The sequence below is a fragment of the Bradyrhizobium manausense genome (assembly GCF_018131105.1).
GTDB classification, from domain to species: domain Bacteria; phylum Pseudomonadota; class Alphaproteobacteria; order Rhizobiales; family Xanthobacteraceae; genus Bradyrhizobium; species Bradyrhizobium manausense_B.
Map to the genome: position 1 here is coordinate 3,046,262 of NZ_JAFCJI010000001.1, position 56,388 is coordinate 3,102,649.

53 protein-coding genes and 1 pseudogene (2 of these 54 only partly in view) are annotated in these 56,388 nt (G+C 63.7%); 27 read left to right on the forward strand and 27 right to left on the reverse strand.

Annotation, left to right across the window (positions count from 1 at the left end; translation table 11 throughout):
• A protein-coding gene (locus tag JQ631_RS14595) for a DUF2076 domain-containing protein (RefSeq protein WP_212327131.1) crosses the window boundary here: on the forward strand, positions 1 to 17 show its final stretch. 805 nt of this gene lie to the left of the window's left edge; only the last 17 of its 822 coding nucleotides appear in the window; its start codon lies beyond the left edge, outside the window; the stop codon is at positions 15 to 17.
• A gap of 129 nt (positions 18 to 146) precedes the next feature.
• Here JQ631_RS14595 and JQ631_RS14600 read toward each other — a convergent pair whose 3' ends face one another.
• Together JQ631_RS14600 and JQ631_RS14605 are read right to left on the reverse strand one after the other, a co-directional pair.
• Complete coding sequence (locus JQ631_RS14600; protein WP_212327132.1) at positions 147 to 368, reverse strand: hypothetical protein; 222 nt, start codon at positions 366 to 368, stop codon at positions 147 to 149.
• 114 nt (positions 369 to 482) lie between these two features.
• A complete protein-coding gene (locus JQ631_RS14605) occupies positions 483 to 1,298 on the reverse strand; it encodes a L,D-transpeptidase (protein ID WP_212327133.1) in 816 nt (271 codons plus the stop codon).
• A gap of 313 nt (positions 1,299 to 1,611) precedes the next feature.
• Between JQ631_RS14605 and JQ631_RS14610 the strand changes: the two genes are divergently transcribed.
• The gene (locus JQ631_RS14610) at positions 1,612 to 2,391 is read left to right on the forward strand and encodes a protein phosphatase CheZ (RefSeq protein WP_212327134.1); all 780 of its coding nucleotides are present in this window, start codon (positions 1,612 to 1,614) and stop codon (positions 2,389 to 2,391) included.
• A 106-nt stretch (positions 2,392 to 2,497) separates the two neighbouring features.
• Here JQ631_RS14610 and JQ631_RS14615 read toward each other — a convergent pair whose 3' ends face one another.
• Positions 2,498 to 3,019 (reverse strand): hypothetical protein, encoded by a 522-nt coding sequence (locus tag JQ631_RS14615; protein ID WP_212327136.1) that lies wholly within the window; start codon positions 3,017 to 3,019, stop codon positions 2,498 to 2,500.
• A gap of 318 nt (positions 3,020 to 3,337) precedes the next feature.
• Between JQ631_RS14615 and JQ631_RS14620 the strand changes: the two genes are divergently transcribed.
• The 3 genes from JQ631_RS14620 to JQ631_RS14630 all read left to right on the forward strand — a co-directional run bounded on the left by JQ631_RS14620 (position 3,338) and on the right by JQ631_RS14630 (position 6,737).
• On the forward strand, positions 3,338 to 3,634 hold the full coding sequence (locus JQ631_RS14620) for a co-chaperone GroES (protein ID WP_212327138.1): 297 nt from the start codon (positions 3,338 to 3,340) through the stop codon (positions 3,632 to 3,634).
• A gap of 117 nt (positions 3,635 to 3,751) precedes the next feature.
• The gene (gene groL, locus JQ631_RS14625; RefSeq protein ID WP_212327139.1) at positions 3,752 to 5,383 is read left to right on the forward strand and encodes a chaperonin GroEL; all 1,632 of its coding nucleotides are present in this window, start codon (positions 3,752 to 3,754) and stop codon (positions 5,381 to 5,383) included.
• A gap of 142 nt (positions 5,384 to 5,525) precedes the next feature.
• Positions 5,526 to 6,737, forward strand: a complete 1,212-nt coding sequence (locus tag JQ631_RS14630; RefSeq protein WP_212327140.1) for a hypothetical protein — start codon at positions 5,526 to 5,528, stop codon at positions 6,735 to 6,737.
• A 140-nt stretch (positions 6,738 to 6,877) separates the two neighbouring features.
• On the opposite strand, the gene JQ631_RS14635 is transcribed toward JQ631_RS14630, so the two are convergent.
• Positions 6,878 to 7,276, reverse strand: coding sequence for an META domain-containing protein (locus tag JQ631_RS14635; RefSeq protein WP_212327141.1), 399 nt, complete (start codon positions 7,274 to 7,276; stop codon positions 6,878 to 6,880).
• A 132-nt stretch (positions 7,277 to 7,408) separates the two neighbouring features.
• On the reverse strand, positions 7,409 to 9,073 hold the full coding sequence (locus JQ631_RS14640) for an L-lactate permease (protein ID WP_212327142.1): 1,665 nt from the start codon (positions 9,071 to 9,073) through the stop codon (positions 7,409 to 7,411).
• 316 nt (positions 9,074 to 9,389) lie between these two features.
• Here JQ631_RS14640 and JQ631_RS14645 point away from each other — a divergent pair, with 316 nt between their 5' ends.
• Positions 9,390 to 11,150 carry an ABC transporter ATP-binding protein/permease gene (locus tag JQ631_RS14645; RefSeq protein ID WP_212327143.1) on the forward strand — a complete coding sequence of 587 codons (1,761 nt, stop codon included), beginning with the start codon at positions 9,390 to 9,392 and terminating at the stop codon, positions 11,148 to 11,150.
• 196 nt (positions 11,151 to 11,346) lie between these two features.
• Here JQ631_RS14645 and JQ631_RS14650 read toward each other — a convergent pair whose 3' ends face one another.
• From JQ631_RS14650 to JQ631_RS14670, 5 genes are all read right to left on the reverse strand, one after another.
• Entirely contained in the window at positions 11,347 to 12,351 is a 1,005-nt protein-coding gene (locus JQ631_RS14650) for a TorF family putative porin (protein ID WP_212327145.1), read from the reverse strand.
• 412 nt (positions 12,352 to 12,763) lie between these two features.
• Positions 12,764 to 13,129, reverse strand: coding sequence for a histone (locus JQ631_RS14655; RefSeq protein WP_212327147.1), 366 nt, complete (start codon positions 13,127 to 13,129; stop codon positions 12,764 to 12,766).
• A 69-nt stretch (positions 13,130 to 13,198) separates the two neighbouring features.
• Positions 13,199 to 14,527, reverse strand: a complete 1,329-nt coding sequence (gene glcF / locus JQ631_RS14660; protein ID WP_212327149.1) for a glycolate oxidase subunit GlcF — start codon at positions 14,525 to 14,527, stop codon at positions 13,199 to 13,201.
• Complete coding sequence (locus tag JQ631_RS14665; protein WP_212327151.1) at positions 14,524 to 15,762, reverse strand: FAD-binding protein; 1,239 nt, start codon at positions 15,760 to 15,762, stop codon at positions 14,524 to 14,526. The genes glcF and JQ631_RS14665 overlap by 4 nt, the downstream gene beginning before the upstream one ends.
• A 33-nt stretch (positions 15,763 to 15,795) precedes the next feature.
• Positions 15,796 to 16,485 carry an ArsR/SmtB family transcription factor gene (locus tag JQ631_RS14670; protein ID WP_212327153.1) on the reverse strand — a complete coding sequence of 230 codons (690 nt, stop codon included), beginning with the start codon at positions 16,483 to 16,485 and terminating at the stop codon, positions 15,796 to 15,798.
• Between the two features lie 179 nt (positions 16,486 to 16,664).
• On the opposite strand from JQ631_RS14670, the gene JQ631_RS14675 reads away from it, so the two are divergent.
• Positions 16,665 to 17,132, forward strand: coding sequence for a putative quinol monooxygenase (locus tag JQ631_RS14675; RefSeq protein ID WP_249160289.1), 468 nt, complete (start codon positions 16,665 to 16,667; stop codon positions 17,130 to 17,132).
• A 48-nt stretch (positions 17,133 to 17,180) separates the two neighbouring features.
• On the opposite strand, the gene JQ631_RS14680 is transcribed toward JQ631_RS14675, so the two are convergent.
• A complete protein-coding gene (locus tag JQ631_RS14680; RefSeq protein ID WP_212327155.1) occupies positions 17,181 to 18,674 on the reverse strand; it encodes an FAD-linked oxidase C-terminal domain-containing protein in 1,494 nt (497 codons plus the stop codon).
• A gap of 238 nt (positions 18,675 to 18,912) precedes the next feature.
• Here JQ631_RS14680 and cycA point away from each other — a divergent pair, with 238 nt between their 5' ends.
• Positions 18,913 to 19,308, forward strand: a complete 396-nt coding sequence (gene cycA, locus JQ631_RS14685) for a cytochrome c-550 CycA (protein WP_212327157.1) — start codon at positions 18,913 to 18,915, stop codon at positions 19,306 to 19,308.
• A 118-nt stretch (positions 19,309 to 19,426) separates the two neighbouring features.
• Here the strand turns inward: cycA and JQ631_RS14690 are convergent, their stop codons facing one another.
• Positions 19,427 to 20,383, reverse strand: coding sequence for an alpha/beta fold hydrolase (locus JQ631_RS14690; RefSeq protein ID WP_212327158.1), 957 nt, complete (start codon positions 20,381 to 20,383; stop codon positions 19,427 to 19,429).
• 318 nt (positions 20,384 to 20,701) lie between these two features.
• Here JQ631_RS14690 and JQ631_RS14695 point away from each other — a divergent pair, with 318 nt between their 5' ends.
• Positions 20,702 to 20,884 (forward strand): hypothetical protein, encoded by a 183-nt coding sequence (locus JQ631_RS14695; protein WP_212327159.1) that lies wholly within the window; start codon positions 20,702 to 20,704, stop codon positions 20,882 to 20,884.
• Positions 20,885 to 20,893: 9 nt separating this feature from the next.
• Here JQ631_RS14695 and JQ631_RS14700 read toward each other — a convergent pair whose 3' ends face one another.
• The 5 genes from JQ631_RS14700 to JQ631_RS14720 all read right to left on the reverse strand — a co-directional run bounded on the left by JQ631_RS14700 (position 20,894) and on the right by JQ631_RS14720 (position 23,302).
• Complete coding sequence (locus JQ631_RS14700; protein ID WP_212327160.1) at positions 20,894 to 21,154, reverse strand: hypothetical protein; 261 nt, start codon at positions 21,152 to 21,154, stop codon at positions 20,894 to 20,896.
• 125 nt (positions 21,155 to 21,279) lie between these two features.
• Positions 21,280 to 21,918 (reverse strand): tetratricopeptide repeat protein, encoded by a 639-nt coding sequence (locus tag JQ631_RS14705; protein ID WP_212327161.1) that lies wholly within the window; start codon positions 21,916 to 21,918, stop codon positions 21,280 to 21,282.
• 125 nt (positions 21,919 to 22,043) lie between these two features.
• Positions 22,044 to 22,169: a type B 50S ribosomal protein L36 gene (gene ykgO, locus JQ631_RS14710; protein ID WP_006611362.1), complete on the reverse strand. Its 126-nt coding sequence runs from the start codon at positions 22,167 to 22,169 to the stop codon at positions 22,044 to 22,046.
• 210 nt (positions 22,170 to 22,379) lie between these two features.
• Entirely contained in the window at positions 22,380 to 22,814 is a 435-nt protein-coding gene (locus JQ631_RS14715; protein ID WP_212327162.1) for a MaoC family dehydratase, read from the reverse strand.
• Between the two features lie 11 nt (positions 22,815 to 22,825).
• Positions 22,826 to 23,302, reverse strand: coding sequence for a MaoC family dehydratase (locus JQ631_RS14720; protein WP_212327163.1), 477 nt, complete (start codon positions 23,300 to 23,302; stop codon positions 22,826 to 22,828).
• 131 nt (positions 23,303 to 23,433) lie between these two features.
• On the opposite strand from JQ631_RS14720, the gene JQ631_RS14725 reads away from it, so the two are divergent.
• From JQ631_RS14725 to JQ631_RS14755, 8 genes and pseudogenes are all read left to right on the forward strand, one after another.
• On the forward strand, positions 23,434 to 24,318 hold the full coding sequence (locus JQ631_RS14725; RefSeq protein WP_212327165.1) for an amidohydrolase family protein: 885 nt from the start codon (positions 23,434 to 23,436) through the stop codon (positions 24,316 to 24,318).
• A gap of 122 nt (positions 24,319 to 24,440) precedes the next feature.
• Positions 24,441 to 24,579, forward strand: a pseudogene (locus JQ631_RS32325) (4-hydroxyphenyl-beta-ketoacyl-CoA hydrolase); the annotation flags it as partial.
• Positions 24,580 to 24,959: 380 nt separating this feature from the next.
• On the forward strand, positions 24,960 to 25,454 hold the full coding sequence (locus JQ631_RS14730; protein WP_212327167.1) for a hypothetical protein: 495 nt from the start codon (positions 24,960 to 24,962) through the stop codon (positions 25,452 to 25,454).
• Positions 25,455 to 25,529: 75 nt separating this feature from the next.
• The gene (locus JQ631_RS14735) at positions 25,530 to 28,232 is read left to right on the forward strand and encodes an AAA family ATPase (RefSeq protein ID WP_212327169.1); all 2,703 of its coding nucleotides are present in this window, start codon (positions 25,530 to 25,532) and stop codon (positions 28,230 to 28,232) included.
• Positions 28,233 to 28,280: 48 nt separating this feature from the next.
• Entirely contained in the window at positions 28,281 to 29,663 is a 1,383-nt protein-coding gene (locus tag JQ631_RS14740; RefSeq protein ID WP_212327171.1) for a tetratricopeptide repeat protein, read from the forward strand.
• Positions 29,664 to 29,757: 94 nt separating this feature from the next.
• Positions 29,758 to 30,495, forward strand: coding sequence for a haloacid dehalogenase type II (locus JQ631_RS14745; RefSeq protein WP_212327173.1), 738 nt, complete (start codon positions 29,758 to 29,760; stop codon positions 30,493 to 30,495).
• A 55-nt stretch (positions 30,496 to 30,550) separates the two neighbouring features.
• On the forward strand, positions 30,551 to 31,018 hold the full coding sequence (locus tag JQ631_RS14750) for a YbaK/EbsC family protein (protein ID WP_212327176.1): 468 nt from the start codon (positions 30,551 to 30,553) through the stop codon (positions 31,016 to 31,018).
• Positions 31,019 to 31,152: 134 nt separating this feature from the next.
• Positions 31,153 to 31,986 (forward strand): adenylate/guanylate cyclase domain-containing protein, encoded by an 834-nt coding sequence (locus JQ631_RS14755; protein WP_212327178.1) that lies wholly within the window; start codon positions 31,153 to 31,155, stop codon positions 31,984 to 31,986.
• Positions 31,987 to 32,057: 71 nt separating this feature from the next.
• Here JQ631_RS14755 and JQ631_RS14760 read toward each other — a convergent pair whose 3' ends face one another.
• Positions 32,058 to 32,414 (reverse strand): hypothetical protein, encoded by a 357-nt coding sequence (locus tag JQ631_RS14760; protein WP_212327180.1) that lies wholly within the window; start codon positions 32,412 to 32,414, stop codon positions 32,058 to 32,060.
• 96 nt (positions 32,415 to 32,510) lie between these two features.
• A complete protein-coding gene (locus tag JQ631_RS14765; RefSeq protein ID WP_212327181.1) occupies positions 32,511 to 33,497 on the reverse strand; it encodes a tripartite tricarboxylate transporter substrate binding protein in 987 nt (328 codons plus the stop codon).
• Between the two features lie 158 nt (positions 33,498 to 33,655).
• On the opposite strand from JQ631_RS14765, the gene JQ631_RS14770 reads away from it, so the two are divergent.
• A complete protein-coding gene (locus tag JQ631_RS14770; protein WP_212327182.1) occupies positions 33,656 to 33,913 on the forward strand; it encodes a hypothetical protein in 258 nt (85 codons plus the stop codon).
• Positions 33,914 to 33,959: 46 nt separating this feature from the next.
• Here the strand turns inward: JQ631_RS14770 and JQ631_RS14775 are convergent, their stop codons facing one another.
• Positions 33,960 to 34,481, reverse strand: a complete 522-nt coding sequence (locus JQ631_RS14775; protein WP_212327183.1) for an REP-associated tyrosine transposase — start codon at positions 34,479 to 34,481, stop codon at positions 33,960 to 33,962.
• A gap of 71 nt (positions 34,482 to 34,552) precedes the next feature.
• Positions 34,553 to 35,488, reverse strand: coding sequence for a LysR family transcriptional regulator (locus JQ631_RS14780; RefSeq protein ID WP_212327184.1), 936 nt, complete (start codon positions 35,486 to 35,488; stop codon positions 34,553 to 34,555).
• Between the two features lie 116 nt (positions 35,489 to 35,604).
• Here JQ631_RS14780 and JQ631_RS14785 point away from each other — a divergent pair, with 116 nt between their 5' ends.
• The 3 genes from JQ631_RS14785 to wrbA are packed head-to-tail and all read left to right on the forward strand — an operon-like array spanning position 35,605 to position 37,731.
• Complete coding sequence (locus JQ631_RS14785; RefSeq protein ID WP_212327185.1) at positions 35,605 to 36,357, forward strand: SDR family NAD(P)-dependent oxidoreductase; 753 nt, start codon at positions 35,605 to 35,607, stop codon at positions 36,355 to 36,357.
• A gap of 33 nt (positions 36,358 to 36,390) precedes the next feature.
• Positions 36,391 to 37,089: a pirin family protein gene (locus tag JQ631_RS14790; protein WP_212327186.1), complete on the forward strand. Its 699-nt coding sequence runs from the start codon at positions 36,391 to 36,393 to the stop codon at positions 37,087 to 37,089.
• 42 nt (positions 37,090 to 37,131) lie between these two features.
• Entirely contained in the window at positions 37,132 to 37,731 is a 600-nt protein-coding gene (wrbA, locus tag JQ631_RS14795) for an NAD(P)H:quinone oxidoreductase (RefSeq protein ID WP_212327188.1), read from the forward strand.
• Between the two features lie 258 nt (positions 37,732 to 37,989).
• Here the strand turns inward: wrbA and JQ631_RS14800 are convergent, their stop codons facing one another.
• From JQ631_RS14800 to JQ631_RS14815, 4 genes are all read right to left on the reverse strand, one after another.
• Positions 37,990 to 38,874 carry a protein-L-isoaspartate O-methyltransferase family protein gene (locus JQ631_RS14800; RefSeq protein WP_212327190.1) on the reverse strand — a complete coding sequence of 295 codons (885 nt, stop codon included), beginning with the start codon at positions 38,872 to 38,874 and terminating at the stop codon, positions 37,990 to 37,992.
• 82 nt (positions 38,875 to 38,956) lie between these two features.
• On the reverse strand, positions 38,957 to 40,099 hold the full coding sequence (locus JQ631_RS14805; RefSeq protein WP_212327191.1) for a GNAT family N-acetyltransferase: 1,143 nt from the start codon (positions 40,097 to 40,099) through the stop codon (positions 38,957 to 38,959).
• A gap of 151 nt (positions 40,100 to 40,250) precedes the next feature.
• Positions 40,251 to 41,603, reverse strand: coding sequence for an O-antigen ligase family protein (locus JQ631_RS14810; RefSeq protein WP_212327192.1), 1,353 nt, complete (start codon positions 41,601 to 41,603; stop codon positions 40,251 to 40,253).
• A 38-nt stretch (positions 41,604 to 41,641) separates the two neighbouring features.
• Positions 41,642 to 42,709 carry a glycosyltransferase gene (locus tag JQ631_RS14815; protein ID WP_212327193.1) on the reverse strand — a complete coding sequence of 356 codons (1,068 nt, stop codon included), beginning with the start codon at positions 42,707 to 42,709 and terminating at the stop codon, positions 41,642 to 41,644.
• Between the two features lie 227 nt (positions 42,710 to 42,936).
• On the opposite strand from JQ631_RS14815, the gene JQ631_RS14820 reads away from it, so the two are divergent.
• Entirely contained in the window at positions 42,937 to 43,902 is a 966-nt protein-coding gene (locus JQ631_RS14820; protein WP_212327194.1) for a glycosyltransferase, read from the forward strand.
• 11 nt (positions 43,903 to 43,913) lie between these two features.
• Here JQ631_RS14820 and JQ631_RS14825 read toward each other — a convergent pair whose 3' ends face one another.
• Positions 43,914 to 44,942: a glycosyltransferase family 2 protein gene (locus tag JQ631_RS14825; RefSeq protein WP_212327195.1), complete on the reverse strand. Its 1,029-nt coding sequence runs from the start codon at positions 44,940 to 44,942 to the stop codon at positions 43,914 to 43,916.
• 727 nt (positions 44,943 to 45,669) lie between these two features.
• Between JQ631_RS14825 and JQ631_RS14830 the strand changes: the two genes are divergently transcribed.
• From JQ631_RS14830 to galE, 3 genes are read left to right on the forward strand one after another with little or no spacing between them, the layout of a single operon-like run.
• The gene (locus JQ631_RS14830) at positions 45,670 to 47,961 is read left to right on the forward strand and encodes a GumC family protein (protein ID WP_212327196.1); all 2,292 of its coding nucleotides are present in this window, start codon (positions 45,670 to 45,672) and stop codon (positions 47,959 to 47,961) included.
• On the forward strand, positions 47,954 to 48,760 hold the full coding sequence (locus JQ631_RS14835; RefSeq protein WP_212327198.1) for a WecB/TagA/CpsF family glycosyltransferase: 807 nt from the start codon (positions 47,954 to 47,956) through the stop codon (positions 48,758 to 48,760). Before JQ631_RS14830 ends, JQ631_RS14835 begins: the two co-directional genes overlap by 8 nt.
• Before the next feature lie 16 nt (positions 48,761 to 48,776).
• Entirely contained in the window at positions 48,777 to 49,769 is a 993-nt protein-coding gene (gene galE, locus JQ631_RS14840) for a UDP-glucose 4-epimerase GalE (protein WP_212327200.1), read from the forward strand.
• A 13-nt stretch (positions 49,770 to 49,782) separates the two neighbouring features.
• Here the strand turns inward: galE and JQ631_RS14845 are convergent, their stop codons facing one another.
• On the reverse strand, positions 49,783 to 53,898 hold the full coding sequence (locus tag JQ631_RS14845; RefSeq protein ID WP_212327202.1) for a bifunctional diguanylate cyclase/phosphodiesterase: 4,116 nt from the start codon (positions 53,896 to 53,898) through the stop codon (positions 49,783 to 49,785).
• A gap of 296 nt (positions 53,899 to 54,194) precedes the next feature.
• Between JQ631_RS14845 and JQ631_RS14850 the strand changes: the two genes are divergently transcribed.
• Positions 54,195 to 55,247, forward strand: a complete 1,053-nt coding sequence (locus tag JQ631_RS14850; RefSeq protein ID WP_212327204.1) for an Ldh family oxidoreductase — start codon at positions 54,195 to 54,197, stop codon at positions 55,245 to 55,247.
• Positions 55,248 to 55,268: 21 nt separating this feature from the next.
• Positions 55,269 to 56,388, forward strand: partial view of an LLM class flavin-dependent oxidoreductase gene (locus JQ631_RS14855; RefSeq protein ID WP_212327206.1) — the 5' portion only. The gene runs 248 nt beyond the window's last position; 1,120 of the gene's 1,368 nt are visible here — the first part of the coding sequence; the start codon lies at positions 55,269 to 55,271; the stop codon falls past the right edge of the window.

The window sequence follows — 56,388 nt, forward strand, 5'->3', positions numbered from 1 at the left end:
GCAGCGATTACGCGTGAGGCGGGAGCCTCCCGAAAACAGAACGGCCGCCCATCGGGCGGCCGTTCTTGTTTCGAAGGGCTCTACAGCGCCAGCGTGATCGTTTCGGAAGACCGCTTCACACGTGTCCGGATCATGCGCTCGTGAGGTCAGCCGCCCCAGTGCTGGGCCTGGTAGGGATCGGTGTATCCGACCGGCGCCGAATACGGGGCCGCGTAGGGAACGTAGGCAAACCCCGCAGCGGCACGCGGCGTGAGTTGGGGGGCGAAAGTTCGTGTGGCAGGCGCAGCATGCCGCTTATGATGTGCCGTCCCGGCACTCGCCGAGGCGGTCAGGGCGACAAGGATACCCAAGGCCAAGATCGCACGCATCGCAATTGCTCCTGTTGAGTTGCCATGCGCAAATAGGCTTCGGCCCTTGCCGTACCAGTCCGCCGCTCCTTCACGATTGCTCACATCCCCGGCATCCAACGATGCCGACGGCTCTCACATCACCACGACCTTGGTGCCGACATTGACGCGGCCGTAGAGGTCGATGACGTCCTCGTTGCGCATGCGGATGCAGCCGGAGGAGACGTTGGTGCCGATGGTCCAGGGCTCGTTGGAGCCGTGGATGCGGTAGAGCGTGGAGCCCAGATACATCGCGCGCGCACCGAGGGGGTTTTCCGGGCCGCCCTCCATATGCCGCGGCAAGTCAGGCCGGCGGGCGATCATTTCCGCCGGCGGCGTCCAATCCGGCCATTCGCGCTTGGCGGTGATCGACTTCACGCCGGTCCAGGTGAAGCCTTCGCGTCCGACGCCGATGCCGTAGCGCATCGCGCGGCCGTTGCCCTCGACGAGATAGAGGAACTTGTTGCTGGAATCGACGACGATCGTGCCGGCACTTTCCTTGCCGCTATAATCAACGAGTTGTTTCTCGAATTTCGGGTCGAACGGGCGCTGCCGCGGATCGATCGCCTCCTGCTGATAGCTTGCGCCTTGCTGATAACCATTCTGCATCTGCGGATCGCCCATCGGCGGCAGACGGCGCGGATCGTTGTAGGCGGGCTGCTGCTGATAGATCGACTGCTGCGGCGCATAGGCCGGACCGCGGCCGGGTCCGTCACCGAACAGAAACTCGATGAAGCCGCCGCCCATGTTGGCATTGGAGGCGACGCGCACCGGCGCCGGGGCGCCGCGCGGCTGGTAGAGCACCGCGGGCGGATCGTTCGGCACGGTATTGTCGAAGGCGCTCGCGCGATCAGCGCCGACAATGAAGGCGCATGCGCTGCCGAGCAGCGCGACAGACATTTTCTTGAACATCGACGTACTCTGTACTGTTTCGTCTTGTTGCATTCGCCGCCGAACGCGTTGGCTGGATCCGCGTCCTCGACGTGGTCAATAAAGAGCAAACTCCGTTTCGTTTGGTAAACGGAGCGGGCGTTTCGATTCACCACGTCGCGAATGACGCGGCAATTTGGCGATCAGCGTTTATTTTCGATGAAGGGCGAAGGCTCATGGTTAATCGTGCGTTTGCGCGGCGTCGCGCGCGACCGCGCAACAGTTCCTGCTGTGAACCTCGTGTTAAATCGGCTCTGTCTACAAAGGCGCGTGAATGAGGTGGGGGGAGTTCCTGATGGCTGTTCACCGCAAGCGTTTTCGTGTCGAGGATATCGCCGGTGGCGAGATGCCAGTTCTAGACGTGACTGAAGAGGCCGGCCCGATGCATAGTGAAATCATGGCGGAGCTGCGCGCGATCCGCGCACAGATGGCGAAGAGCAGCGTGCCCCTGTCCGGCAGCGCAGCCATGGCCGCGATCGACGCCTCCACTGCCCAAGAGCTTTCCGACGCCCGCACGATGCTCGATACCTATCGGGCCCAGATCGAGCAGTGCGAGAAGCTGAAGGTCGAGCTCGACCTCATCCATGACGCCATCGACCGCACCAAGCGCGAAATCGCGACCCTGCACGGCAAGAGCTTCGACGGCGGCGAGATGGCCAAGGTCAATGGCGAGCTCGGCGCGGTGGTCGGCGGCACCGAACAGGCGACCCAGCAAATTCTCGAAGCCGCCGAATCGATCGACCAGGCGGCTTCCGCCCTCTCCAAGGTCGACTCGGCCGACCAGCAGCAGCGCCTCGCCGACGACATCCAGGAACGCGTCATCTCGATCTTCGAAGCCTGCAACTTCCAGGACCTGACCGGCCAGCGCATCAGCAAGGTCATGACCACGATGAAGTTCATCGAGCAGCACATCAATTCGATGATGGACATCTGGGGCGGCGTGGACGCGATCAAGTCCCACGCGCCTGCTCAGGTCGACACCCGCAGCGATGACGACAAGCTCCTCAACGGCCCGAAGCTCGCCGGCGACGTCGGCCACGCCTCGCAGGACGACATCGACGCGCTGTTCGACTAAGCGAATACGGCAGACCGACATAGAAAACGCCGGCGAGAGCCGGCGTTTTTTGTTTTTGCCGTCATTGCGAGGAGCAATGCGACGAATCGTTAGGCCGGCACCCCGATCACGCCCTTGGGCCGCAGCGGACGTAGACCATGTTGCCGTAGCGGGTGGCGGCGTCCTTGTCGACGAAGCGGGTGATCATGACGCGGCCGTCGAAGGAGACGATCTCGCGGTCCTGCTCGCCCGGCGTCGGGCCGGAGGGGCCGATATAGTTCTTGCCGCCCGGCGAGCCCTTCAGCCGCAGTTCCTGCGGCGTGGCCTGGTCGGCGAGATGCATGACCACGCCGCCGGAGGAACCGGCGCCGATCACGTAGGGATTTTTGCACTGCGCCCGCGCGGCCGCCTCGGTGCGGGCGCGGTCGGCCGGGTTCTGGAACGAGGCGAGGCCCCAGCGGCCGACGATCTCGTCGGCACGGATCGAGGCCGGCATTTCGGGCGCGACACCGGGTTCGGCCTCGGGCGCCGGCTGGGACGACGAGAAGGACGGCAGGCTCATGCCGCCGCCGCAGGCGCCCAGCAGTAGCGCCAGGCAAGAGGCCACGGCCCAATTGGCAACCGTGCGCGCGTGAGCTGAACTGATCATGGCATTCCCCCGAACAAGACCATGGCCGCATCCCTCCCGCAGCCAAGCGCAAAACCACTGCCAGAGCAATGACGTCTTAATATACGCCTGCGCCCCGAACGAGTTTCTATTGCCACCATCCTATATCCGCCTCACCAATCGCTTAACCACCTTTGCTTGACAGCATCGCAGCCAAGCCATATCCCCTGCGCACTATTAGCACTCGAAAAGACCGATTGCTAAGGGCGTCGTTCGATCCTCGGAAAGAGGGTGGACGGAAGCCCCGCCCCCACCCACATCCGCTGCTTTCGGGACAGCGAGCCTCCAAAGGGAAACGTCATGGCTAAGTCCAAATTTCGTCCGCTGCATGACCGTGTCGTGGTCAAACGTATCGACGCCGAGGAAAAGTCCAAGGGCGGCATCATCATCCCCGACAGCGCCAAGGAAAAGCCGTCCCAGGGCGAAGTCGTCGCCGTCGGCCCCGGCGGCCGCGACGAGGCTGGCAAGCTGACCCCGATCGACCTCAAGGTCGGCGACCGCGTGCTGTTCGGCAAGTGGTCGGGCACCGAGGTCAAGATCGACAACGAAGATCTCCTGATCATGAAGGAGTCGGACATCATGGGCGTGTTGGCCTAAGGCCATCAGCCTGAACGGCCGCTGAATGCCATGCCCGGATCATCAGGTCCGGGCATCCATCATTCCGCCTGATATCACCACGCACGACACATCACGACACAACAGGGATTGCAGACCATGGCTGCCAAGGACGTCAAGTTTTCCGGAGACGCGCGCGATCGCATGCTGCGCGGCGTCGACATTCTCGCCAACGCCGTCAAGGTAACGCTCGGCCCGAAGGGCCGCAACGTCCTGATCGAGAAGTCGTTCGGCGCGCCCCGCATCACCAAGGACGGCGTCACCGTCGCCAAGGAGATCGAGCTCGAGGACAAGTTCGAGAACATGGGCGCCCAGATGGTGCGTGAGGTCGCCTCCAAGACCAACGACCTCGCCGGCGACGGCACCACCACCGCGACCGTGCTGGCCCAGGCCATCGTGCGCGAAGGCGCCAAGGCGGTTGCCGCGGGCATGAACCCGATGGACCTCAAGCGCGGCATCGACACCGCGGTTGCGGCCGTCATCAAGGACATTGAAAAGCGCGCCAAGCCGGTCGCCGCCTCCTCCGAAGTCGCCCAGGTCGGCACCATCTCGTCCAACGGCGATGCCGCCATCGGCAAGATGATCGCCCAGGCGATGCAGAAGGTCGGCAACGAGGGCGTCATCACCGTCGAAGAGAACAAATCGATCGAGACCGAAGTCGACATCGTCGAGGGCATGAAGTTCGACCGCGGCTATCTCAGCCCCTACTTCGTCACCAATCCCGAGAAGATGACCGCCGAGCTCGAGGACGCCTACATCCTCCTGCACGAGAAGAAGCTGTCCGGCCTGCAGGCCATGCTGCCGGTGCTGGAAGCCGTGGTGCAGTCGGGCAAGCCGCTCGTCATCATCGCCGAGGACGTCGAGGGCGAGGCGCTCGCGACACTGGTCGTCAACCGCCTGCGCGGCGGCCTCAAGGTTGCCGCCGTCAAGGCGCCGGGCTTCGGTGATCGCCGCAAGGCCATGCTGGAAGACCTCGCGATCCTGACCGGCGGCCAGCTGATCTCCGAAGACCTCGGCATGAAGCTCGAGAACGTCACGGTGAAGATGCTGGGTCGCGCCGGCAAGGTCGTGATCGACAAGGAGAACACCACGATCGTCAAGGGCGCCGGCAAGAAGCCGGAGATCGAGGCCCGTGTCGGCCAGATCAAGGCCCAGATCGAGGAGACCACCTCGGACTACGACCGTGAGAAGCTCCAGGAGCGCCTGGCCAAGCTCGCCGGCGGCGTCGCGGTGATCCGCGTCGGCGGCGCGACCGAGATCGAGGTCAAGGAGAAGAAGGACCGCGTGGAGGACGCACTCAACGCCACCCGCGCCGCGGTGCAGGAAGGCATCGTCCCCGGCGGCGGCGTGACGCTGCTGCGCGCCAAGAAGGCGGTCGGCCGTCTTACCAACGCCAATGCCGACGTCCAGGCCGGCATCAACATCGTGCTGAAGGCGCTGGAAGCCCCGATCCGCCAGATCTCCGAGAACGCGGGCGTGGAAGGCTCGATCGTCGTCGGCAAGATCCTCGAGAGCAAGTCCGAGACCTTCGGCTTCGACGCCCAGACCGAGGACTATGTCGACATGATCGAGAAGGGCATCATCGATCCTGCCAAGGTGGTGCGCACCGCGCTCCAGGACGCCTCCTCCGTGGCTGGCCTGCTGGTGACCACCGAGGCCATGGTCGCCGAGACGCCGAAGAAGGAAGCCGGGCCCGCCATGCCGGCCGGCGGCGGGATGGGTGGCTTCTAAGCCCCTCCTTCCGTTACAGTGTTGCGAAGGCCGCCTCCGGGCGGCCTTCTTTTTTGCCCATCTTGAGCCCCGCTTTCCGATTCAACCGGCGGCCAAAACCCACTACGGTGGCGCCCGATTCTTTGGTTCGAGGATTTCGTCAATGCGCGCGCTTCTGTTTTGCCCGACGGCTCTTTTGGCGGCCCTGTTCGTGATCTCGCCAGGGCTCGTATCTGCCCAGATGAAGCTGTCGCCGAAGGCCGCGGCGCCCGGCGGCACCGAGACCCGCTATTTCACCTCGATCGACGGCCTCATGGACGGCAATGCCGACGTGATCCTGAAGGAGACACGGCAGGGCAAGACGGTCACCGCGGCCGTGCTCGACGTCTGCTATTCCATCGCCAAGAATTCCGACCGCAAGGATCGCTTCGTCGTCAACCTCCAGGTCTCCGGCCAGACGCTGAGCGGAACGACGCAAAGCATCGGCGCGAAGGCGCCTGTTACGGTCAAGCTGACGCGCAAACCCACTGGCGACACCTTCGAATTCCGCGGCCAGATCGGCATCGGCCAGGCCGTGACCGAGGTGACCTCGCCTGACAATGCCGATCTCAGCGAGAAGGAATTTCTGGACAACCAGACCAGCGACGACGGCATCACGCCGCAGCCGAAGGACTTTACCGAAGTCTCGCCGGAGGCGATCGCGGTCAAGGTCAAGCTGGACAACGCCACCGACTTCCTCAAGAGCCTCAAGGGCCAGGACGTCGAGGTGACGCTGGCAAGTCTGTCGGTCGGATGCGACGCGCTGCGCGCCGGCGAGCAGACCATCAACATGTCGGTCGATCCGGAGCGCGCGGCCGCGCTGCTCGCGAAATTCAAGGCGATGCCAGGCGTCACGGCCGCGGGCTGGACCGCGGGTCTCGCCGAGATGGACCGCACCATCCGCATCGGAGCCGCCGACTGGCGCGACGGCGACAAGATCAACCGCGACAAGCTCGCCACCACGGTGGCCAACGTCCTGAGCAAGACGCTCGGAGCCAAGCCGGTCTCGCAGAGCTTCAGTCCCGCCACCGGCAAGCTCAAGCTCGTCTTCAAGCGACCGAACCAGGATTTTCCGGCGCTCGAGCTCACCGACACGATCGAGGTCTCGGGCCTTATCTCCGCCGACAAGCCGGGGACATCAGACAAGCTGATGCTCTGGATCGGCAGCCCGACGACCACGACCTCCGACGAGAGCAGCGGCGCAAAGCTCAACGTCTCGGACGACGCGACGGCTGATGAGGAAGGCGACCAGCCCGACGACAACGGCTCGATCGAAGCGCTCGTCAAGGAGCTGAAAGGCCAGCGCTGGGACGCCGACAAGTCGGTGTGGAAGTAAGCTCTCGTGCCCCGGACGCATCGCGGCGCGTCTTCAGCGGCGCGATGCAGAGCCGAAGCCCATCTCTCCCCGCGACTGCCGGATCCCGGCCCTGCGGAGCGTCACTTCGTGCCGCACCGCGTCCGGGACGCGCGCGAGGCTTAATTCCCGTTCTCGCGGAAGCGCAACGTCTTCGGGCCGACCAGTGTGAGTACGTCGCCCTGGCGCTTCCAGGTCTCGACGGCGGCGAGCGCGGCGACGAGATCGTCATCGGCCTGGGCTTTGGCCGGCGGACAGGACCGATCCTGAATTGCGCCGGGGACGAAGATTACCGTGTTGCCGGCGACCGAGAACTGGCCCTTGCCGCCCTTGCACCAGAGCTCGAGCACGACCTCGCCATTGTCGCCGATCTCGATGTTCGGAATCCGCTTCGAGCCGGGCTGCGGCACGGCCTCCAGCGTCATCTCGGTGCCGAAGGGAAAGCCCTCTTCCGCACGCGCGACGGCGGACATCACAAGCAACGCAGTCGCGGCACACACCATCTGCTTCAACGACACCATGAGACCTCTCGACCGACCGGATTTGCCGGGTCTTCTATAAGACGGCAAAGCCTTTGAGAAGCTTCGTCGGTTCACGACACAGAAATCCCCGCGGGAGATCCCGCGGGGATTTTGCGTCGGAGCCGGGCGTCGCTACTTCAGGACGAGCTCGGTGAACGGATAGACATAGGCTTGCAACGTCACGAACACACCGACGAGGCAGGCCAGCACGATCGAATGCCAGAACACGAAGCGCAGGATCCTGCCCTCGTGGCCGTACCAGTTGGTGGCTGTGGAGGCGACGACGATCGATTGCGCGTCGATCATCTTGCCCATCACGCCGCCGGACGAGTTCGCCGCCGCCATCAGGATCGGCGACAGGCCGAGCTGCTGCGAGGTGATCTTCTGGAGGTTGCCGAACAGGATGTTCGACGCAGTATCCGATCCGGTCAGCGCCACGCCCAACCAGCCGAGCAGCGTGCCGAAGAAGGGATAGAGCACACCGGTTGCAGCGAAGGCGAGGCCCAGAGTCGCGTCGACGCCGGACAGGCGCGTCAGCGTGCCGATCGCGAGCATCGCCGAGATCGTGATCAGCGAGATCGCGCAGAGGCGGATGGTGCGGCCGTATTCGACCAGCAGCCTGCCGGGACCGACGCCCATCAGGAAGCCGGACAAGATCGCCGCGATCAGCATACCCGTGCCGGTGAAGGACAGGTAGGTGAAGCCGAACACGGCAGCTTCCTTGGTCGCTGCCGGCGCCACCGGCGGCATCTTGTTGATCATCTGGTGCAGTTCCGGAACGGCGTAGTTCCAGGTGAAGATCCCGTTCGCCCAGGTCTTGAAGGCACCGTTGCCCCAGATCAGCATCACGACGCAGACGATGATCCACGGCAGCAGCGCGCTGAGGAGTTCGCTCTGCGTCAGCGGCGTCTTGTCGAGCGGCTTTGCGCTCGCCATCGTCGCCGCCGATTCATCGTGTCCGCGCAGTGCCGGCGACAGCCAGAGCTGCTTGGGCTGCCAGACCTTCAGGAACAGGATCAGCGCACCCATCGAGATCAGCGACGCCCCGATGTCGACGATCCAGGGATTGACGTAGTTCGAGATCACGAATTGCGGGACGGCGAACGTCACGCCGGTGACGAGGATCGCCGGCCAGACATCCTTCATGCCCTTCCAGCCCGCGAACGCCCACACCACCCAGAACGGCACGATCAGCGAGAACAGCGGCAGCTGCCGTCCAACCATCGCGCCGAGGATGTAGGGATCGAGTCCCGTGACCGAGGCGAGGCCCTGGATCGGCGTGCCCAGCGCGCCGAAGGCGACAGGCGCGGTGTTGGCGATCAGCGACAGGCCGGAAGCCGCAAGCGGCGAGAAGCCGAGACCGATCAGCACGGCGCCGGTGATCGCCACTGGCGTACCGAAGCCCGAGGCGCCCTCGAAGAACGCGCCGAACGAAAACGCGATCAGCAGCAATTGCAGCCGCCGGTCCTCGGTGACGCCGCCGACCGCGCGCTTCAACAGCTCGAACCGCCCTGTCGTCACCGTCACCTGGTAGAGAAAGATGACGTTGAGAACGATCCAGCCGATCGGGAAGAAGCCGGTCACGATGCCAAGGATCGAGGCGCGGATCGACATGTTCGCCGGCATGGTGAAAACGAAGATCGTGATCAGGTTGGTCACGATCACGGCGATGATGGCCGCGATGTGCGCCTGAACGCGCCCGCTCGCGATCAGGACCAGCAACGTGACAACGGGTACCGCCGCCGCGATCGTCGACAGCACAGGGCTGTGCAGCGGATCATAGATTTGATTCCACATGGTCTTCCTCCCCCACGCATGTGTGCGGCAGGTGGCCCGCGTGGAGAGCCGGAACCTGCTTGACGCTGGAAGCGATAACCCCCGAGTTGGACGCGAATTCCTCGCGAAAGCTGCGGTTCCCGCCTGCTCACAAGCTCGCGAAAATCCTGGAGGCCCCCACCCCACGCCGTTATGCCCATGCTAGGGTTGCAAGCTGCGGCTAGCCAACGCAAATTGCAGTCCTTGCGACTTTAGTCTAAGCGCCCCGATTTTCGGCCATGGCCTCAGGCGCTTGGCGCCGGGGCCGCTGTGAATATCCTTCAGGAGATCCCAGCCTGTGAAGAACATCAGCGCCACGCTCGCGACCGTCTGGCGAATCGCCGGTCCCTATTTCCGATCGGAAGACAAATGGGCCGGCCGCGGCCTGCTCGGCATCGTCGTGGCAATGGAGCTGGCGCTGGTCGCGATCAACGTGCTGCTCAATCAGTGGCAGAACCGGTTCTACAGCGCACTCCAGGCCTACGACCTGAACGAGTTCGTAATGCAGGTCTGGATCTTCCTCGGCCTCGCCTTCACCTACGTCGGGCTGGCCGTCTACAAGCTTTACCTGAACCAGTGGCTCCAGATCCGCTGGCGGCGATGGATGACGCAACATTATCTCGGCGAATGGCTCGACGGCTCGACGCATTACCGCATGCAGCTGAAGGGCGACGCCGCCGACAACCCCGACCAGCGTCTCACCGAGGACGTTACGAACTTCGTCGAGCAGACGCTCGTCCTCGGTCTCGGGCTGCTGTCGTCGATCGTGACGCTCGCGTCCTTCATCGTCATTCTCTGGGGTCTGTCCAACAAGGCGCCCCTGCACATTTACGGCACCGATATCCTCATCCCGGGTTTCCAGGTCTGGTGTGCGCTAGCCTATGCGGTCCTGGGTACGGGACTGACCCACTGGATCGGCAGGCCGCTGATCAATCTCTATTTCGAGAAGCAACGCTACGAGGCCGACTTCCGCTTCAACCTGATCCGCGTGCGCGAAAATTCGGAGCAGATTGCGCTCTTGAAAGGCGAGAACGCCGAGCGCGGTCACCTGCTTCAGCGCTTCGGCCAGGTCATCGGCAACTGGTATGCGATCATGAGCCGGACCAAGCGCCTCACCGCCTTCACGGCGAGCTACGGTCAGGCCGCGACGATCTTTCCGTATGTCGTGGTCGCGCCCGCCTACTTCGCTAAGAGCATCCAGCTCGGCGATATGATGCAGACGGGCTCGGCCTTCGGCCAGGTGCAGGATGCGCTGTCCTTCTTCGTCACGGCCTATCGATCGATCGCGGAATGGCGCGCGATCGTCGCACGTCTCGACGGCTTCGAGATGTCGGTCGATACCGCGGCGAACCTGTCGGCGCATGAGGCGACGATCGAGCTCAGGGCCGCGGGCGGCAGCCGCAATATCGGCCTCGATAAGCTCTGCGTGAACCTGCCCAACGGCGCGCCGCTGGTCGCGGCAGACGGCTTTGCCATCCAGGCGCCGGAGCGCGTGCTCGTGACCGGACCGTCAGGCTCGGGCAAATCGACGCTATTCCGCGCCATCGCCGGCATCTGGCCGTTCGGCACCGGCACCATCGTCATTCCCGCCCAGGCAAAGCTGATGATGCTGCCGCAACGCCCCTATTTCCCGGTCGGCGCTCTGGGTGACGCGGTGATCTATCCCGCAGCTCCCGGAGCATTCCAGACAGCCCAGATCCGGGATGCGGTGATAGCGGTCGGCCTGCCCGACCTCGCCGAACGGCTGACCGAGGACGGTCACTGGAACCGGATGCTGTCGCTCGGCGAGCAGCAGCGCCTGGGGCTCGCCCGCGCTCTGCTGCATATGCCTGACTATCTGTTCCTGGATGAGGCCACCGCCTCGCTCGACGAACCGTCCGAAGCGCGGCTCTACCGGCTGCTGACGGAGAAATTGCCGCAGGCGACCATCGTCTCGATCGGCCATCGCTCAACGCTCGACGCGTTCCACACCCGCAAGGTGACGGTGGTGGAGGACGGAGCCATCCACGTCCTGGGCAATGGCGCCCCCGCCGAACCGGAGCCGAGCGCGGCGCGCTGAGGCCGTTGAGATCGTCATGGCCGGGCTTGACCCGGCCATCCATGACTTGTCCTGCAGCACAGAACGTGAATGCCCGGGACAAGCCCGGGCATGACGAGCACACCTGGAGCAACGACCGCCACCTCACTAACGATCGTCCAAAACAAAAGGGCGGCAGGTTGCCCTGCCGCCCTCGTCAGTACTCTCGGGAAAAAACTTACTTCAGGTTGGTCATCGCCGTCAGGTCAAAGGACAACTTGGCGATACCGGCCGCGCCGCACCAGTTCGAGCCAGCGCCGCCCGGGTTGATCGGGGTGACGTTGGTGGTGCCGGTGGCATTGAAGGCGCTGGTAAAAGCGTTGCAATCACCCTTGTTCAGATCGGTGTCGGAATAACGCAGATCGAGCGTGACCACCTTGTAGGTGAAGCCGACGCCGATGTTCCAGGTGTTATAGTCCTTGTAGGGAATGCCGTTGGCGAAGACGGTGCCAGCACCGGTACCGTAGAACGCGTCCGACGTGCCGAACCACTGCCGGCCAAATTCACCCGACACGTACATGCCGACGCCCGAGGCACCGAAGACCGTGCTGGGCGCGGTGTACTTCGCGGTCAACGACGCGTAGTTACCCCAGGCGCCCGAGTTCAGGAAGTTCGGCGAATAGAACTCGGTCGCGCCGACCGTGAAGCTGTCGTTGATGGTGTAGTTCACCTTGCCGTAGACTTCGAAGAAGCTGACGTCCTTCTTCATGACGTTGCCGTCGGCGAGGAAGATGGTGGTGGTGCTGACGGGGCACACACCGCCGCCGGGAACGCCGCCCGTGAGTACGTTGTCGGCGCAGCTTCCGCCCGGATACAGGTAGCCCCAGACACCGATATCGAAGGCGAAGGCGCCGAAGGTCGGGCGGATACCGCCGTAGATGTCGACCTCGGCCGCAGCACGGTTGGCGAAGGAGATGCTCTCTGCGGACACGCCGACGTAGAGCTGGAAGTCCTTGTTGACGTTGTAGCGCGGCTCGAAATAGGCGGCGACCGACGGCTTGTGGTTCGACTGGGTCACGCCGCGGAAGATGTAGTCGTTCATGATCGCGCCGCCGAAGGCGACGTCCCAGGGATCGAACGCGGGCGCCGGAGGAGCCTTCAGGGCCTTCATGGGCATGTCTGCCGCGAAAGCCGAACCCGTCACCATTGCCAGCGCCGTTGCCAACAAAGCCACTTTCTTCATTTCGATCCCCATCGCCAGTTCTACCAAGTCGGATTCCCGGAAGCCCGCGGGGCGTACGACCTGTCTGCAAAATTGCGGTACAGCGGCAATCTGGATCGGGGGGTATTAACCGAGAAGCAAAAATGGCGAGCATTTGCTGCCTTTTTGGGCGTTCTGACGCTTCCACGACAGGTTGTCTGTCGGTGTTGCTTCTCGATCACATTATTTTCACGCTGAGTGCCCACGCGAATCCGGGTTACTACGTAGGCTCGCAGCGCCGTGGCGCGCGTGCACCGAATCAACTGACTCAAAAATGGGCAACGTCCGACAGCCGTGACAACGATGCAAAAAAGGCCGCAGCGTTTCCACTGCGGCCTTCCTGTTGTCGATCATGGTCGCGGGGATGGCCCCGGCGTTTAGGCCCAAGCCTGGCCTAGCCTTGCCCTTCGGCCGGTGTCGGTTCCGCAGAAGACGAAGGCATCGCCCAGCTGGTCTCGGCGGCAGGCTCGGGGGCCGGCGTTGCCACTGGAGCTGCCGGCTTCGGCGCGGGAGCTGCCTTCGCCTTCTTCGGAGCTGCTTTCCTGGCAGCCTTCTTGGCGGCTTTCTTCGGCGCGGCCTTCTTCGCCGCAGCCTTCTTTGCCTTCTTGGCGGCCTTCTTCGGCGCTGCCTTCTTGGCAGATTTCTTCGCCGACTTCTTTGCGGACTTCTTGGACGCCTTCTTCTTCGTCGCCTTCTTCGCCGCTACGACCTTCTTGGCCTTTTTGGCCTTCTTGCTTTTCTTCTTGCTCGCTTTCGCCATCGTGGTCCTCCTGTTGCCTCCGAACAATGGTCGATCGGGCGCCTTCAACCGTCACCTCAAGGCGAAAGCTCAGCGCGACGCGTTCAGTGCCGGCCGCGACCCGCCCGTAGCCCAATCGAGAAGCTCAATCGTGTGTACGACCGGAACTGACGTGCCACTGGCAATCTGCACCATGCAGCCGATATTGCCTGCGGCAATCATGTCCGGCTTGACGCTCGCGATGTTGGCGACCTTGCGATCGCGCAACCGGCCCGCAAGCTCGGGCTGGAGAATGTTGTAGGTCCCCGCCGAACCGCAACACAAATGGCTCTCCGGTACATCTTTCACCACGAATCCATTCTTGGAAAGCAATTCTTTCGGAAGGCCCGTGATTTTCTGGCCGTGCTGCAACGAACACGCCGAGTGATAGGCGACGACGATGTTGTTGTTGTCCTGCTGCGTGCTCGGCGCGAGGCCGAGACCGGCGACGTATTCGGTGATGTCCTTTGCAAGCGCGGACACCTTCGCCGCATCGGCAGCGAACGCAGCGTCCTCACGCAGCAGATAGCCGTAATCCTTGATCACCGTGCCGCAGCCGGACGTGGTCACCAGGATGGCGTCGAGCCCCTCCCCTGCCGCTTCCTTTTGCCAGGCCGCAACGTTGGCGCGGGCGCGCGCCAACGCATCCTGGTCGTTGCCGAGATGATGGGTCAGCGCACCGCAGCACTGCTCGTCCCTGACCAGCACGACCTCGATGCCGTGACGGGTGAGGAGGCTGATGGCGGCCTGGTTGATGCGCGGCGCCAGCACCTGCTGGGCGCAGCCCTGGAGCAGCGCGACCCGGCCGCGCTTCTTGCCGAGCGCTGCGAACACACTGCCCGGACGGGCGCCAGGTGCCGGCAACCGGCTCGGGGCCAGCGCCAGCATCGCCTTGAGGCGCTGGATCAGACCAGGCGTCGCCGAGGGCCGCGGCGTCGGCAGCAAGACCGCGAACAGCCGCGCCAGCCGCGCGAGCCTCATGCTGATGCGGAAGCGCTGCGGGTCCGGCAGCACGAAGGCCAGCACCTGGCGCAGCAGGCGCTCGGCGAGCGGGCGCTGATAGCGCTGCTCGATCCTGACCCGGGCCTGGTCGACGAGGTGCATGTAGTTCACCCCGGAGGGGCAGGTCGTCATGCAGGCCAGGCACGACAGGCAACGGTCGACATGCTTGACCACTTCAGCGGTCGGCGTCTGGTCCTTCTCCAGCATCTCCTTGATCAGGTAGATGCGGCCGCGCGGGCTATCGAGCTCGTCGCCGAGCAGCACATAGGTCGGGCAGGTCGCGGTGCAGAAGCCGCAATGGACGCAGGCGCGCAAGATCTTGTCGGCTTCCGCGGTGTCGGGGTCGGAGAGCTGCGCAAGTGAGAATTCGGTCTTCATGCCGTAGCGCCCCGCCTCAAGCGTCCCCGGTTCAAGATCGACTTCGGATCGAAACTGGCGCGGACCCGTTCGCTCAGGGCGGCAACACCCGGCGCCTGCGGGTGGAATACGTCGACGCCGCGCCTGACGTCCTCGGCCGCCCGGATCAGCGTCGCGTGCCCGCCGAACGCGTCCGTTCGCTGACGCACGGCCGGGGCATGTGCGTCGGCCTTCGGCGGCAGCGCCGCCCAGATCAGGCCGCCGCCCCAATCGTAGATGACGTCGCCGCCGGTCTCGCGCGCCAATTGCGTGCCGAGCGCCGCGCCCGAGGCCGGCGGACAGACGATGCGCCACACCGGCCAGGCGCCGAGCGCACCGCCGGTCGCGAACGGCAGCACGTCGCGGATGGTGGCCCACAGCACGGAGGACGCGGCGTCCTCGATCAGGGTCGCGGTTCCAAATGGTGCCAGCAATTCGCGCAGCGAGCCGGCGCGGTGGCTGGCGGAGGCCGTGATGCCCTCGAGCCGAAGCACCGTCAGCGCCTCGCCCTGGCTGGCGATATCGCCAAGTCCGTCGGTCCTGGCCCGGAATGCCGATTTCGGCAGATGCGCGGCGGCGGAGACGTCGAAGGGCGAGCCGAGGGCGGCGGTCATCGCCTTGTTGGCGGCGGCCTCGTCGAGCCCGCGCAGCAGCAGCGTCCGCTCGGCTTCGGGCTTCGGCATCACCTTCAGCGTGACTTCGGTCATCACCGACAGCGTGCCCCAGGACCCCGCCAGCAATTTGCAAAGATCGTAGCCGGTGACGTTCTTCACCACCTTGCCGCCGGTCTTGAAGCTGTCGCCGAAGCCGGAGACAGCATGCGCTCCCAGCAGATGGTCGCGGGCGCCGCCCGCCCTGATCCGCCGCGGACCGGCGAGGCCCGCCGCGATCATGCCACCGATGGTGCCTGACGCCGGCGTGCCGAGCAGCGGCGCGGTGTTGACAGGCTCAAAAGCGAATTGCTGGTTCTTGGCGTCGATCAGCGACAGCACATCGGCCAACGGCGCCCCGGCCTGGAGCGTGACGATCAGTTCGTTGGGTTCGTAGGAGGTGACCGCATTCAGCGCGGAGACGTCGAGCACGGCGTTGGTCGCCATCGTATGCCCGATGCCGCGCTTGCTGCCATGACCAATGATCTCGAGCGGCTGCTCATTGGCAATCGCCGCCCGCACCACTTCTTCGACGTCTTTGGCGTCTCTGACCCTGAGCGTATCCACGCCTCTAGCGGGTAACGAAATTTGCTCCCAAAATCAAATGCGGACACCGAACAAGGAGTGAAATGCGTCAAGCCCCGCATTGGTGATCTCGACGGACCGCCCCTGCGGCCGGCGGCGGATCCAGTCCCGCTGGAACGCGAGGTCCGCCAGCGCCGCCCCTGCCCGCCCGGCCAGATGCGGCCGGCGTTCGCTCCAGTCGAGGCAGGGCCGGCACAGCACCCGCCGGTGCCGCGCCGGCGCATGGAGATCGACACCGAGACTGCCAAGGAAGGCCGTGCCTGCCGCCGTCAGCTCCCCAACCTCCTGGTCGAGCACCAGATAGTCGCGCTCCCGCAGCGCGTCCGCGAGAGCAACCCCGAGTTCGCCGGCGAGGTGATCGTAGCAAGTCCGGGCTCGGCGCATCGCGGCATCGATCCGTGACGGCGGCCGCGAACCCGGCGGACCTGTTACGGCGACCGTCATCATGCCCTCCAGGATCTGCGCGACCAGCGGCGTAGCCAACCGGTACAACCGGCGCGGTCCGCGCCGCTCGACCTTCAAAAGCGCGTGCTGCACCAATCTGCCGAGATGCCAGCTCGCCGTCTGCGGCGTGACTCCGGCGGCCAGCGCCAGCTCGCCCGCAGTTTGCGGACGACCGTCCATCAGTCGCGACAGGATCAGCGCGCGGCCGGGATCGGCGATCAGGGCGGCGAGGTCGGCGAGTTCGCGTGCGATGGTCGGCATGACCGGCTCCGGCATGTGACGAAAACTCATCCTGCTGTCGCACGGGATGGCGATGGAACGTTTCGATCGTGATCGAAATGTTCACGACATCGACACTTCGATGTCAGGCGAACCTTACCGGCGCGCCGTCGCGACATGGTCGCAGCGATCGCGGTCGAGACGAAGCAACGGAGATCATCATGGAGCGATCGACACAGGCGCAGCCAGCGCCGCGTGAAACGTTCAGCCGCAGGACGGTGATCGCCGTCCTGACGATCTATCTCTCGCCATGGACGGCAACATCATCCCAAGCTCAGCAAGGAGCCAACACGATGAACCACTATGCCACACAGAAATCGATCAACGACGCCGTCGAGGGCGGCGGCCTGCTCGTGGTCGCGCAATGGGAGGCGAAGCCGGGCGAGGCTGACAGGATCGCCGCGATCCTCGATCGCTTCCTGCCGGACGCGCAACGCGAGGATGGCGTCAAGCTGTTCCTGATCTCGCGGGGCAAGGACAATCCGGCCCAGTTCCTGTTCTACGAACTGTTCCGCGACGAGGCCGCTTTCAAGGCGCATCAGGAGAGCGCGCATTTCAAGACCTACATCGCCGGCCAAGCGCTGCCGTTGCTGGCGAAGCGCGAGCGGGCGCAGTACGGGCTGCTGTAAGGTTGGTGGGGAAGGGTTCGCGCCGCGGGCCCTTCCTTTCACGCGTGCCTAGAACCGCGGAATATCCGGAAACGCCAGCTTGCCTGCGTGCACATGCATGCGGCCGAGTTCAGCGCAGCGGTGCAAGGTCGGAAACACTTTTCCGGGATTGAGCAGGCCTTGCGCATCGAAGGCGCATTTCAGCCGCTGCTGCTGGTTGAGATCGATCTCGGTGAACATGTCGGGCATCAGGTCGCGCTTCTCGATGCCGACGCCGTGCTCGCCGGTGAGCACGCCGCCGAACTCGACGCAGGCGCGCAGGATGTCGGCACCGAAGGCCTCGGCGCGCTCGATCTCGCCGGGCTTGTTGGCATCGTAGAGAATCAGCGGATGCAGATTGCCGTCGCCGGCGTGGAACACGTTGGCGCAGCCGAGCTGGTATTTCTCCGAGAGCTCGCGGATACGAGCGAGCGCCTTCGGCAGCGCGCCGCGCGGGATGGTGCCGTCCATGCAGAGATAGTCGGGCGAGATGCGCCCGACCGCGGGGAACGCGGCCTTGCGGCCGGCCCAGAACAGATTGCGCTCGGCCTCCGAGGTCGAGATCTGGCACGTGGTCGAGCCGCAGGCATTCGCGATGGCCTCGACCCGCGTGATCAATTCGTCGACCTCGATCTTGGGACCATCGAGCTCGATGATCAGCAGCGCCTCGACATCGAGCGGATAGCCGGCATGAACGAAGGCTTCGGCGGCGTGGATCGCGGGCTTGTCCATCATCTCCATGCCGCCGGGAATGATGCCGGCGCCGATGATGCGCGCCACGCATTCGCCGGCCGCCTCGACCTCTGCAAAGCCGACCATCAGCGCGCGCGCCGTCTCCGGCTTTTGCAGGATACGCACCGTGATCTCGGTTATGACGCCGAGCAGGCCTTCCGAACCGGTGATGACGCCCATCAGATCGTAGCCGGAATTCTCGCACCCCTTGCCGCCGATGCGCAGGATCTCGCCGCTCATCAGGACAATCTCGCAACCGAGCACGTTGTTGGTGGTCATGCCGTATTTCAAGCAATGCACGCCGCCTGAATTCTCCGCGACATTGCCGCCAATCGAGCAGGCGATCTGCGAAGACGGATCTGGCGCGTAGTAGAAGCCGGCATGCGCGACCGCTTGGCTGATCGCGAGGTTGGTGACGCCGGGCTCGGTGACGACGACACGGTTGTCGAAGTCGATCTCGCGAATGCGCTTGAACTTGCCGAGGCCCAGCAGCACGCCGTCCTCCAGCGGCAGCGCGCCGCCTGACAGCGACGTGCCGGAGCCGCGCGGCACCACCTTGATTCCCTGCCCCGCACAATATTTCAGGACGAGCGAAACCTGCTCGGTGGTGTCGGGCAGCACCACCACCATCGGTGGCTGCCGATAGGCGGTCAGCCCGTCGGATTCATAGACCCGCATCTCGGCAGCGCTGTCGATTACGCCCTCGCCGGGCACAATTGCGCGCAATGCAGCAACGATCTCCGCGCGGCGCGCGAGCACCGCCTGATCGCTCGCAGGCATCATGATGGCCATGGTCTATCCTTCCGCACGTCAATTTATCACGGCAAATCAATCACGTCCGCGATGGTTTGGGTAGGCCGTCCGAAAGTCGGAGCCGCGATCTGCGGCAAGTTCGCTCTGGGACAAGTAGGCAGGCATGAAACCTGTCATGGTTTCGTGGCTTGTCCAAGCCGAGCGGGCCATGCCAAAACCGGCAGGTTCGACGAAAGCCGACCAGAGACCCCACCGGGAAAGAGACGAAGAGCACCCTATGAAAACACTGACTTTTGGCGCGCTGATGATCCTCACCGTCACTGCCACGGCCTCCAGCGCGATGGCGCAGGATGTCGCGGCCGGCAAATCGTCGTTCAACAAGTGCCTGGCCTGCCACGCGATCGGCGAAGGCGCCAAGAACAAGGTCGGCCCTGAACTGAACGGCCTCGACGGCCGCCATTCCGGCAGCGCGCCGGACTACAATTATTCGGACGCGAACAAGAATTCCGGCATCACCTGGAATGAGGCGCAGTTCAAGGAATACATCAAGGATCCGAAGGCCAAGATCCCCGGCACCAAGATGGCGTTCGCCGGCATCAAGAACGAGAACGAGGTCAACAATCTCTGGGCCTATGTCTCGCAGTTCGACAAGGACGGCAAGATCAAGCAGTAAACGCGGAGACGGCGGCCGCTGGAGCTTCGGTTCTGATTGAATCAGAACCGAAGCTCCAGCCTGTCGTTTTGACGCGCTTTCTTCACGCGAACCAGGATCCACTTCGCTCGAAAGCGCTTTAGTCTGCGGCCGCCTGCGCCGGGGCGATATGACCGATCATCGTCTCGATCTCCGTCTTGACGAGATCCGGCACCGCATTCTGCACCATGTGGCCCAGATCGGGCAGCACGATCAATTTCGCATTCGGGACGGTCGCGGCGAACGGACGCGCGTGGATATCGGTCTTCACCGTCTTGTCGGGCGCTCCGGCGATGATCGTAACAGGCACTTTGATCTCGCCGTAGCGCGGCGCTTGCGCGGCCACTGACGCCTTCAGAGTCACGAGATCATAGGCATTGGCGATGAATTCGCGCGGACGCAGCAGCAGCGGTGTCGCGGACTCTTTCACGAAACCATCCGGCATCGTCTGCGGCAGGAACACGCTGCGCGCGCCAGATTCAGTGACGAAATAGCCGAGCGGCAGCGTGACGGTGTAGGCGAGCAGTGGGCCGATCACCGGCGTTGCGATGATCTCGTTGTAGCGGCCGACGCCGCCGCGCCAGGGATGGGTCACCGGCGCCAGCATCACGAGGCCGGCAACGCGGCTCGCGTAATCGAGCGCGAGGCGTGCGCCGAGCGCGCCGCTCCAGGAATGCACCACGAAGATCGCGCGATCGACCTCGAGCTTGCCGAGCGCCTCGTCGATCATCCGCGCCTGGATCTCCGGCGTCGAATCCTGCCGCCGCGCGCGGGTGCTCCAGCCATGGCCGGGGCGGTCGATCAGGATGACGCGATGCTGCTTGGCCAGGAGATCGCCGAGCGGATGCCGCATCACTTCCAGGTTCGAACTCGCGCCATGCAGCATCACGATCGGCACGCCCGCGTCGCGCGGGCCGATGTCGACGACATGGAGTGTCGCGCCATCGACCTCGATCATCCGGCCCTGCGGCGGAAAGGTCCGTTGCACGGCAAGAATGCCGGCCTGCGTGACCAGCGCCAGGAGCACCAGCGCTGTCACGACTGACATCACAATCATCAGGAAGGTCCGGGCAATCCAGGGCACATCGCAGTTACGGGTGACGCAGCCGGCAGTTTCGCGCAAGCGCTTCCACCGAAAATGCCGCCCTGTGGATATGTGCACAATTCCCCGCGAAAAAGCTCAATGAAATCAATGGTCACGTCGGCCGTTCGCAAGTCCCTGACGGCTTCATGCAGTCGTCATCGCAGCTTCCTTATAATCGCCATGGTCGGTTCCGCCATTGAGACGCGGATGGGCGCCGATCCCTCCTCGCAACCTCAGGGGATTGCGGGAAAGACCGGCAGGATTGTCCTGGTTTGAACCGGAGGATTTTCGATGAGCATCAGGTCGAAAGACACCGCGATCGACGAGATCGTCGCAAGCTGCAACGGCGATCTGCGCGGTGCCGTGCGGGCGCTGCTTCTGATTAACGAGCACCTCGAGACGGAACTGGCAAAGGCCTATGCCGCAGCCATCGATCGCGGTCTGGTCGAGCGCGGCACCAGCGTTCTGCACTAGGTCGCAAGACTAGCCCGCGCCGTCCTCGGCCTTTTCCTCGTCCGGCGTGAGCACGGGACAGGCGCGGATGGTCGAGCGCGCAAGCTTGGCATCGGCCTTGGATGTGTAGGGGCCGTCGCCGAACCAGACATCGCCGATGATGACCGGATTGCTGGTCACGATGTTGCATTTGCCGGTGGCGCGATTGCCGACCACCCAGAACATCCCGTCGGCCAGGCTCATCGTTCCCGACGCCAACAGCAAGCTGCAAGCACAGATCAAACGCTTCATGGCTTTTGCTCCTGCCATGCAGGTAGACCTGCAGCGGCGCCGACAATAGTCCTTGCGACATTGCGCCTCCGATCGTGGTTAACCGGCGGGCGCCGCAATCGCTCGGGAAATGATCAACTTGTCGGCTAGATGTCGCGACCTTCGACCTTCTCGGTCAAGGCCTTCACCTGCTCGGGGATCTTCTCGAGGTGAGGATTGACGGCCAGCGCCTTGCGGTAGGCCTCGAGCGCGCGCTTCTCGTCGCCGACGTCCTGCATGATCATGCCGAGCCCCGCCAGCGCGCCGAAATGACGGGGTTCGCGGACCAGCACCTCGCGGATGTCGGCAAGCGAACGGGCATAGTCGTTCTGCATGTAATAAAGCGTGGCGCGCCGGTTCCAGGCTTCGATGTAGTCGGGCCGGAGCTTGATGACGGAATCGAGCAGCTTGATCGCGACATCGATCTTGTGCGCATCGACGGCCGCCTTGGCTCGCGCCATCAACAGCGCGGCGGTGTCGCTCGGGGTCTGGAGCCAGATCGCCCAGATCCGCGCCTCGACATGCTTGGCGCTGACATCGTCGGGGGCAGCCTTCAGCGCGCCGAACAGGAAATCGAGATTCTTGGTGCGGTCGACCTTGGGCAGCTTGGCGGGCGCCTCCGGCAGCTTCTTCTGCTGCTTCGCTGGCGGGGCCGGACTATCCTGCGCCAGCGCCGGCGCGAGACCGGCGAGGCCGAGAACCAGGGCCAGGCACACCGTGCGCGGATGAGGGAATCTCACGATCATGGTGAAAGTCTAAACGCGCAAAGCCGCCCTTGCAAAGCAAAGGCGGCGTCAAACTCGCGTGAGACCGTGGTCTTGGGGAGCGTGCGCGCGAAGCGACCGCGAGGGCGATATCAGCCTTGCTGATATCAGCCTTGGCGAGCCTTGAAGCGGCGCTGCACCTTGTTGATCACATAGACCCGGCCCTTGCGGCGGACCAAGCGGTTGGCGCGATGGCGACCGCGCAGCGACTTCAAGGAGTTACGGACCTTCATGGCAGAATCCTGAACGTTCGAAAGGCCGTGTTCGGCACTACCGTTTCGGCACGCGCGAATGTGGCAAAATGAGATCTTTCCCGCTGGCGGACCGACCGCCCGGGATGGGGCGGTTCTTAAGGCATGGAGGGCGCGCGTGTCAATGCAAACGGCCCTTGCCGAACCGATTAACCCACGGATTGAGCGGAGAAAGGGCTGAAACGGTCCCTTTTAAGCCGGGAATTCGACCATGGCCTCGCCGGTTGCGACCCGCTCCTGGTCCTGGTTCCTCACCACGACATCAATGAGGACCCAACGCGCTTTCGCCGTGACCCGCTTTGCCTTGATGATTCCCGACGGATGGATGGTGTCGCCGGGGCGCACAGGCTTCACCCAGCGGGTCTCCAGCCGCCGGTGGATCGCGCCAGCCGGATAGGCCCAGTCGGTCAGCATGCGCGAGATCAGACCGAAATTGTTCATGCCATGCATGATGACGCCGCCAAACTGCGTCTTGCCGAATTGGCCCTTCATGTAGTCGTCGTCGAGATGAAGCGGATTGTAGTCGAGCGAGGCATCGCAGAACTGACGAATGGACTCGCGCGAAACCGCGAAGCTCGGGCCTTCGATCGTGTCGCCCGCATTGATGCCTTCAAATGTAACGGTCATGGCGCCCTCCCTCAAACCGGCCGGATAGTCCAGCCGCGGCCGGAACAGATGACGTCGCCATTCTGGTTGAGGAAGACGTTGTCGTGCACCACGAACAGCCGCTCGCGCTTGATGAACTTGTCGAGGGCACGCGCCTGCAAGGTGATGACGTCACCTGGGCGGGCCGGAATGTTGTAGCTCCAGGACTGCCCCGCATTGACCGTGCCGGGCGAGCGCATCCAGTCGTCCGCCGGCGTGCATGCGAACATCAGCATGATGTGGATCGAAGGCGGTGCGATCAGGCCACCGTAGCGGGTCGTTTTGGCGTAGGCCTCGTCGAAATAGAGTGGATGGGTCTCGCCGACCGATTTGCAGTAAAGCTCGATCGCCTCGCGCATCAGGCGGTAAGGAAGCGTTTTGCGCGGCTCGCCGGGAACGATCTCGTCCCACACCTTGCGCGATTGGGCGTCCTTCCAGAAATCGGTCTCAAAGGCCTGCGCCTCCGCCATTCTCCACCTCCCGCTTCCTTTTTGTTGCCGGGACACTAGCGCAACGATGCCGATCGGCAAAAGCTGTCGCGGGGAGCTTGCCAAATTCGTTATATCATATAATCAATTCGGCAACCCGTCGGGAGGAAACCATGCCGAAGCTGAAGCTGCCTGATATCGAAAATGTCGTCGCCATCGACATCCACACTCATGCCGAGGAACCCTGCGGCACCCATGCCGACGACGGCTACGACGATTTCCAGGCGCAGATGGCCGACTATTTCAAGTCGCCGCACAAGCATCCGCCGACGGTACCGGAGACAGCGGCCTACTACCGCTCCAAGAACATCGCCGCGGTGATCTTCCCGGTTGATGCCGAGCGCGAGACCGGTTTCCGCCGTTACAAGAATGAAGAGATGCTGGAGATCGCATCCGATCATCTTGACGTCCTGATCCCGTTCGTCTCGATCGACCCGCACAAGGGCAAGCTCGGCGTGCGCGAGGCGCGCAAGCTGATCGAGGAATACGGCGTGCGCGGCTTCAAATTCCATCCGACGATGCAGGGCTTCTACGCCAACGACCGCATGGCCTATCCGCTCTACGAAGAAATCAACAATGGCGGCGCGATCGCGCTGTTCCACACCGGCCAGACCGGCGTCGGCTCGGGCATGCCCGGCGGCATGGGCATGCGGCTGAAATATTCCAACCCGATGTACATGGACGACGTCGCGGCCGACTTCCCCGACCTCAAGATCATCCTCGCCCATCCCTCCTTCCCCTGGCAGGAAGAGGCGCTGTCGGTCGCGACCCACAAGCCGAACGTCTATATCGACCTCTCGGGCTGGTCGCCGAAATATTTCCCACCGATCCTGGTGCGCTATATCAACTCGATCCTGCAGGATAAGATGCTGTTTGGCTCGGACTGGCCTGTCATCACACCGGACCGCTGGCTGTCGGACTTCGCCAAGATCGACATCCGCGACGAGATCCGGCCGAAAGTGTTGAAGGCCAACGCGCGCAAGATTTTGGGGATCTGAAGCGCGGACTCATGAATTGGCGGAGGCCGCTTGCCCTTCGAGGCGGCCCCGCACCCGAGGCTTCTATCGTCCGCTCGTGAGCCAAGCGCGAACGTCATCGCGATGCCCGATCGCATCGGCCAGAGGCGCTGTCGGTCCCCGCCCCGAACGTCAATATCGACCTGCCCGGCCGGTCGCAAAAGTATTTCCCGCCGATCCTGGTGCGCCACATCAACTCGATCCTGCAGAATTAAGAGGCTGTTCGGCTGGGACCGCCCCGTGACCAGGCTGCTCTCCTCTCGATAACCGTCGCGCGCCTTTAGAGCAAAGCCGCTTTCGCGAAACGACATGCGTGACCCAACGCACGTTCCGCGCCGAAGCGGCGTGCCAAAGATATCCGTCAGCCCCCTGTCAGGAACGAAAGCTTCCATGAACCAGGATGGGGGAAGCGCACTCGACCTCGTTCAGTGGGCGTTTTGATGCTGACTTCGTGAATCAGGGTTGTCGCCACATCGGCCGTCGACCATAATCTCTTGGTCCCGACAATGAACAATGCCCGATCCATGAGTGAGCCAGAAGCACAAGCTGAGGTTTCCGGGGGCGCGCTCGGCGGGCAAGACCAGCCTCCACGCCAGGAGCCGCCTCGCGGCAGGAAGCCTGGCTTGTCTCGGAGCATCCTGATCGGAATTGCTGGCGGGCTTGTGATCGCTGGAATAGCAGCAATCGTCGTATTGCCCGGCGTCGTCCGCGACAAGCCAGTTGCTGTTGGTCAGGAATCGACTCTGGAAGTGCTTGTTCCAGGCGACATCAGCGCAGCTCTTCCGACCCTCGATCCTGGGACTTCGAAGGCAGCGGTGGATGACGCGAAGAACTGCAAGGTGCCGCTGGCATGGGTGACGTTGACGCAACGAAACGGGCATGGCGGCATGGTGCGTGTCCGCTCGGGACAATATCTGTCGCCGCCGATCAAGCTCACCGTCGCTCCCCAGCGCGTCGCCATTCCCTATCCGGCGCCATATCCCACCGGCCGCGGGGTTCTGACACTGGTCGGCGAAGCAGACCAGGTGGGATTCTACCTGACGCCCGGGGGCATCCACGACGTAAACGGCACCTACCCCGTCAACGTGCATTGGCAGGTCCGCAACCCCTGCCCATGAACTCCTGCCCATGAATGCTCGAACGGGTATTGTGCAAATAGGCGAACGCGACGCCGCGATCAGGAATTGCCGGCAATGAAAAACTTCTTCCGCAACCATCCGATGGTCGGCATATGCATCGCGATGATTGTGGCCGCGATCGCCACTCAATGGATCCTTAATCCAAGATCCGGTCCGCTCAGTGCATTGACGTGGGCCAACTCGCTCACGATCGGCGCCGTGCTTCTGATCATGTTGGCCGGGATCGCGTTGACCTATGTGGCGATGCGGCTCGGCAGCGATCCCAGCGGATTCGGATTGGTCCCTGTCGGGGAGGGCTATACGGTCGGCCGCCGGCTGAACGTGGACTCTCCGGCCGTGTCTGTCCGCAGCGCCGACGAAGTGCTCGACGAGATCGACCAGATGATCGGCCTCAGCTCCGTCAAGGAAGAGGTCAACAAGCTGCTGGCCGGCATCGAAGTCGAGCGCAAGCGCCGCGAACAGGGCTTGCCCGTGGCGAGGGTGAGCCGGCACATGGTGTTCACCGGGCCGCCCGGCGTCGGCAAGACCGAGATCGCGCGCGCCCTGGGGGAGATCTACCGCTCGCTCAAAGTGCTGCGCAAGGGACATGTGGTAGAGGTGCAGCGCGCCGACCTGGTCGCAGGCTATATCGGGCAGACGGCGATGAAGACGCTCGACAAGTGCAAGGAGGCGCTCGACGGCATTCTCTTCGTCGACGAAGCTTACGCGCTCGCAGGCGAAGGGAAGGATTTCGGCCAGGAGGCCATCGCGACGCTGCTCAAGTTCATGGAAGACAACCGCGACCGCATCATGGTGATCGCCGCCGGATACCCCAATGAAATGCGGCGCTTCATCGCTACCAATCCGGGTCTGGCGAGCCGCTTCAACAGAACCATCGAATTCCCGGCCTATGAGCCGAAAGAGCTGGCTGCGATCTTGCGATTGATGGCCACGCGGCAGCGCGCAGAGTTGCCGAACGAACTCGAGCAAAGCCTGGTCCCCTGGATCGAATCCCAATGGAGGAGCGAGGGCTGGGGCAATGCTCGCGAGATGCGCAACCTTCTCGATAAGGCGTCCGAAGCCCAGTCCCTGCGCGTGGCCGCCGACCCGACGGCCGACATCAGCAGGATCGAGATGGTCGATTTCGAAAGCGTCGGCGTGAATCTGGTGCGAACGCGCGCGCCGCCGCCGCCGGCGCTTCCGCCCGTGCCGGCCATACCAACTTCGCCTCCGCTCCTCGTTCAACAATCGACGATGCCTGCTTCGCCGGACCATCTGGCGCCACGCCCTATGCGCAGGCTGAAGGTGGAGGCCAGCATCCCCCTTGAACGCACGCTCGATCAGGCGCTCGACCACCTCGAAGAGATGGTCGGGCTGGAGCCGGTCAAGGAGGAGGTGAACAAGCTCATGTCGGGGCTCGAAGTAGAGCGCATACGGCGCGAGCAAGGGCTCGTCATCGCGCCCATCAGCCGGCACATGGTCTTTACCGGTCCGCCCGGCGTGGGAAAGACCGAGGTCGCGCGCGCACTCGGCGAGATCTATCGTTCACTCAACGTGCTGCGAAAAGGTCATCTGGTCGAGACTGACCGCTCGGGTTTGGTGGCAGGTTATATCGGCCAAACCGCTGCCAAGACGCTCGACAAGTGCAAGGAAGCGCTGGACGGCATCCTGTTCATCGATGAAGCGTATTCGCTCGCCCGACCGGGTAACGATTTCGGCCAGGAGGCGGTCGATACGTTGCTCAAATTCATGGAGGACAACCGAGACCGCATCGTCGTCATTGTCGCGGGTTACCCGAACGAGATGCAGCGCTTCATCAACAGCAATCCGGGGCTCTCCAGCCGCTTTACCAAGACGATCGAGTTTCCGCCCTATGCCGCAAACGAGCTCGCCGCCATCCTGCGGGTGATGGCAAAGCGACAGAACTTCGTCTTGCCGGATGATCTCGAATCCAGCCTCGATCCCTGGATCAGGGTCGGCATGCGCAACAAATCCTGGGGGCAGGCGCGCGAGATGCGAACGCTGCTCGAGCGCGCGCGCGAGGCCCAGGCAATACGCGTTGCGCACGATCCCTCGGGGGATGTGCGCCAGCTCGCCATGGCAGATATCGACGCGGCGATCCGGATTTCCGGATATCGCGAGACCGCGCCGGAGACGATCAGCGATATCCTCGTCAGGATTCCCTCGCTGCCTCGTTCGGTCACCCCACTGTCGGACGGGACCTCCGCCCTGCAGGCCGCCGTCGTCACGGTCAAGATTGAAGGTGCTCACGGTAGCGGCTTTTTCATCTCCCGGGATGGTTATCTCCTGACCAACCACCATGTGGTCACGGAGAACAAGTTCGTGACGATCAAGCTGACGACGGGCCGTCAGTTGCCCGGCGAAGTGGTGCGAACCAACAAGACACGGGACATCGCCCTGATCAAAGTGAATGAATCGGGAATGCCGCCGCTCCCGCTGCGGCTTGACCCTCCCGAGGTAGCCTCCGAGGTCTATGCGGTAGGAACGCCGCGCGATGAGAAATATTCGACGACCATCACCAAAGGCATCGTCAGCGCCTATCGCACGGAAAAGGATCTTACGCTCCTGCAAAGCGACGCTGCCATTCATCCCGGCAACAGTGGAGGGCCGATGGTGGACCAGTTCGGCAATGTCGTCGCTGTCAGCGTTTCCGGATTCGCCATCTCCGGGGTGAGCACGAGCATCAATTTCTTCATTCCCATCGCCGATGCGCTCAAGTACCTCGCCGTCGAACTGATCAGCCAGGACGTGGCATAGCTGCAAACGAAGCAATCGGCCAAGATGGAATCAGAGCGGACAAACCAGATGACAGCGATCGGCCGAATGGCGGCCCTGCATGTCGCCTTCTGGCAATACGATCCCCTGTATCGTCGCGCGTGGTTTGTCTGGCCACAGGTGACGGCAATCCTTCTCGCGAGCTGGCTCCTTGTGGGTCTCCCTCGGGCCGCTGTCCCGGCAGGCAATTGGGCAAGGCCTGCCGATTGCACCAACGCCTCGACTCCGGGCTGCGCGGCAACCCGACGCGCTGTCTTTATCTGGGACGATGAGGTCGCAAGACCCATTGTCGCCAATCAGGTCACGGTCATCGTCGACAGATCGACCTTTCGAAATTCCGCTCCGGGGGACCAACCGAAACTATCGGCAGCGCTCGGCTCCTACTATCGTTTCGAATGGGCGAAGGCGATCGACATCCTGAAAACGGCAACCGCAAGCGATCCGAACGTTCAATTTGTCACCGCGCTCGCCCTGCTGATACCAAATTCGACCGACCAGACGCGCAACGCCGAAGCATTGTTGCGCGAGGCGGCAGCCGGGGGACATCGTCAGGCTGGTAGCGTACTTGGCCGGATCCTCTTCACGGGCGCGAGCGGCGTGCCGAAGGATGAAACGGCGGGGCGGAAGTTGATCGATGACGCGGTCGCCGCGGGCGAGCCGTACGCGATGCGGCTGGCTGCCGCCGGATATGTCAGCGGCGAATTTGGCGGCACCTATGACACCGGCAAGGCGGTCGATCTCCTGCGCAAGGCGGCGGATAGCGGCGAGCTCATTGCCATGGCGCAACTTGCATACTGCATCGATACTGGGCGAGGCGGGCTTACCCGCGATTCCGCAAAGACGGTCGACTATTTGCGACGCGCGGCGGATGCGGGATTTGACGGCGCACAGCTCACGCTCGCGCGGTGGCTCAGAGACCGCTACGGCTATCGAGAAAGCGAGGATTTGTCAGAAGCGATCAAATGGTTCGAGCGGTCCTATCGCCAGGGACACTCGGTCTATGCTCTCGCTGAGCTCGGCTTTGTCTATCGATTCGCGCGGGAAGCGCCGTGGTTCGACACCAAGCGCTCGTTTGAATTGCTCCAGCTTTGCGCACCTTACCGAAATGCCTATTGCCAGTACTGGCTTGCTCGTGCCTACCACGAGGGTGCCGGAACGGCGCGGGACTACACCCAGGCCTACGCTCACTACACGATCGCCAAGGAGCTCGGGCGGCAAGATGCAGCCCCCAGCCTTCAGAAGCTTGATGAATTCCTTCAACCTGCCGTCAAGACCAGCGCGGCGGAGCTGGCAAAGAGCATTTCAGCGGGCCTCAAACCGGTACCACGCCCGATCAGGCTGGAAACGGCGGAGACTGAGACCGCCGGCCCCTCTCCGTGGCCGGACGCACCTCCGCGACCGGCATCGCCTTGATCCGATAACGAATAGTTTTTCGGCTCGATGATTCATGCGCGTGCGAAGCATGTATAGTCCGTGAGCCTGTAACGATCCCCGGAGGACCGGTCCATTGAGCCTGAAAGCCGTCGTCTTCGATGCCTACGGGACGCTCTACGACACCCAGTCGGTCGCTGACATCACCGAGGATGCGTTTCCCGGCTATGGCGAGATCATCACGCAGGTCTGGCGGATCAAGCAGCTCGAATACAGCTGGTTGCGCTCGCTGATGCGGCGCTACCAGGATTTTGCCGCCGTGACCCGCGACTCCCTGGCCTATACGCTGCGCATCCTTGGGCTTGAGTACGAGAACGATGCGTTCGAACGCGTCATCGCAAAGTATCTCCATCTCGATCTCTATCCCGACGCGACCGCCGCACTCACAGCGCTGAAGCCGCGAAAGCTTGCCATCCTCTCCAATGGCAGCCCGGACATGCTGAATGCGCTGGTGCGCAATTCCGGGCTCGATCGCCTGCTCGATGCCACCATCAGCGTCGACGCCAGGAAGGTCTTCAAGCCGAGCCCGGAGGCCTATGAGCTGATCGGCGAGGTGCTCGGTACCACGCCTGAAGAGGTGCTGTTCATCTCCTCCAATCCCTGGGACGTCACCGGCGCGAAAGCGTTCGGATTGAATGTCGCCTGGATCGAGCGGGTGACGCCCGAGGCCATGGCGCTGGCTTGCGTCGAGAACGAACTCGTGGCACCGCTAACGATGTTCAAGGCGATCCGCACCCAGATGGACGAGCTCGGCTTTGCGCCTGATCATCGCGTTCGTTCCCTCTCGGAGCTGGTCGGGATCATCGGGGAATGATCCCGGGATGACCGAACATTGCCGCCTACCCGTAAGCCTGGAATGAGCTGACTGAATGAGCCTGGAATCCGTTCGCGCGTTCTTCGCCGAGAAAGCCCCCGACATCTCCGTCATCGAATCCCCGATCAGCTCGGCGACTGTGACGCTGGCTGCCGAAGCCTATGGTGTCGAGCCCGGAATGATCGCCAAGACGCTGTCCTTGCGCATCGGCGAGCGTGTCATCCTGATCGTCGCGGCCGGCACCTCGCGCATGGACAACAAGAAGGTGAAGGCGCAGTTTGGCGGCAAGCCGAAGATGCTGGGGCTGGAAGAGGTCGCCGACATCACTGGCCACGAGGTCGGCGGCGTTTGCCCGTTCGGGCTGAAATCGCCGCTGCCGATTTATTGCGACGTGTCGCTGAAGGCATTCGACGTCGTGGTACCGGCCGCAGGCTCGACCCACAGTGCCGTGCGCATCCCCCCCGATCGCCTGGCTGAGCTGACCGCGGCCGAGTGGGTCGATGTCTGCGAGGTCCGGCCATAAGGCTGATACGGCGTAGCTGGCGGCACTTCTTTGCACCTCCATGAGAGCCCGGCGCCACGGCCGGTCGTTGGCTGCGACGGCACAGCGCACGATGCCTGATGCATTTGCCGGCAAGGGCGGCTAGCATAGCGACCATGACCGATGACAAAGTAAAGCGCCGACTGACCACCGTGCTGTGTGCCGACGTGCACAGCTATTCTCGTCTCATGGAAGCCGACGAGACGGGAACGCTGGAGACGCTCCGACGCTACTTCGCCACCATGTCGCGATTGGTCGAGCGGCATGATGGCCGCATCGTCAATACCTGGGGCGATGCCGTGATCGCCGAGTTCGCCAGTGTCGTCGAGGCCGTGCAATGCGCGATCGAAATCCAGCAGGAAGTTTCCAATCTGGAGTCGGACCCACCCCAAGTGAACCCGATGCAATTCCGTATCGGCATCAATCTCGGCGATGTCATGGTGGACGGCACCAATATCTATGGTGACGGCGTCAATATCGCGTCACGCCTGCAAGAGCTCGCTGAACCCGGCGGCGTCGTGATCTCGAGTTCGGTCTACGATCAGGTGCACAACAAGATGTCGGTTGGCTTCGACTGTCTTGGCCAACGACCCATGAAGAACATTGCGCCATTGACCAGCTATCGGTTGACCCTGGGCGGCCAAGCCGCCGGGCAAGGGAGCTTCGCGATCAATGAAGGCCGAACTCCCCGCGAGGATGCGCGCGCTCCGCGAATGGAAGACAGGCGCGAGCCATCTTCGTCGACGAATGTCGTCTCGGATTGGCTAGGAAGGCTGCCCCGCCCGGTTGCCGCGGCCCTCACGGTGTCGGCCTTTTTGATCTTCATCAATCTGGCCACTGGCGCGCATAAGATCTGGTTCCATTGGCCAGTCGCAGCCATTCTCTTCGGTGTCGTCCTGCGAACGGTGCTTGGACATCGAGCAGAGTCGGACAGCAAGGGCGAGCGCTGAACGCGACGGCATGACCGCATGTTCCCGCCAACCCGAGCACGCCTTTGCTGATCACACTCCAGTCAACGCGCCTATTCGTCGTCATCGTCGTAAGGACGCGGCGGCATCTGCTGGGAGGGTGACGGCGCATTGTTGTACCGCGGCGTCGGTACGGCACGGTTGCGCGGAACCTGCTGTTGCGGCGGCATCTGGTTGTTGGACTCGAATACGGCGCGGCAACCGCTCGAGAGCTGCGGCGTATTCTGCCGCAGGCATGCGGTGATGCGGTTCACATCCGGAATCTGATCGCTGCACAGGCGCCAGACGTCCGGCGTGCAGGCCATCTGCTGTTCCATGGTTCCGCGGTACTCTTCGGCGAATGCTGCACTCTGCGCAACGATGCCGCCGATCGCAAGCGCCACACCCAGCGCAATCCGCTCTGTTCGCATGGTCCTGATCCTTCCTGATTGCCTCGGATTCTCGTCAATCAATGAGGCGGCAGGCGGTTCTGGACCAACAACTAAATGTGAAAGCGTAGCTGGAACCTACTCCACCTTGCCGATCTTCTTCACCGCCGCTATCAGCCGCTCGCTGTCGGTCGCCACGAAGTCGGAGAAAGCGGGCGCGTCCTGATAGGCGACGAGACTGCCCGAGGCATCGAATGTCCTGAGCACATCAGGGTTCGCCATCACCTGCGCCATCGCCTCGCGCAGGCGGCTTGCGATCGGCGCTGGAAGCGAGCTCTGCGCAAACAGCCCGGCCCAGATGTACATCTCGACATCCTTGTAGCCGAGCTCCTGGAAGGTCGGCACATCAGGGAAGCTCGCGACGCGTTGCGCGCCGCAATTGCCGAGCACGCGCAGCTTGCCGTCGTCGACCTGCGGTTTCACCGTGCCTGGTGCGGCGGCGATCGCCTGCACGGTGCCGCTGAGCAGCGCGGTCAGCGCCGGCCCTGCGCCGCGGAACGGCACATGCAGCAGTTTGATGCTGGCGCTGTTTGCGAACATCTCCATCGCCACATGCAGCGTGCCGTAGGGCCCGGACGAGCCGTAGGTGATCTGGCCGGGGCGCGTCTTCGCGTCCTCGACGAACTCCTGCGCCGTCTTCCATGGCGCGGAGGCCGGCACGGCGAGCAGCGTGGGATCGGCAAGCACGCGCGCGATGGGCATGAACTGCGACACTTCGTAGGCGACGGGACGGTCGAACAACCTGTCGGCCTCGGGCAACACTGCGAGCGAGGATAGCGTCATCAACAGCGTGTAACCGTCGGGCTCGGCGCGTGCCGCTGCGGCGTTGCCGACCGATCCGCCGCCGCCGCCGGCGCGGTTGTCGACGATGACCGCCTTGCCGAGAATCCGCTCCAGCGCCTGCGCGACGGGACGCGCGGCAAGATCGGCCTGACCGCCGGCGGGGAATGGCACGATCATCGTGATGTTGCGCACGGGATAGGTTTGCGCGAAGGCCGTTTCCGGTATTGCAGCACGCAACAGCGGCAATGCCGCAACGGCGCGCAAGACGTCACGTCGATCCATGGCAGCCCCTCCCCTTATTTTCTTGCTTCAGCCCCAGCCTAGCGTGGCGATCGGCAAGAACAAGCCGTTTACGAAGCGTTAGCCATGTTCGTCCCGCTCCGGAACGCATCCCTCGACCCTCCGTTGCCCTGACGGGGAGTGTGAGGAGGGAATGTGCCATGGGAAAATTTGCGACCATCGACGTGGCCCTAGACGAGATGCTGGTCAACCTCGCAGCGATCGTCCTGCGGCTGTCAAAACCCGAAATGACGCGAACGCCGGAGGCGCGGCGCGCCCTGACCCAGTCCGTGCATCAATACGCGGTGTGCGCGGCACGCTCGACCGATCCGCGCGTGCATGAACTGAAGTCGCGGTTGGAGCAGACGGTGAAGCCAGGCTTACGCATTGTGGCGATCGACGGCGTCAAGGTGTCGTAGAGAGACCTCGTAGGGTGGGCAAAGGCGCAACGCGCCGTGCCCACGGTCACTTGCCGAAATGCCCCGCAATGTCCCGCATATTCCCTCCCCAATCTGCGGGAAGAATGCCTTGCTCGACATTGCGATGGAAACTGCTGAGAGACCAATCGCGCACACGCGCGACGAGACCGTGCTTCACAGGATTGAAGTGTATGTAGTCAACGTGCCGTTCCAAATCCGCGTCATCGCGAATTGCGTGCTCCCAATAGCGGCGCTGCCAAATGCCTTTCTCGCGCTTGAGCAGCTTGCTTGCCGAACGCTCTTGCGCTTCCAAGCCGCGAGAAAAGCCGCCTTTGATCAGATTCCACCGCGATGCAAAGTCGACATCGATATCCGGAAGCGACCAAATTGCATGGAGATGGTCCGGCAGGATACAAATAGCGACCGTGGCGAACGGGCGGCGTTGCTGGACAGTCTGGTAAACTCGCCTCAGGCGATCAACATGATCCACGAGCAGAGTGCTTGAACGGTCAGCGAGTGCGACCGTGAAGAAGAACGTGCTCCCCTGTGCTCGCCGATATCGAGACAACTGCGATCCCCCAGGCAAAGACGTGGGCACGCTTCGCTTTGCCCACCCTACGGCGGCTTGCGTATCAATGGCTACCCCGCTTTCCCAATCTTCTTCGGCCGTCGCTTGCACGTCCCTGGCAGCTTCGCCGCAAGGAAATCGCCGAGCGCTTCGACGCGGGCGGGACGCGGGCCGCCGGGTGGCGTGACGAGGTGTACGGCGCCTTCGGCTTGCTTCCAGTCTTTCAGGATCACCTCGACGGCGCCGGACGAAATCGCATCGCCGACGATGAACTCCGGCAGCTCGGCGATGCCGAGGCCTGATATCAGCGACGGCATGACGGCTTCACCGTTGTTGACGCGAAGCTGGCCGCCGGGGCGGACGCTCGCCTGCTCGCCGGCCGAGTTGGTGTAGTGCCAGACGTTCGGCGTCGACAGATAGGCGTAGCTGAAGCATTTGTGCTCGGCGAGATGCATCGGATGCGTCGGCCGGCCGTGCTTCTTCAGATAGGACGGCGCGGCTACCGTGAAGCGCGGCATGGTGAAGAGCCGGCGCGCAATCAGTGAGGAGTCCGGCAGCCGTGCGATCCGCACCGCCATGTCAAAACCTTCGCCGATGAGATCGACGGTCGCATCGCTCAAGTGAAGATCGACCGAAACCTCCGGATAGCTCTCGAAAAACTCCGGCAGCAGCGGCGCCACCGCCTTGATGCCGAACGTCATGGGCACCGCGAGCCGCACCAGGCCGCGCGGCGCCACCGATTGCGCCAGCGCCTCGTTCTCGGCCGCCTCGCCGTCGGCGAGCAAGCGTGTGGCGCGGTCGGCGAGCTTGTGGCCGGCATCGGTCAGCGCCAGCCGGCGCGAGGTGCGGTTGAACAGCCGCGCACCGAGCCGCTCCTCCAGCCGCGTTACCGCCTTGGACACCGTGGCCTTGGACATTGCCAGTTCGCTCGCAGCCCCCGCAAACGACCGTAACTCCACGACTTTTGCGAAAATCGCGAGTGCCTCGAAGTCGGGGAGCTTTGCCATTGGATCAATCCAATCAGGATATTTAGGGAAACAATGTGTTTCGACAGTTTCTATTTCTATACCACAAGCGGCGACATATCCAAGGGTCATCAGACATTCAGGAATGGAGAAATCCAATGACCAAGAAGCTCTCAGGCAAGGTTGCCCTCGTCACTGGCGGCTCGCGCGGCATCGGCGCGGCCTCTGCCCGCGCACTCGCCGATCAAGGCGCTGACGTCGCCATCAGCTACGTCGCTTCACCCGAAAAGGCCGAAGCCGTCGTCACCGAACTGAAGGCTCGCGGCGTCAAGGCCCGCGCCTTCAAGGCCGACCAGGCTTCGGCCAAGGACGTGACCAAGCTGGTCAACGACGTCGCCAAGGAATTCGGCCATCTCGACATCCTCGTGAACAATGCCGGTGTCGCCAATGGCGGCGCGATCGACGACGCCAACGCCGACACGGCAGCGCTTGAGCGGCAGGACCAGGTCAATGTGCATGGCGTGATCGCGGCGATCCGCGCCGCCTCGCAGTTGATGGGTGAAGGTGGCCGCATCGTCACCGTCGGCTCGATGCTCGCCGACCGCGCTTCGTTCCCGGGCCTCGCCGACTACGTCGCCACCAAGGCGGCCGTGGTTGGTTACACCAAGGGCGCGGCACGCGACCTCGGCCCGCGCGGCATCACCGTGAACGTGGTGCAGCCCGGCTCGATCGACACCGACATGAACCCGAAGGACGGCGGCGAGTTCGCCGAGACCCAGCGCAAGCAGCACGCACTGCAGCGCTTCGGCCGTCCCGAGGAAGTCGCAGCCGGCGTCGTCTTCCTCGCTAGCCCCGAAGCCTCCTTCGTCACCGGCACCGTACTCAACGTCGACGGCGGGTTTGGCGCCTAGCGCCAAACTCCCTCCCCTCAAGGAAACACTCCCATGATCGAACTCAGACCCTTCAGCAAGCTTGGCGGCGCCGATCACGGCTGGCTCAAGGCCAAGCATCACTTCTCCTTCGCGAGCCACTACGATCCCAACAATATGGGCCATGGTGCCTTGCGAGTGTGGAACGATGACGAGATCGCGCCGAACACGGGCTTTCCCGCTCATCCCCACGCCAACATGGAAATCATCACCTATGTCCGTGAGGGCGCGATCACCCATCAGGATAGCCTCGGTAACGAGGGCCGCACTGAAGCGGGCGACGTGCAGGTGATGAGCGCCGGCAGCGGCGTCCGCCACTCCGAGTACAATCTCGAATCGACGCAGACGCGGATCTTCCAGATCTGGATCGAGCCGACAGCGCGCGGTGGACAGCCGACATGGGGATCGAAGCCGTTCCCGAAGGCTGATCGCTCCGGCAAGCTCGTCACCATCGCGAGCGGCATCGAAGGCGACACCGATGCGCTGCCGATCCGCGCCGATGCACGCGTGCTCGCCACCACGCTGAAGGCCGGAGAGAGTGCCGAATACGAGCCGCAGAGGTCTCGGCATCTTTATCTGGTACCCGCGGCAGGCGCGGTCGAGATCAACGGCGTGCGCGTCAATGCCCGCGACGGCGCCGCGATTCGCGACGAGAGCAAGCTGACAATCACGGCGCTGGAAGATTCCGAGTTCGTGCTCGTCGACGCCGCGTAACACCCAACAACCGGCAATCACATCCAATCAACGGAGACCAACATGACCAAAGTTCTCGTCCTGTATTATTCCGCCTATGGCCACATCGAGGCGATGGCCAATGCCGTCGCTGAAGGTGCGCGCGAAGCCGGCGCCACCGTCGACATCAAGCGCGTGCCAGAGCTGGTACCGGCCGAGGTCGCCAAGGCTTCTTATTACAAGGTCGATCAGGTAGCGCCGATCGCCAAGATCGAGGACCTCGCGAACTACGACGCGATCATCGTCGGCACCGGCACCCGCTTCGGCCGCATGGCCTCGCAGATGGCGAACTTCCTCGATCAGGCCGGCGGGCTCTGGGCCAAGGGCGCGCTGCACGGCAAGGTCGGCGGCGCCTTCACGGCAACCGCGACCCAGCATGGCGGCCAGGAGACGACGCTGTTCTCGATCATTACCAACCTCCTGCATTTCGGCATGGTGATCGTCGGCATGAACTACGGCTTTGCCGGCCAGATGAAGCTCGACGAGGTCACCGGCGGTGCACCCTACGGCGCCACCACGATCACCGGAGGCGACGGCAGCCGCCAGCCCAGCGCCAATGAGCTCGCCGGCGCACGCTATCAGGGGCGCCAGATCGCCGAGACCGCCAAGAAGCTGCACGGTTAAGCTTAAGCTGCAACCAGCTGCATGGCAGATGCGACGCGGGCGGCATTCTCCGACGGGAATGCCGCCCCATCTATGTTTCTGCAAATGACAAATTGACGATGCGCAGGGTTTACGACGCGAATGGCTTTCGAGCTTCTCTTGATCGCACAAATGATCCGCAGGCCGGCCCAGGCGCTTGCCCGACGCTGGTATTGCCGCAGCCTGTTCCGCGCTTCGCGCGGCCGGTTTCACTGCGTGGAGTGCGGGGGATCGTGAGTGTCAGGCCTGCGTGATGTCGGCGTGTGGGGGAATGCTGACCGCCGGCGCAGAAGCGGGCGCTGTTGAAAGCCACCAGCCGTCGCCGGCGAACCAGCAGGTATCGTCAGGCGGGCTCCCTCGCCGCATCGACTGCACGCTGTCCCATCCCTTCGCGAACGCCTCGGCCAATCGCTTGCCGGCATCCGCATCCTGAAGTCCCGCGCAACCGATGAACTGGGCCCGGCTCAGGAATTTCGCCGGCCACGCCCTTCCCTGCTCCGGGCGCGTGATCATCAACATGCCGCCGAGCACGCCCTCCGGCGCCAGCGGAAACACCAGCCGGCCGCCGGGCCGCAAGGCCTCCAGCCATTCCGCCGCCGGCTGCGCCGCGCCTGCGCAAACATAGATCACATCGGCGCTGGGCAAATCGCACGCAATGCCCGAGCGCTCGCGCAGCTCGATCGTAGCGAAGTCCTTCAAATTCTCGCGCGCAAGTGCCGCCAGCCGTTCGTCGATCTCATAGGCATAGACGCGGCCATTGGGGCCGGCCAGTTCGGCCAGAACGGCGGTGTAATAGCCGGTGCCGGCGCCGATCTGGAGCACGGTTTCGCCGTCCCTCACGCCGCAGCCGCTGAGCCAATAAGCGTGCGCGCCGGGCATGCCGATATTGACGCCACGAGCCGGATCCAGCGCGAGCAGCGCGTTCTGATAGAGAAAGGCGGGATCGTCATCGGGCGTCACGACATAGGGATGGCCGCCAAACGAGAGCGACCACGGGCCGGGCCCGGCGAACGGCTCGCGCCTCACCTTGCGAAAGGCCTGCTCGAGGCGCGGATCCGTGGCCTTGGCCGCAGCGCAGATCAACTGCGCATAGAACGCGCGAAATTTATCCGAACGATCGTGCATGTCGCCTCCCGGCTGAGGCGACGACGATAGCACAATTCATGCGATTTTCATGTGACCGCTGCAACCAGAGGCGCGATGGAGTTCAGCGTATCTTGCCCATGGCCCGCGTGGCAAAGGCCGCCAGCTTCGGATAACGGCGCAGGCCCTGCGCGGCACGGTCGCGCAGCATGAAAGGCAACCCGCGCCAGGACAGTGCGACGCTGACATCGGTCAACGGCACCGGTTCGGCGCCGAAGCGGCGCTTGTAATCGTGATTGCCGATGCTGAGATCGAAGCGCCGCACGCCCTGCGCATGCAGGGCTGCCATCGTGCGTTCGGTCACGAGCAGCCCCGGCGAGCAATTCGCCCAGCGCTTGCCGGCATGGCCGATGCGCAGCAGGTAGTAGGTCGCGCCGTATCTGACGCCGAACGTGGTCGCGACGACGCCCTCGTCGCAGACGAGGGCCGAGACCACAGCGAAACCTTCCGCGACACCTTGCCGGGCGACGTCACGATAGAAGCGGGCGTGAACCTCGTCGTTGAGGACGAACCGCGAGCCAAGCTGTTGCATGCGCTCCTGCTGCTGCACGTCAATGACGTCGAGCAGTTCGTGGGCACGGGTAATGTCGGTCGCAATCTCGAACCGCGCGCCGTCGTGACGGCCGAACACGCGCCAGCAGCGCGGCATCTGCATGCGCTTGATCGATGCCTGATAGTCGGCGTAGTCGTCGCCGGTCAGCACGAGATTGCCGTTGAGCGAGCACGAGCCGAGCCGGCCGAGCGACAGCAGCGGGTTCGGCTTGGCGCCGACATAGGCCGGCAGCTTCTTCAGGCGAAGCAGGTCGAAACGATCAGGCAAGGCGCGCAAGCCATCGACCAGTGCCGCGCCGATCGCCTCCGCGCCGGCCGCATCGAAGCTCGCGTCGCAGGCAAGGATCGGAGCGTTGTTGTCGGAGACCCCGAGATCGGCAAACTCGATGATACGGATACCGCGCCTGATGTGGCTGAACATCGGTACCACCGCGAGGTCCTTGCCAGTCGTCGTATCGGTGATGACAGCGATCAGCGGCGCGACGCCGTGAAAGGCCTCGTACCAGGCACCCAGCCAGTAACCATGCTGAAATGCGGTGCGATGGCCGGCGTTCAGGCGCAATGCGGCCTGTCGCCAGTCGCGCAGGAAATCGACTGAGATTCCCAACGTGCTGGTCACCCGACCGTCTAGTTGCTCGAGGCTGAGAAACGCCATTTGCGGGGCATACAGTTACTGAACGTTTCCAGATAGATTATGTTTTGCCGCAGACCACAAGTTACGTCGCTGCTTATCGTTAAGCCAATACCGTCGCGGCGTGTGCGATGTCTATCGTGTGCCGATATGAAACGCGGGCTGCGACAAGTTGTCAGCGCTGGGGTTCCATTTGCGTGACGCACTGGAACCTGGCCAGGAAATGCAGCCCGGCAACCGCAAGCGCAAACATGAACCAGACCGGATTCTGCCGCTCCACCAGGAAGGTCTCGGTCGTTCCGAAATAGAGGCCGAACAGCCAGATGGTCAGGAACAGCTTGCCGAGCGCATTGCTGCGATTATGCGCCTGCGTCTCCTGAAAATTGCGTAGCGGCGCAAGCACGAAAATGAGAATGACCAACAGCAGCCCCGGCAGGCCGATGGTGACGGCGAGATCGAGATAGCTGTTGTGGCTGTGCGCAGCGGTCACCGCCCATTCCGAGCCCCGGATGGTTTTCCCATCCGCCGCGCCGTCCCAGAACGCCGCATAACCATGACCGACGATCGGCTTTTCCGCAACGACTCCGAGCGCAAACTGCCAGATCTCGGAGCGGCCGGTGAAGGTCGGATCGACAGGAAGCGCCCGCGTGATGCTGCCGAGCAGCGGGCTCATGACGCTGCCGACCGTCAGCAGGTTCATCACGATCAGCGGCACGAAGCAGATCATCCGCTTCAGCCACAAGCTCCTGACAACGTAGACCAGCGATGCCAGGGCATAGATCGCAAGGCACAGCACCGACGACGTCTTGCCGCCGGTGAAGATCAGGAAGATGCCCGCGAGCAGTGCGATCGCGGGCCCCATCACGAAGGAACCCACGGCTGACAGGTAAATGCCGACATAGACCAGGATGCTCATCACCGGCGAGGCGATGTTCTTGTGACCGAAGCTGCCACGCCAGTCACCGGCAAGCTGCGGCTCGGTAACGTCGAGCGCGGTGTGGATCGAATATTGCGGGGCAAAGAGGACGCCGAGAAAGCACACGGCCAGCAGCGCCAGCGCGGCGCCGCCTAGGCACAGATTGAAGCTCCGCGGTGTCGGCGTCAGCAGCGGCAGCAGGACAGCAAGCGTGGTGGCGCTGGCCGCGAGCACGAAGCGCTGGATCGAGAGCTCGCGGCTCTCGGAAAATGCGATATTGATCAGCATCCAGCCGATCAGGCAGAGATGCAGCGGCGTGACCAGGCTTCTGAGCGAGGACGCGTCGGTGGTGATGGTGAGCAGCACCGCGACCGCAGCCAGCAATCCGAAGGAAATATAGGTCGTCGCCAATCGTCCGCTGACGACGGTGGCGACGTCGGGGTTGCGCAAGTCGGGGAACGGATCGAGCGTGATCAGGACCAGTAGCAGCGCAGCGACCGCAACGAGGCAGCGCGCCGCGTTCACGACGTCGAACCTCGCCAGCACGCCGCGCAGCGCATGGCCGAGCGAGCGGGCCTCGACGTCAGTCATGTCAGTGGCGCTGCGATCCATGCCTCGAGGCCTGAGCGGACGAAGGAGACCTCCGAGGTCTAGCCCACCTCCGTTAACCATCCGTCAACCAGTACGTCAGACGCGGCAGCAACCCGGCTCTGCCGCGCGACGCTGCGCGCGATCTCGTAATACTGCAGCGCGCGCTGCTCCAGCGTGAGGCTGTCCATGATGTAGCCGCGCGGGTCGAATGCGCCGGAGGTGCAGCCGGCCCAGAAATCGGCCCAGTACGCCTCGAAGGCGGCGCGGTCTGCGAATTTGAGCCCGCAGCGATCGTCCCAATAGGGCACCGACGATACCGGCCCGAACTGAACCCGGTGCGGATAATAGTCGGGATCCGGCCACGGGCCGCCGGGATCCCAGGCGAACACCGGCACGCCGGTGGACAGAGCCTGCTGATAGGCAATGCCCTGGCTCTCGTTCTGGCACAGGAAGATCATCGCGCGCGAGCGCGCCAGCGCGGCCTGATAATCTTCCTCCTTGTAGCTGCCGTAGCGTAGCTCGGTGAAGGAGCGCCCCTCCTTAACGAGCCGCGCGCGAACCGGCTCGGCCACCTCGGGCACGTAGTGCTCGCGGTCCCAGCTGATCTTGTCGTAGAGCAGGACGTCGATGGTCTTCTCGCGCGGCTGCGACGGCGCCCACAGATCGGTGTCGATGCCGACGGGCCAGGCCTCCGTCTCGGGCCAATGCGGCCGGTACATCTCGGCATACCAGGGACCGGGCACCAGGAATTTCTTGACCGGAAGCCGCTTGAACAGGTCGGGATCGTCCAGCGGATGATTAAAGGCACAAACTCCGAGCAGGATCGGATTCTTCCACACAAACTTGTCGAGCAGGAAGGCACGGCCGATGATGCAGGCCACTTCCTCCGGATGCTGCGTGATGTAACCGTAGTCGTTGACGCGATAGCGGATGCCGAGACGATCGAGGCCGGCACAGAGATTGAGGAACACGCGCAGCTGGCCGCTCATGCGCGGCTCGCCGAACAGCATCTTGCGCGCCATGCGCCGCAGATGGCGGTCGCCGGGAAACCAGCGATCGTCCTTGTCCTCGTAGAACAGGTTGAGGATCATGTCGTCGGAATCGTAATCGAATGTCTTTACGGGCACTGGATCCATCCGCGGCATCAGGTCTCGCATTCTCGCATGAGACCGACCGGCTGCCGCACCTTTTGAAAAAGCTGCGACAGACATAACGCCACAGGTTTAACGCTAATCTATGAAACCGACGACTCGTGCGGCCTTCGCAACAACGATTTGATCGTTATGTGGGTATCATCCGCCACGGCCTCGCCAAACGGCCTGGTTAACAGATCCTTAAACATTACGAGCCTCGCTTGACCCTCGCCGACGCCACGCTTGATGCATCGACCGCCGCGGTCGCGGATGCGCGCGCGGCGACGCCTTTGGTGTCCGTCGTGATCCCCGCCAAGAATGCCGCGGCCTATATCGGCGAGACCATCGCAAGCGCGCTGGCGCAGGACGGTGTTATCGAGGTGATCGTCGTCGACGACGGCTCGACCGATGACACCACGACCATCGTCAACGCGATCCGCGAATCACGGCTGCGCCTGATACGGAACGACGCCAGCGGCGTGTCCTCCGCGCGCAACCTCGGCGCACGCGATGCGCGCGGGGACTGGCTGATGTTCCTCGATGCAGATGATCGCCTTCGGGTCGATGCAGTGACGACGCTGCTCAAGGCGGCGGAGGGCGCGCCGAACGCGGTGGCGGTCTATGGCGACTACAACACGATCGACAGCGCAGGACGGACAATCGGTCGTCGCGACCTGCTGAAGGGACGCCTCAAGCCTTCGGGCAACGTGCTGGAGCGGCTCGCCGCCGGCAACTTCATCGTCAATGGCGGCATCATGCTGGTCCGCGCTGAGGCCTTCCGCGCCACCGGTGGCTTCGACGTCTCGCTGCGCTATTGCGAGGACTGGCATTGCTGGTGCCGCCTCGCTGCAACAGGCGAGTTTGCCTATGTACCAAGGCTTCTGCTCGACTATCGCCTGCACACCGCCAACACCATGAACGCCGCGGTGCGAACGCCGCAGGATTTCTTCCCGGCGGTCGCGCGCGTGTTCGACGATGAATCGATCCTGCGCAGGCTGCCATCGGGCGCAGCGCCCCGGTTGCGGCAGGCGGCAGAAATCCATCTCGTGACCTATGCGGCAACGCAGGCGGTCCGCTTCGGAAGATATCGCGAGGCGCTTGCTTATCTCGGCATGGTCGGGCAGCGCTCGCTCAAGGCGATGCCGCGGTCCGCGATCAAGATCGCTCTTTCATATTTTGGGATCTAGCGGCTGAGGCCTCAGGAACCGATCTTCGAGGCCTCATAGGGCTTCGGATCGTAGCCCAGCGCCGCCAGTGCGGATCCGACGGCCACGAGCATGGGGTGCATCGCGACGACGGCTTTCGATGACGCCAGCAGGCGCGCCGAGCGCACCAGCGACAGCGGCAGCCGTGCCAGCGTTTGCGCAAACACGCGCGTCCGTTCCGCCGTACTCTGCACTGCCTTGATCCGCACACGGTAGTTGATCACGCCGATCCGCAGGCCGCGCCTGGCGATCCAGCCGAGGCGGGTGCGGCTTTGCGGCACGGTCTCGGTGATGACGGCTTCCGCCGTCCAGTGGAAAATCAGACCGGCATTGCGGCCGCGATAGAAAAAATCGCAATCGCCGCCACCGAGAAAGTTGAATTTCAGATCGAAGGCGGGGCCACCGAGCCGCTCGAAAGCCGCGCGCGTGATCAGGCAATTGCCGCAGCCGTAGATCAGCGGCACCGCACCGGTGTAGTCGTAGGCCGGACAGAAGGCGGGATGGCGCGCGAGCCAGGGCTGGCTGTCGTCGTCGAACACCGGCAGCACCGGTCCGCCGACCACGTCCGCACCGGTCGCCTCCGCGGTGCGAACCATCAGTTCGAGCCAGTCGGGCGAAGCGATCTCGTCGTCGTCGATCATCAGGAAGCGGGTCGCGGCGGGAAACACCGCCTGTGCCGCCTCGAACGCGGCGTTGATCGCCTGGCAATTGCCCTGCCGCTTCTCGACCAGACAGATGCCCTGGAGCTTGCCGGCGGCGAGGTATTCCGCAGCCACCGGTGCGCTCGCGCGTGCTGCAGCATCGTTCTCGACCATGACCACCGCGAAAGAGCGCGGCGTGCGCTGATTGACCAGCGAGTCCAGCGTCAGCCGCAGATGATCGGGACGGCGGAAGCAGGGAATGCAGACGACGATGCCGACCGAGAGGTCGATGACGCGCGAACTCGCCGCGATCTCCCTGAAGGGATCGCGCACGGCATCCGAGATCCGGCTGGCGGACAAATCTGTCGGGATCAACGTCATTGTGTTCTCAATGCCTGAGATATGTTGAAAAAGCCCTGCGTCCACTGTCCCACGACGGCACGACCGCACGGGACAGATGCGCTCCAAAATGAGCGGCCGGCTCGGGTGCTCGAATTGCACCGCGACGACGATGTCCCGGCCGTGAGGCGTCCTATCATGCGCTTGATCGCTTCGGCGTGTCTTCGGTACGAATTCGTTCGCGCTTGACACTGCAATTTGCAGTCCATCACGCGAGAGCAGCACAATATGGACGACGCCGTAGTTAACGTGGGGTCGGATTAACCGCACCGTAAGCACCGCGATCGGCGGCGCCCCGCGGCATCAGATTTGCTCTTCGAGGTCGCGGGTCTCTTCCTGTAAATTTGTAGAGAACAGGCGCAGTCGGAAAATGAACGAGTCAGCCACTCACGTCATCCTGCGAAAGACCTGACGGTCATGCGTGCGCAGGCCAGCCATCACGCGACAATACTGGACGCCCGCTCGCCGCTGGGCGTGCACGGTAACGAACCGTTAATCACTGGGAGCCGGCTGACGCCGCAGCGGCACAACGATGCGGCAAATGGTGGCCTGCGCTTAAACGCTTTGTTTGCCATTTCGGTGAATAGTCCCGCAATGAGTATGGTTAATTTTCCCTGTTGCGTTGATTGCGCGCCCATATCCCCGGTGCGAGGCGTAAAGCGAAGAGTAACCCCTCAGCCCGCGACCGTTGGAATGAAAGCTGGGGACGATGCTTGACTACAGCCAGCCGATTGATCGGGCCAGAACTCCGACCGCGTCGGAAGCCCCGCCACGGACATCCGAGGCCGGCTTCAACGTGCTGGAGCTCGTCAGCCTGCTGTGGCGGCGCAAGATCGCGATTGCCTCAGCCGCTCTGATTGGCGCGTGCCTCGCGGTCACGGTCGGCAAGAGCCTGACGCCGCGGTACACCGCCATCGCCCAGCTTTACGTCGACCCGCGCGAGCTTCAGCTCGTCGATCGCGAGCTCACACCGCGCGCGCAGGACGTCTCCGGCATGTCCATGGTGGTGGAGAGCCAGGCGCGCCTGATCACCTCCAACAGCGTGCTGTTGCAGGTGATCCAGCAGGCTGGTCTCGACAAGGATCCGGAATTCGGCGGCGGTGACGGCAAGACCTTGACCTCGTCCCTGCTCGGCCTGATCGGCCTTCAGGCGCGGGCGCCCTCCGCTGCGGAGACCAAGGAGGTGCAGCTTGCAGCCCTCGACGCGCTGAACAAGCACATCACGATCCGCAAGACCGAGAAGAGCTTCATCGTCGACATCGAAGTCTGGTCGATCGATCCGGCCAAGGCCGCGATGCTCGCCAACACCCTGACCAACACCTACCTCACGGAGTCCCGCAACTCCCAGGCCCTGGCGGCGCGGCGCGCGACCAGCGAATTGTCGGGCCGGCTGAAGGAGCTGCGCGAGCGGCTGCGCAATGCCGAGACCGCACTGGCAACCTACAAGGCCCAGAACAATTTCGTCGGTACCCAGGACTCGCTGATCTCGGATCAGCAGCTCTCCTCCAGCAACCAGCGGCTGTCCGCGGCCCGCGCCGCGACGATGGACGCGCAGGCACGGCTGGACCAGATCGAGGCGAACAAGCGGACCGCCGCGGATGCAGGCGCGATCCCCGAAGCGCTGCAATCGCCGACCATTGCCAATTTGCGCGCGCAATATGCGGATGCCCGCAAGAAATATGCGGAGCAGACCGCCGAGCTCGGCCCACGTCATCCCGCGTTGCGCCAGACCGAAAAGCAGGTCGAAGATCTCAAGCGCACGATCAACGAGGAGATCGAGCGCTTTGCGCTGTCGGCCAAGAACGATCTGACGCGCGCCCGCGACTACGAGGCGTCGCTCAACCGGGCGCTGGAAGTGCAGAAGCGGCAGAGCCTGCAGCTCAGCCAGGCCGCCGTGCGGCTGCGCGAGCTCGAGCGTGAGGCCGACGCGAGCCGCGACGTCTACCAATCCTTCCTCAAGCGCTCGCGCGAGACTGAGGAGCAGGAAACCCTGAACACTTCGGCAGCCCGCGTCATCGGTGAGGCCACTGTGCCGCAGCGCCGCTCGTTCCCGCCGGGAATGAGTTTGTTCGCGATGATCGGCTTCATGTTCGGCGCGCTCGCCGCCGCCTGCTGGTTCGTCGCGGCAGAACATCTGTTCAACGGCGCGTCCGCCCCCGAACCGCGCCGCCGAGCGCAGACGCCCTCGCCTGACGTCCTGCGGCCTCAGCCCGAATCCATCACGCCTTCACCTGCGCTTGCGCTGGTCGAGAAGCCGCTAATCGCCCGTCTCCAGGAAGCGGACGTGATCCGCACGCTCGGCGCGATTCTCGCCACCGGCGGCGGCGTCGACCTGACCCGAATCGGCTGGCCGACGCTGCGCCCCGGATTTCCGCTGACGACGCTGCTAAACGCCTGGCGCGACATGCGTGCCGCGATGGCCCGCCGCGCCGGCGGCAAGACCATGCCGGTGATGGCACTGGTCGGTGCCGGCGACACCACCGGCCGCAGCGTGACCGCGCTGAACTTCGCGCTCGCCGCCGCGCGCGACGGCAGCCGCGTGCTGATGATCGATGCCGACCATCAGGCGCACACGCTCTCGAGCAGAATCAATCGGCCCGGCAAGAGCGAACCCGGCAAACTCGGCTGGCTCTCGATCGGCAACAAAGCCGCGCGCGAGATCAAGACCGTCAACGGAATCTCGGTGCTGCCTGCGACCGGGAGCGATGCCGGCAAGGCTGCTGACGCCATCAGCAAGGCGATCGCGCAGGCGCGCTCGGCCGGTGGCTATGACCTCGTCATTCTCGACGGCCCCGAGATGCCGCTCTCTGCCGCGGGCCGCAAGCTGCTCGATGGTACTGACGCGCTGGTGGCGGTGCTGCCGACCAGCCTCGACATCAACGACAGCATGGAAGACATCCTGACCGCACTCGGCGGCGCCCAGCGCAAGCTCGTCGGTGTCGTGCTCGACGAACTCACGCCTGCAACCCAAACGCGCCAGCGAGGCAAACAATATGCTTGAGCGCCGCGTCAATCCCGAAGGCCGGGCCGCGACGGCCGACGTACCACGGATCACCGTTGGCGGTCTTCGCATGGCCGCACTCGACCTGGAAGCGACCGCCGACTTCATGATCGAAGCCACCGATCGGAGCCACCGTATCAGCCGGCCGCTGTATCTGACCTCGGCCAATGGCGAGGTGCTGGCGCGCTGTTCGACAGAGCCGCAGACCGATCGCCTGTTCCGCGCAGCCGATCTGATCAATGCCGACGGCCAGCCGCTGGTGACGGCATCGCGGCTTCAATCCTGGTTTCCGCTGCCGGAGCGCGTTGCCACCACCGACCTGTTCCATGTCGTCGCACGCAAGTCGCAGGATACCGGCCGTACCTTCTACATGCTCGGCGCCAGCGAGGAAGAGAACGCCGCAGCGGTCAGACGCGTCCAGAACCTGTATCCGAAGCTGAAGATCGTCGGATATAGCCATGGCTATCTTCGTGGCGACGCCATGCGCGCCAAGGTCGAGGAGATCAATGCTCTCTCGCCCGACTTCCTCTGGGTCGCACTCGGCGTGCCCAACGAGCAGGTTTTCGTCGAGGAATACACCCCGCTGCTGACCAATGTCGGCGTCATCAAAACGTCAGGCGGCCTGTTCAACTTCCTGTCGGGCAGCCGCTCCCGCGCGCCGCAATGGATGCAGAAGGTCGGGCTCGAATGGGCCTGGCGCACCTGGCTCGAGCCGCGCCGCCTGCTCTGGCGCTATTTGACCACCAACCCCCGCGCGATCTATCTTCTCTTCAGCCGCAACCGGCCCCTCAATCGCTGAAGAGTAGAAGAACGACATGACCGATCGACCGACAGTCCTCGTCACAGGGGGCGCGGGCTATATTGGCTCGCATGCCTGCCGCGCCTTGACCGCTGCCGGCTATCGGCCTGTCGTTTATGACAATCTCTCGACAGGTCATCGCAATTTTGTGACCGGGGAACTTGTCGCGGGCGATCTGCTCGACGCAGCAGCCTTGGCACGCACCTTTGCCGATCACAAAGTGACGGCCGTGATGCATTTTGCGGCAGCGAGCCTCGTCGGCGAGTCCATGACCGATCCGCAGAAATATTACATCAACAACGTCCAGGGCACGTTGTCGCTGCTGCAGGCAATGCGCGATGCAGGCTGTCATCGCATCGTGTTCTCCTCGACCGGCGCCGTCTATGGCAACGCCGATTCCAAGGAACTTCCGGAAGATTTTCCCTGCGCACCGATCAACCCCTACGGAGCTTCGAAGTGGATGATCGAGCGCATGCTCGCCGACTACCGCTCAGCCTACGGCTTCGGCGCGTTCTGCCTGCGCTATTTCAATGCCAGCGGCGCCGATCCGGCCGGCGGTATCGGCGAACTGCGTGACAACGAAACCCATCTCATCCCCCGCGCCATGATGGCGTTGCAGGGCCATGTCGAATTCGCCGTGTTCGGCGATGACTATGATACGCCTGACGGCACCGCGATCCGTGACTACATCCACGTTACTGACCTCGCCGCTGCACATGTCGCGGCGTTGAAGCTCCTGGAAACGGGACATGCCGGCGGCAGCTTCAATCTCGGCACCGGCTCAGGCTTCTCGGTGCGCGAGATTCTCAACGCCATCAGGCAGGAGACCGGGCGCGACGTGCCGCACACGGTCAAGCCGCGCCGCGCCGGCGATCCCACTTATCTGGTCGCCGACGCCTCTGCCGCACGCAAGGTTCTCGACTTCGTCCCGCGCCATTCCGACCTGTCGACCGTGATCCGAACGGCCTGGGCCTGGCACCAGAAGGCACATCCACTCAAGGCGCGCTAAGCAACCGCTGCCGTCAGACGACAGCGCGTTTCGGCCGGAGCGCCGCGGCTTCGCCGACGGCCGGGTCCGTCTCCGGCTGGAGCGGCGGCGCGACGGGCAATACCATCGGCCGCAGCAACTCGGCCATCTGGTCCGCCGGCAACGGCTTTGCGATCAGGAATCCTTGCATCTCGTCGCAGCCATGGGTTCGCAGGAATGCCTCCTGCTCGGCGTTCTCGACGCCCTCGGCGACCACGGTCATACCGAGCGCCTTGCCCATGCTGATGATCGCCTGCGCGATCGCCTGGTCTTCCGAATCCTGCGGCAGGTCGCGCACGAAGGAGCGGTCGATCTTGATCGTGTCGATCGGGAAGTGCTTCATCAGCGACATCGACGAATAGCCGGTGCCGAAATCGTCGATTGCAAGCCGGATGCCGCGGCTCTGGATCGCGTCGAGCACCTTCAGCGCGCGCCCGACATTGCGCATCATCATACTCTCGGTGACTTCGAGCTGGAGCAGTACCGGCGACAATCCGGAAGCCGCCAGGGCCTCGTCGACGTCCTGCAACAGGTGCTCGTCGGCAAACTGCCGCGGTGACAAGTTGACCGCCATCGACAATGGGAGCAGGCCGCGGCGCTGCCAGGCCATCGCTTGCGCGCAGGCCTCGTTCAGAACCCAGCGGCCAATCGGCACGATCAGGCCGGTTTCCTCCGCAAGCGGAATGAACTGCGCCGGCGAGACGTTGCCGAGATCGGGATGGCTCCAGCGCAGCAGCGCTTCCACGCCGGTGATCTGGCCGGACTCCATGTCGACCTTGGGCTGATAGTTCAGCGAGAACTGCTCACGCTCCAGCGCGCGGCGCAGCGCGCTTTCGAGCGACAGCCGCTCGATCGACTGCGTCTTCACTTCCTTGGAGAAGAAGCGATAGCCGTTCTTGCCGTCTTCCTTGGCGAGATACATCGCCATGTCGGCGTTCTTGGTCAGCGTCTGCGCGTCGGCGCCGTTGGCCGGATACATCGCGATGCCGATCGAGGCCGTGGTGTGGCACTCATGGCCGGCAAGTTCCATGGGTTTGCCGAGGGCCGCCAACAGCGCGGTGGCGATGTGCTGGACGTCGTCGATCTCGCCGCACTGGTCGAGGATCACCACGAACTCGTCGCCGCCGAGCCGTGCCACCACGTCGCTGGCCCGCAGCGCGCCGCGCAGCCGGTTCGCCACCTCGAGCAGCAGCAGATCGCCGGCTTCGTGGCCCAGCGAATCGTTGATGACCTTGAAACGGTCGAGATCGATGAACAGCACCGCGAAACGGTGATCGTGGCGTTGTGCCGCGTCGATCGCCTCGCGCAGCAATCCGTTGAAAGTCTCGCGGTTCGGCAGATCGGTCAGGCTGTCGTGGGAGGCGAGGTACTCGATCCGCTCGTCGGCCTCGTTCTTCTCGTCGGCGCGATCGAAATTCTCCATCGCGAAGGAGACGTTGTCGGCCAGGCGCTGCAACAGCTCGACGAACTCGGTGGTGAAGGTCTCGTGCTCGATCGACATGTAAATCATGACGCCGACCGCCCTGTCGTGCGTGATCAGCGGGAACGCTGCGCCTGAGCGCGCGCCATCGCCCTGAAGGACAGCATGAAAGGCGCTGACACGACCGTCGTTGACATAATCGTTGCTGATGCAGGGTTGGCGGGTGCGGAACGCCGTACCGCTCATGCCGCGGCCTTCGGGCCGGTCGGCATCGATGGAGAGACGAACGTTTCGGGTGGTCTCGGCGGAAGGTCCCGCCGCCGCCACGATCGCGAGCTGATCGGTATCGGCGCTGGCCAGGGCAATCGTCGTGGACGTGAACTTGCCGCCGGTGGAAGCGGCCTGACACACCAGCTCGAACAACTCGGCGCGTGACTTGGCGCGCACGATGGCTTCATTGGTGGCGCTCAGCGCCGCGAACATGCGCGTCAGGCGCTCCTTTTGCGCCTCGGTCCGTGCGCGTTCCTCGGCCCGGTCGAAATTGTCGAGCGCAAAGGAGACGTTTTCCGCCAGCCGCCCGAGCAACTGAATGAGGTCGGGCGTGAACGTACCTTCGTCCGGCGAGAGGAACAGCAGGACGCCAATGGCATCGGTGCCGTTCTTCAGCAGGGGAAAACAGCCGCCCGACTTGGTGCCCTGATCGCGCGCGATCTGATGCCACTGCGTGGTGCGGATATCGGTGAGGATCTCGTTGGCCACACAGGGCGCCTTGGTGCGGAACGTGGTACCGGCCAGGCCCCGCCCCCGCGGATCATCGGCCGAGGTCGAAAATCTCCATTTCTCGACATGACTGCGGCACTCGCCCTTGGTGACGGCGATGTCGAGATAGCGCCCGGTCGGGTCGGCCATGGCGATCGTGGCGGACGAGAAGGTACCGCCGAGCACGGCGGCCTCGCAAACCGCGTCGAACAACTCGGCGCGGGTCTTCACGCGCATGATCGCCTCGTTGGTCGCGCTCAGCGCCTCCAACATGCCTCGCAGGCGATTGCGTTGCATCTCGGCTTTCGCCTTCTCCTCCGAGCGGTCGAAATTCTCGAGCGCGAAGGCGACATTGGCCTGGAGCCGTTGCAACAGCTCGACAAACTCAGGCGTGAACGTGCCACGCTCCGGAGAGTTGAAGAGGAATACGCCCTCGACGGTCTCGCCGTTGAACAGCGGCAGGGCCGCAGAGGATCCGATGCCATTGCGGCGGGCGTTGGCCTGCCAGGGCTTGATCCGGTCATCGGCCAGTACGTCGTTGCTGATGCAGGGCTGGCGCGTCCGGAAGGCCGTTCCGGTCAATCCGCGCCCTTCGGGCTCCTGCTCGGAGGTGGAGAACTTGAAGCCGCGAACCATATCCGCGTTCGGCCCATAGCAGGCGACGACACGGAGCAGCTCGGCATGGTGATCGACCAGCGCGATCGTGGCCGAGGTGAACTTGGCGCCCTTCGCCGTCGCTGCGCAGACGAGGTCGAAAAGCTCGGCCCGGGAGTGCGCGCGCAAGATCGCTTCATTGGTCGCGCTGAGGGCCGCATACATGCGCGCCAGGCGCTCCTCCTCCTCGGCAATCAGCGCCTTCTCGGTTTCACGGTCGAAATTGTCGATCGCGAAACAGACGTTCTCGGCGATGCGCAACATCAGCGCGACGATTTCCTCATCCTTGGCCCAGGACTGACTGAGGAAGGACAGGATGACACCGATGCTCTGGCCATGCCTGGTCAGCGGTGCCGCGACACAGGCGGCGACGCCGGTGCTGAGATTGGGCTGCTCCCACGGCGTCCCCTTGGTCCGACGCGCGAGGTCGCGCTCGACAATGGGCCGCTGGGTTCGAAACACCTCGCCGGAGATGCCGCGGCCATAGGGATTCTCGGGATCGGTGGAATAGCGCGTCTGCGCCACGATCTCCAGATTCTTTCCCGTGCCGGCCACGGGCCGCAACCAGTGCGAATCCTGCTCCTTCAGCAGAACAAACGTCGCCAACGACTTGCCGCCGTGCACGGAGGCATCGCAGACGAGCTGATACAGCTCCTGCTCGGTTTTTGCACGCAGGATGGCTTCATTGGTTGCGCTCAGCGCGCCGAACATGCGGTTGAGCCGCCGCGTCGCGCGATCGCTGGTCTGCCGCGCGGTCTCGCGTGCGAAATTGTCCAAGGCATAGGAAATGTTGCCCGACATACGCTCGAACAGCGATACCATCTGCGCGTCGAGCGAGCCGGCCTGGCTGCGGGTCACGAACAGCACACCGACGCTCTTGCCGTTGCACAGAAGCGGCAGCGCCGCCGCGGCGCCGATCTTCGCGCTGGCCGCGCCCTCACGCCACGCCAGGGAGCGCGGATCGTTCAGATAGTCGTTGCTGATGCAGAGCTTCTGGTTGCGAAACGCCTCACCGCCGACGCCCAAGCCCTCAGGCTCGCCGGCTTCCGTGGTGATCTTGATCGCGCGCAGCCGCGCCACGTCGTCGCCGCAGCCGGCGGCAAAGCGCAAGCGCTGACCATCCGGGTCTGCCAGGAACACGGCAACGGCCATGAAGTCTCCACTCGAAAATCCGGCGTCGCAGACCTTCTGGTACAGCTCGTCCGGCGATTTCGCGTAGAGGATCGCCTCATTGATAGCGCTCAACGCCGCAAAGGTGCGCGCGAGTGTCGTCGACACAATCTCAACTCCCGGGCATTTCTGCCTTTTTCTCCCAGACGACGTTATCAGCGGGGATCGCCTAAGTGGTCGTTATTGCAGCAGGTAAACCGCCAATCAGAGTGAACGAGCTGCGAATGACAGCCGAAAAACTCCCGGGAATACCGTCGCGCGGAAGGAACGTCCGACGAACGGCGTGCTCTCTTTACGAATTTGCAGCCCTGTATTGGTTTACGGGAGATTGATATCGCAGCCTCGCTTTGAGACGATGGCGTCCAACAACGAGCCCGTTAAGGGCACAAAGCCGAGGGAACGCCATGCCCATCGTCAAGGCCGACCGCCTCACGCGAATCAGCGCTGCGCTGCTCCGTGCCGCGGGCGCCTCCGAGGAAGAAGCCGACGCCGTTGCTGTCGGATGCATCAACGCCAATCTCGCCGGGCACGATTCCCACGGCGTGATCGCGGTTCCCACCTATATCGACCGCATCAAGGCCGGACACATCGTCCCGGGCGCGAAATGGACCATCGTCCAGGAATCGGCGACCACGACCGTGATCGACGGCCATTGGGGCTTCGGCTTCCACGTCAACGCCAAGGCGATGGCGCTGACGATCGACAAGGCAAAGACGGCGAATGTCGCCGCCTGCACCGTGTTTCGACAAAGCCATGTCGGCCGCCTCGCCGCCTATCCGCTGATGGCAATGCGTGAAGGCATGATCGGGATTGCGACGGCGGACTCCGGCCGCTCGCCAAAGCACGTCGCGCCGTTCGGCGGCAAGGAGGCGCGGCTCGGCACCAACCCGATCTCGATCGCGGTGCCGTCCGATCTCGAGGCGCCCTTCTATCTGGACATGGCGACGTCGGCAGTGGCGGCCGGCAAGATCCAGCTCGCTGTCGCCCGCGGCGAGGAAATCCCGACGGGGTGGATCATCGATGCCGACGGACGGCACACCACCGATCCCACCCAATACCGCAAGGGCGGCGCGCTGCTGCCGCTCGGCGGTACCGAGGGCTACAAGGGCAGCGGTCTGGCCGCGATGGTCGAGGTGCTCTGCGGCCTGCTCACCGGTCTCGGTTTCGGCGTCGAGCCGACGGGGCGGCACAACGACGGATGCTTCATGGCGGTGTTCAACGTCGCCGCATTCCGCCCGCTGAAAGAGTTCAAGCGCGAGGTCGCGGAATTCGCGCAATACCTGAAATCGACGCCGCCATCCGAGGGCAGCAAGGGCGTCTACTATCCCGGCGAGATCGAAGGCGTGCGCGAGCAGCAGCGATTGCGCGACGGCATCGAAATCGAGGATGCGACCTGGGAGAAGCTGCGCGCGCTGGCGCGCGACTACAGGCTCGACACCGTCCTTGATCTGTCCTGACGCTAACAGGAGAACAGCAGCATGAATCGGCAGATGGTCCTGGTCGGCTTCCTTCAGGCGCAGAACTGCACCAACTTGCCGAGCTCATGGCGGCATCCGGACTCGCGCAGCGATTCGATGTCGGCGGATTATTACCAGGAGATCGCGAAGATCCTCGAGGCCGGCAAATTCCACATGGCCTTCTTCGACGATCGCCTGGCGATGCCGGACCGCTACGGCAACGACCACGCCCATACCGTCGAATACGGCATCCGCTGCGTGAAGATGGACCCGCTGATCGTGCTGACCACGATGGGCATGGTAACCGACAAGCTCGGGCTCGGCGCGACCTGCTCGACAACCTATTACGAGCCGTTCGACGTCGGCCGCCGCTTCGCCACGCTCGATCTGATGTCGGGCGGACGCGCAGGCTGGAACGTCGTCACCTCGCTCAACGACGGCGAGGCGCTCAACATGGGCCGCGACTCCCATCCCGAACATGATTCCCGCTACGACAAGGCCGATGAGTTCATGGAGGTCGTGCTCGGCCATTGGGACACCTGGGAAGACGGTGCGCTGATCATGGACAAGACCAGCGGCCGCTTTGCCGATCCGAGCAAGGTGAAGCGGCTCGACCACAACGGACCATCCTTCAAGTCGCGCGGCCCGTTCACGGTACCGCGCTCGGATCAAGGCCATCCCGTCATCATCCAGGCCGGCGCATCCGGCCGCGGCCAGCGCTTTGCCGGCCGATGGGGCGAGGTAATCTTTACCGCCGCGCGCAATCTCCAGGGCGCCAAAGACGGCTATGCGGCCGTCCGCAACGAGGCCGCGAAAGCTGGCCGCGATCCCGATCAGATGCGGCTTTGCAATTTGACGACGCCGGTCTGCGCGGCGACCAAGGCGGAAGCCGAAGACAAGATGGCGCTGATCAACAAGCTGCCGCTGGAGATCGACGCGCTGTCGCTGCTCGCCGAGGCGCTCAATTACGACTTCGCGTCCAAGGACCTCGACGAACCGCTGACGACGGAAGAACTCAAGAGCATGCAGGGCATTCTGGGCATTCGTGACGGCGTGCTGAAGACTTCAGGCAAGAGCAATCCAAGCGCGCGCGACTTCGTCACCTTCTCCGGCCGCGGTCAGGTGCATGACGCCATGGTCG

What these genes read in the sequence shown, in the direction of transcription:
- JQ631_RS14600 (WP_212327132.1), bottom strand. Translation starts at nt 368, where the DNA reads ATGCGTGCGATCTTGGCCTTGGGTATCCTTGTCGCCCTGACCGCCTCG.
- JQ631_RS14605 (WP_212327133.1), bottom strand. Translation starts at nt 1,298, where the DNA reads ATGTTCAAGAAAATGTCTGTCGCGCTGCTCGGCAGCGCATGCGCCTTC.
- JQ631_RS14610 (WP_212327134.1), top strand. Translation starts at nt 1,612, where the DNA reads ATGGCTGTTCACCGCAAGCGTTTTCGTGTCGAGGATATCGCCGGTGGC.
- JQ631_RS14615 (WP_212327136.1), bottom strand. Translation starts at nt 3,019, where the DNA reads ATGATCAGTTCAGCTCACGCGCGCACGGTTGCCAATTGGGCCGTGGCC.
- JQ631_RS14620 (WP_212327138.1), top strand. Translation starts at nt 3,338, where the DNA reads ATGGCTAAGTCCAAATTTCGTCCGCTGCATGACCGTGTCGTGGTCAAA.
- groL (WP_212327139.1), top strand. Translation starts at nt 3,752, where the DNA reads ATGGCTGCCAAGGACGTCAAGTTTTCCGGAGACGCGCGCGATCGCATG.
- JQ631_RS14630 (WP_212327140.1), top strand. Translation starts at nt 5,526, where the DNA reads ATGCGCGCGCTTCTGTTTTGCCCGACGGCTCTTTTGGCGGCCCTGTTC.
- JQ631_RS14635 (WP_212327141.1), bottom strand. Translation starts at nt 7,276, where the DNA reads ATGGTGTCGTTGAAGCAGATGGTGTGTGCCGCGACTGCGTTGCTTGTG.
- JQ631_RS14640 (WP_212327142.1), bottom strand. Translation starts at nt 9,073, where the DNA reads ATGTGGAATCAAATCTATGATCCGCTGCACAGCCCTGTGCTGTCGACG.
- JQ631_RS14650 (WP_212327145.1), bottom strand. Translation starts at nt 12,351, where the DNA reads ATGAAGAAAGTGGCTTTGTTGGCAACGGCGCTGGCAATGGTGACGGGT.
- JQ631_RS14655 (WP_212327147.1), bottom strand. Translation starts at nt 13,129, where the DNA reads ATGGCGAAAGCGAGCAAGAAGAAAAGCAAGAAGGCCAAAAAGGCCAAG.
- glcF (WP_212327149.1), bottom strand. Translation starts at nt 14,527, where the DNA reads ATGAAGACCGAATTCTCACTTGCGCAGCTCTCCGACCCCGACACCGCG.
- JQ631_RS14670 (WP_212327153.1), bottom strand. Translation starts at nt 16,485, where the DNA reads ATGCCGACCATCGCACGCGAACTCGCCGACCTCGCCGCCCTGATCGCC.
- JQ631_RS14675 (WP_249160289.1), top strand. Translation starts at nt 16,665, where the DNA reads ATGGAGCGATCGACACAGGCGCAGCCAGCGCCGCGTGAAACGTTCAGC.
- JQ631_RS14680 (WP_212327155.1), bottom strand. Translation starts at nt 18,674, where the DNA reads ATGGCCATCATGATGCCTGCGAGCGATCAGGCGGTGCTCGCGCGCCGC.
- cycA (WP_212327157.1), top strand. Translation starts at nt 18,913, where the DNA reads ATGAAAACACTGACTTTTGGCGCGCTGATGATCCTCACCGTCACTGCC.
- JQ631_RS14690 (WP_212327158.1), bottom strand. Translation starts at nt 20,383, where the DNA reads ATGATTGTGATGTCAGTCGTGACAGCGCTGGTGCTCCTGGCGCTGGTC.
- JQ631_RS14695 (WP_212327159.1), top strand. Translation starts at nt 20,702, where the DNA reads ATGAGCATCAGGTCGAAAGACACCGCGATCGACGAGATCGTCGCAAGC.
- JQ631_RS14700 (WP_212327160.1), bottom strand. Translation starts at nt 21,154, where the DNA reads ATGAAGCGTTTGATCTGTGCTTGCAGCTTGCTGTTGGCGTCGGGAACG.
- JQ631_RS14705 (WP_212327161.1), bottom strand. Translation starts at nt 21,918, where the DNA reads ATGATCGTGAGATTCCCTCATCCGCGCACGGTGTGCCTGGCCCTGGTT.
- ykgO (WP_006611362.1), bottom strand. Translation starts at nt 22,169, where the DNA reads ATGAAGGTCCGTAACTCCTTGAAGTCGCTGCGCGGTCGCCATCGCGCC.
- JQ631_RS14715 (WP_212327162.1), bottom strand. Translation starts at nt 22,814, where the DNA reads ATGACCGTTACATTTGAAGGCATCAATGCGGGCGACACGATCGAAGGC.
- JQ631_RS14720 (WP_212327163.1), bottom strand. Translation starts at nt 23,302, where the DNA reads ATGGCGGAGGCGCAGGCCTTTGAGACCGATTTCTGGAAGGACGCCCAA.
- JQ631_RS14725 (WP_212327165.1), top strand. Translation starts at nt 23,434, where the DNA reads ATGCCGAAGCTGAAGCTGCCTGATATCGAAAATGTCGTCGCCATCGAC.
- JQ631_RS14735 (WP_212327169.1), top strand. Translation starts at nt 25,530, where the DNA reads ATGAAAAACTTCTTCCGCAACCATCCGATGGTCGGCATATGCATCGCG.
- JQ631_RS14740 (WP_212327171.1), top strand. Translation starts at nt 28,281, where the DNA reads ATGACAGCGATCGGCCGAATGGCGGCCCTGCATGTCGCCTTCTGGCAA.
- JQ631_RS14750 (WP_212327176.1), top strand. Translation starts at nt 30,551, where the DNA reads ATGAGCCTGGAATCCGTTCGCGCGTTCTTCGCCGAGAAAGCCCCCGAC.
- JQ631_RS14755 (WP_212327178.1), top strand. Translation starts at nt 31,153, where the DNA reads ATGACCGATGACAAAGTAAAGCGCCGACTGACCACCGTGCTGTGTGCC.
- JQ631_RS14760 (WP_212327180.1), bottom strand. Translation starts at nt 32,414, where the DNA reads ATGCGAACAGAGCGGATTGCGCTGGGTGTGGCGCTTGCGATCGGCGGC.
- JQ631_RS14765 (WP_212327181.1), bottom strand. Translation starts at nt 33,497, where the DNA reads ATGGATCGACGTGACGTCTTGCGCGCCGTTGCGGCATTGCCGCTGTTG.
- JQ631_RS14770 (WP_212327182.1), top strand. Translation starts at nt 33,656, where the DNA reads ATGGGAAAATTTGCGACCATCGACGTGGCCCTAGACGAGATGCTGGTC.
- JQ631_RS14780 (WP_212327184.1), bottom strand. Translation starts at nt 35,488, where the DNA reads ATGGCAAAGCTCCCCGACTTCGAGGCACTCGCGATTTTCGCAAAAGTC.
- JQ631_RS14785 (WP_212327185.1), top strand. Translation starts at nt 35,605, where the DNA reads ATGACCAAGAAGCTCTCAGGCAAGGTTGCCCTCGTCACTGGCGGCTCG.
- JQ631_RS14790 (WP_212327186.1), top strand. Translation starts at nt 36,391, where the DNA reads ATGATCGAACTCAGACCCTTCAGCAAGCTTGGCGGCGCCGATCACGGC.
- wrbA (WP_212327188.1), top strand. Translation starts at nt 37,132, where the DNA reads ATGACCAAAGTTCTCGTCCTGTATTATTCCGCCTATGGCCACATCGAG.
- JQ631_RS14800 (WP_212327190.1), bottom strand. Translation starts at nt 38,874, where the DNA reads ATGCACGATCGTTCGGATAAATTTCGCGCGTTCTATGCGCAGTTGATC.
- JQ631_RS14805 (WP_212327191.1), bottom strand. Translation starts at nt 40,099, where the DNA reads ATGGCGTTTCTCAGCCTCGAGCAACTAGACGGTCGGGTGACCAGCACG.
- JQ631_RS14810 (WP_212327192.1), bottom strand. Translation starts at nt 41,603, where the DNA reads ATGGATCGCAGCGCCACTGACATGACTGACGTCGAGGCCCGCTCGCTC.
- JQ631_RS14825 (WP_212327195.1), bottom strand. Translation starts at nt 44,942, where the DNA reads ATGACGTTGATCCCGACAGATTTGTCCGCCAGCCGGATCTCGGATGCC.
- JQ631_RS14830 (WP_212327196.1), top strand. Translation starts at nt 45,670, where the DNA reads ATGCTTGACTACAGCCAGCCGATTGATCGGGCCAGAACTCCGACCGCG.
- JQ631_RS14835 (WP_212327198.1), top strand. Translation starts at nt 47,954, where the DNA reads ATGCTTGAGCGCCGCGTCAATCCCGAAGGCCGGGCCGCGACGGCCGAC.
- galE (WP_212327200.1), top strand. Translation starts at nt 48,777, where the DNA reads ATGACCGATCGACCGACAGTCCTCGTCACAGGGGGCGCGGGCTATATT.
- JQ631_RS14850 (WP_212327204.1), top strand. Translation starts at nt 54,195, where the DNA reads ATGCCCATCGTCAAGGCCGACCGCCTCACGCGAATCAGCGCTGCGCTG.